Origin of the sequence: Nonomuraea maritima (genome assembly GCF_900100395.1) — a bacterium.
GTDB classification, from domain to species: Bacteria; Actinomycetota; Actinomycetes; order Streptosporangiales; family Streptosporangiaceae; genus Nonomuraea; species Nonomuraea maritima.
Window position 1 is genome coordinate 164,128 of sequence record NZ_FNFB01000011.1, and the last position, 52,333, is coordinate 216,460.

48 protein-coding genes and 2 pseudogenes (1 of these 50 cut by a window edge) are annotated in these 52,333 nt (G+C 71.6%); 13 read left to right on the forward strand and 37 right to left on the reverse strand.

The features are described 5' to 3' along the window. The 5 genes in view from BLR04_RS19820 to BLR04_RS19840 are tightly spaced (at most 3 nt apart) and all read right to left on the reverse strand, a layout consistent with a single transcriptional unit that may run on beyond the window. On the reverse strand, positions 1 to 1,068 hold the 5' portion of the coding sequence (locus tag BLR04_RS19820) for a hypothetical protein (RefSeq protein ID WP_090767146.1). It extends 912 nt beyond the left edge of the window; only the first 1,068 of its 1,980 coding nucleotides appear in the window; its start codon is at positions 1,066 to 1,068; its stop codon lies off the left edge, out of view. Then, positions 1,065 to 2,186, reverse strand: coding sequence for a VWA domain-containing protein (locus BLR04_RS19825; protein ID WP_090767149.1), 1,122 nt, complete (start codon positions 2,184 to 2,186; stop codon positions 1,065 to 1,067). The genes BLR04_RS19820 and BLR04_RS19825 overlap by 4 nt, the downstream gene beginning before the upstream one ends. Continuing rightward, positions 2,183 to 4,423, reverse strand: coding sequence for a DUF5682 family protein (locus tag BLR04_RS19830; RefSeq protein ID WP_090767152.1), 2,241 nt, complete (start codon positions 4,421 to 4,423; stop codon positions 2,183 to 2,185). Before BLR04_RS19830 ends, BLR04_RS19825 begins: the two co-directional genes overlap by 4 nt. A gap of 3 nt (positions 4,424 to 4,426) precedes the next feature. Next, entirely contained in the window at positions 4,427 to 5,503 is a 1,077-nt protein-coding gene (locus BLR04_RS19835; protein ID WP_090767154.1) for an ATP-binding protein, read from the reverse strand. Beyond that, positions 5,500 to 9,006, reverse strand: coding sequence for a DUF4132 domain-containing protein (locus BLR04_RS19840; protein WP_090767157.1), 3,507 nt, complete (start codon positions 9,004 to 9,006; stop codon positions 5,500 to 5,502). Before BLR04_RS19840 ends, BLR04_RS19835 begins: the two co-directional genes overlap by 4 nt. Before the next feature lie 308 nt (positions 9,007 to 9,314). On the opposite strand from BLR04_RS19840, the gene BLR04_RS19845 reads away from it, so the two are divergent. Both BLR04_RS19845 and BLR04_RS19850 read left to right on the forward strand, forming a co-directional pair. Beyond that, positions 9,315 to 9,761 carry an HIT family protein gene (locus tag BLR04_RS19845; protein WP_090767160.1) on the forward strand — a complete coding sequence of 149 codons (447 nt, stop codon included), beginning with the start codon at positions 9,315 to 9,317 and terminating at the stop codon, positions 9,759 to 9,761. A 138-nt stretch (positions 9,762 to 9,899) separates the two neighbouring features. Then, positions 9,900 to 10,151 carry a hypothetical protein gene (locus BLR04_RS19850; protein ID WP_090767163.1) on the forward strand — a complete coding sequence of 84 codons (252 nt, stop codon included), beginning with the start codon at positions 9,900 to 9,902 and terminating at the stop codon, positions 10,149 to 10,151. Between the two features lie 13 nt (positions 10,152 to 10,164). Here the strand turns inward: BLR04_RS19850 and BLR04_RS19855 are convergent, their stop codons facing one another. From BLR04_RS19855 to BLR04_RS19865, 3 genes are read right to left on the reverse strand one after another with little or no spacing between them, the layout of a single operon-like run. Next, on the reverse strand, positions 10,165 to 10,773 hold the full coding sequence (locus BLR04_RS19855; protein ID WP_090767165.1) for an SRPBCC family protein: 609 nt from the start codon (positions 10,771 to 10,773) through the stop codon (positions 10,165 to 10,167). Continuing rightward, on the reverse strand, positions 10,773 to 11,126 hold the full coding sequence (locus BLR04_RS19860; protein ID WP_090767167.1) for an ArsR/SmtB family transcription factor: 354 nt from the start codon (positions 11,124 to 11,126) through the stop codon (positions 10,773 to 10,775). Before BLR04_RS19860 ends, BLR04_RS19855 begins: the two co-directional genes overlap by 1 nt. Before the next feature lie 39 nt (positions 11,127 to 11,165). Beyond that, positions 11,166 to 11,768, reverse strand: coding sequence for an energy-coupling factor transporter transmembrane component T family protein (locus BLR04_RS19865; protein ID WP_090767171.1), 603 nt, complete (start codon positions 11,766 to 11,768; stop codon positions 11,166 to 11,168). A gap of 150 nt (positions 11,769 to 11,918) precedes the next feature. Here BLR04_RS19865 and BLR04_RS19870 point away from each other — a divergent pair. Then, positions 11,919 to 13,156, forward strand: a pseudogene (locus BLR04_RS19870) (RNA-guided endonuclease InsQ/TnpB family protein). On the opposite strand, the gene BLR04_RS19875 reads toward BLR04_RS19870, so the two are convergent. The 6 genes from BLR04_RS19875 to BLR04_RS19900 all read right to left on the reverse strand — a co-directional run bounded on the left by BLR04_RS19875 (position 13,146) and on the right by BLR04_RS19900 (position 18,517). After that, positions 13,146 to 13,829, reverse strand: a complete 684-nt coding sequence (locus BLR04_RS19875) for an energy-coupling factor ABC transporter ATP-binding protein (protein ID WP_245740353.1) — start codon at positions 13,827 to 13,829, stop codon at positions 13,146 to 13,148. The pseudogene BLR04_RS19870 and the gene BLR04_RS19875 overlap by 11 nt on opposite strands. Next, entirely contained in the window at positions 13,830 to 14,969 is a 1,140-nt protein-coding gene (locus BLR04_RS19880; protein ID WP_090767353.1) for a thiolase family protein, read from the reverse strand. Positions 14,970 to 15,003: 34 nt separating this feature from the next. After that, entirely contained in the window at positions 15,004 to 16,365 is a 1,362-nt protein-coding gene (locus tag BLR04_RS19885) for a class I adenylate-forming enzyme family protein (RefSeq protein WP_090767176.1), read from the reverse strand. Between the two features lie 7 nt (positions 16,366 to 16,372). Further along, the gene (locus BLR04_RS19890) at positions 16,373 to 16,981 is read right to left on the reverse strand and encodes a biotin transporter BioY (protein WP_090767179.1); all 609 of its coding nucleotides are present in this window, start codon (positions 16,979 to 16,981) and stop codon (positions 16,373 to 16,375) included. 94 nt (positions 16,982 to 17,075) lie between these two features. Continuing rightward, positions 17,076 to 17,597, reverse strand: a complete 522-nt coding sequence (locus tag BLR04_RS19895) for a GNAT family N-acetyltransferase (protein WP_090767181.1) — start codon at positions 17,595 to 17,597, stop codon at positions 17,076 to 17,078. Positions 17,598 to 17,695: 98 nt separating this feature from the next. After that, entirely contained in the window at positions 17,696 to 18,517 is an 822-nt protein-coding gene (locus BLR04_RS19900; RefSeq protein ID WP_090767184.1) for a nitroreductase/quinone reductase family protein, read from the reverse strand. A 285-nt stretch (positions 18,518 to 18,802) separates the two neighbouring features. Between BLR04_RS19900 and BLR04_RS19905 the strand changes: the two genes are divergently transcribed. After that, positions 18,803 to 19,540 carry a MerR family transcriptional regulator gene (locus BLR04_RS19905; RefSeq protein ID WP_090767186.1) on the forward strand — a complete coding sequence of 246 codons (738 nt, stop codon included), beginning with the start codon at positions 18,803 to 18,805 and terminating at the stop codon, positions 19,538 to 19,540. Here BLR04_RS19905 and BLR04_RS19910 read toward each other — a convergent pair. Beyond that, on the reverse strand, positions 19,537 to 20,016 hold the full coding sequence (locus tag BLR04_RS19910; RefSeq protein ID WP_090767189.1) for a VOC family protein: 480 nt from the start codon (positions 20,014 to 20,016) through the stop codon (positions 19,537 to 19,539). The genes BLR04_RS19905 and BLR04_RS19910 overlap by 4 nt on opposite strands. A 61-nt stretch (positions 20,017 to 20,077) precedes the next feature. Between BLR04_RS19910 and BLR04_RS19915 the strand changes: the two genes are divergently transcribed. After that, a complete protein-coding gene (locus BLR04_RS19915; protein WP_176903183.1) occupies positions 20,078 to 21,028 on the forward strand; it encodes a helix-turn-helix transcriptional regulator in 951 nt (316 codons plus the stop codon). A gap of 29 nt (positions 21,029 to 21,057) precedes the next feature. Here the strand turns inward: BLR04_RS19915 and BLR04_RS19920 are convergent, their stop codons facing one another. The 3 genes from BLR04_RS19920 to BLR04_RS19930 all read right to left on the reverse strand — a co-directional run bounded on the left by BLR04_RS19920 (position 21,058) and on the right by BLR04_RS19930 (position 23,434). Then, the gene (locus BLR04_RS19920; RefSeq protein WP_090767195.1) at positions 21,058 to 21,900 is read right to left on the reverse strand and encodes an alpha/beta fold hydrolase; all 843 of its coding nucleotides are present in this window, start codon (positions 21,898 to 21,900) and stop codon (positions 21,058 to 21,060) included. Next, positions 21,897 to 22,490, reverse strand: a complete 594-nt coding sequence (locus BLR04_RS19925) for a TetR/AcrR family transcriptional regulator (RefSeq protein WP_090767200.1) — start codon at positions 22,488 to 22,490, stop codon at positions 21,897 to 21,899. Before BLR04_RS19925 ends, BLR04_RS19920 begins: the two co-directional genes overlap by 4 nt. Before the next feature lie 101 nt (positions 22,491 to 22,591). After that, entirely contained in the window at positions 22,592 to 23,434 is an 843-nt protein-coding gene (locus BLR04_RS19930; protein WP_090767203.1) for a class I SAM-dependent methyltransferase, read from the reverse strand. Positions 23,435 to 23,650: 216 nt separating this feature from the next. Between BLR04_RS19930 and BLR04_RS19935 the strand changes: the two genes are divergently transcribed. After that, positions 23,651 to 24,625: a zinc-binding alcohol dehydrogenase family protein gene (locus BLR04_RS19935; RefSeq protein WP_090767206.1), complete on the forward strand. Its 975-nt coding sequence runs from the start codon at positions 23,651 to 23,653 to the stop codon at positions 24,623 to 24,625. 1 nt (position 24,626) lies between these two features. Here the strand turns inward: BLR04_RS19935 and BLR04_RS19940 are convergent, their stop codons facing one another. Next, a complete protein-coding gene (locus BLR04_RS19940) occupies positions 24,627 to 25,196 on the reverse strand; it encodes a TetR/AcrR family transcriptional regulator (protein WP_090767209.1) in 570 nt (189 codons plus the stop codon). A 74-nt stretch (positions 25,197 to 25,270) separates the two neighbouring features. Here BLR04_RS19940 and BLR04_RS19945 point away from each other — a divergent pair, with 74 nt between their 5' ends. Next, on the forward strand, positions 25,271 to 25,771 hold the full coding sequence (locus BLR04_RS19945; protein WP_090767212.1) for an FBP domain-containing protein: 501 nt from the start codon (positions 25,271 to 25,273) through the stop codon (positions 25,769 to 25,771). Between the two features lie 12 nt (positions 25,772 to 25,783). Here BLR04_RS19945 and BLR04_RS19950 read toward each other — a convergent pair whose 3' ends face one another. From BLR04_RS19950 to BLR04_RS19970, 5 genes are all read right to left on the reverse strand, one after another. Then, positions 25,784 to 26,767, reverse strand: a complete 984-nt coding sequence (locus BLR04_RS19950; protein WP_090767215.1) for an amidohydrolase family protein — start codon at positions 26,765 to 26,767, stop codon at positions 25,784 to 25,786. A gap of 56 nt (positions 26,768 to 26,823) precedes the next feature. After that, positions 26,824 to 28,737: a CocE/NonD family hydrolase gene (locus BLR04_RS19955; RefSeq protein WP_090767217.1), complete on the reverse strand. Its 1,914-nt coding sequence runs from the start codon at positions 28,735 to 28,737 to the stop codon at positions 26,824 to 26,826. A gap of 85 nt (positions 28,738 to 28,822) precedes the next feature. Further along, a complete protein-coding gene (locus BLR04_RS19960; protein WP_090767219.1) occupies positions 28,823 to 30,613 on the reverse strand; it encodes an FtsX-like permease family protein in 1,791 nt (596 codons plus the stop codon). 5 nt (positions 30,614 to 30,618) lie between these two features. Further along, positions 30,619 to 31,359: an ABC transporter ATP-binding protein gene (locus tag BLR04_RS19965; RefSeq protein WP_090767222.1), complete on the reverse strand. Its 741-nt coding sequence runs from the start codon at positions 31,357 to 31,359 to the stop codon at positions 30,619 to 30,621. Next, positions 31,356 to 31,889: a PadR family transcriptional regulator gene (locus BLR04_RS19970; protein WP_090767225.1), complete on the reverse strand. Its 534-nt coding sequence runs from the start codon at positions 31,887 to 31,889 to the stop codon at positions 31,356 to 31,358. The genes BLR04_RS19965 and BLR04_RS19970 overlap by 4 nt, the downstream gene beginning before the upstream one ends. Positions 31,890 to 32,083: 194 nt before the next feature. Here BLR04_RS19970 and BLR04_RS19975 point away from each other — a divergent pair, with 194 nt between their 5' ends. Next, complete coding sequence (locus BLR04_RS19975; protein ID WP_090767229.1) at positions 32,084 to 36,151, forward strand: discoidin domain-containing protein; 4,068 nt, start codon at positions 32,084 to 32,086, stop codon at positions 36,149 to 36,151. A 30-nt stretch (positions 36,152 to 36,181) separates the two neighbouring features. Here BLR04_RS19975 and BLR04_RS19980 read toward each other — a convergent pair whose 3' ends face one another. After that, the gene (locus tag BLR04_RS19980; protein WP_090767232.1) at positions 36,182 to 37,285 is read right to left on the reverse strand and encodes an FAD-dependent oxidoreductase; all 1,104 of its coding nucleotides are present in this window, start codon (positions 37,283 to 37,285) and stop codon (positions 36,182 to 36,184) included. A 53-nt stretch (positions 37,286 to 37,338) separates the two neighbouring features. On the opposite strand from BLR04_RS19980, the gene BLR04_RS19985 reads away from it, so the two are divergent. Further along, positions 37,339 to 38,019 carry a TetR/AcrR family transcriptional regulator gene (locus BLR04_RS19985; RefSeq protein WP_090767235.1) on the forward strand — a complete coding sequence of 227 codons (681 nt, stop codon included), beginning with the start codon at positions 37,339 to 37,341 and terminating at the stop codon, positions 38,017 to 38,019. On the opposite strand, the gene BLR04_RS19990 is transcribed toward BLR04_RS19985, so the two are convergent. Together BLR04_RS19990 and BLR04_RS19995 are read right to left on the reverse strand one after the other, a co-directional pair. Then, positions 38,012 to 38,467: a MarR family winged helix-turn-helix transcriptional regulator gene (locus tag BLR04_RS19990; RefSeq protein WP_090767238.1), complete on the reverse strand. Its 456-nt coding sequence runs from the start codon at positions 38,465 to 38,467 to the stop codon at positions 38,012 to 38,014. The two genes, BLR04_RS19985 and BLR04_RS19990, sit on opposite strands and share 8 nt — an antisense overlap. 108 nt (positions 38,468 to 38,575) lie before the next feature. Further along, on the reverse strand, positions 38,576 to 39,166 hold the full coding sequence (locus BLR04_RS19995; protein ID WP_090767244.1) for a TetR/AcrR family transcriptional regulator: 591 nt from the start codon (positions 39,164 to 39,166) through the stop codon (positions 38,576 to 38,578). Between the two features lie 74 nt (positions 39,167 to 39,240). Here BLR04_RS19995 and BLR04_RS20000 point away from each other — a divergent pair, with 74 nt between their 5' ends. Next, on the forward strand, positions 39,241 to 40,239 hold the full coding sequence (locus tag BLR04_RS20000; protein ID WP_090767247.1) for an SDR family NAD(P)-dependent oxidoreductase: 999 nt from the start codon (positions 39,241 to 39,243) through the stop codon (positions 40,237 to 40,239). A gap of 199 nt (positions 40,240 to 40,438) precedes the next feature. On the opposite strand, the gene BLR04_RS40765 is transcribed toward BLR04_RS20000, so the two are convergent. Beyond that, complete coding sequence (locus tag BLR04_RS40765) at positions 40,439 to 40,579, reverse strand: hypothetical protein (protein WP_176903184.1); 141 nt, start codon at positions 40,577 to 40,579, stop codon at positions 40,439 to 40,441. Positions 40,580 to 40,631: 52 nt separating this feature from the next. On the opposite strand from BLR04_RS40765, the gene BLR04_RS20005 reads away from it, so the two are divergent. Further along, positions 40,632 to 41,309 carry a sigma factor gene (locus BLR04_RS20005; protein ID WP_176903185.1) on the forward strand — a complete coding sequence of 226 codons (678 nt, stop codon included), beginning with the start codon at positions 40,632 to 40,634 and terminating at the stop codon, positions 41,307 to 41,309. 69 nt (positions 41,310 to 41,378) lie between these two features. Beyond that, the gene (sigJ, locus tag BLR04_RS20010) at positions 41,379 to 42,320 is read left to right on the forward strand and encodes an RNA polymerase sigma factor SigJ (RefSeq protein WP_090767252.1); all 942 of its coding nucleotides are present in this window, start codon (positions 41,379 to 41,381) and stop codon (positions 42,318 to 42,320) included. 224 nt (positions 42,321 to 42,544) lie between these two features. Here sigJ (BLR04_RS20010) and BLR04_RS40770 read toward each other — a convergent pair whose 3' ends face one another. From BLR04_RS40770 to BLR04_RS20060, 9 genes are all read right to left on the reverse strand, one after another. Beyond that, a complete protein-coding gene (locus BLR04_RS40770; protein WP_176903186.1) occupies positions 42,545 to 42,721 on the reverse strand; it encodes a hypothetical protein in 177 nt (58 codons plus the stop codon). A 115-nt stretch (positions 42,722 to 42,836) separates the two neighbouring features. Then, on the reverse strand, positions 42,837 to 43,016 hold the full coding sequence (locus tag BLR04_RS20020; protein ID WP_143022109.1) for a hypothetical protein: 180 nt from the start codon (positions 43,014 to 43,016) through the stop codon (positions 42,837 to 42,839). A gap of 71 nt (positions 43,017 to 43,087) precedes the next feature. Beyond that, a complete protein-coding gene (locus tag BLR04_RS20025) occupies positions 43,088 to 44,149 on the reverse strand; it encodes an NAD(P)/FAD-dependent oxidoreductase (protein ID WP_176903187.1) in 1,062 nt (353 codons plus the stop codon). After that, positions 44,146 to 45,537, reverse strand: coding sequence for a cytochrome b (locus tag BLR04_RS20030; protein WP_090767263.1), 1,392 nt, complete (start codon positions 45,535 to 45,537; stop codon positions 44,146 to 44,148). Before BLR04_RS20030 ends, BLR04_RS20025 begins: the two co-directional genes overlap by 4 nt. Before the next feature lie 96 nt (positions 45,538 to 45,633). Beyond that, entirely contained in the window at positions 45,634 to 47,058 is a 1,425-nt protein-coding gene (locus BLR04_RS20035) for an FAD-dependent monooxygenase (RefSeq protein ID WP_218129077.1), read from the reverse strand. A gap of 278 nt (positions 47,059 to 47,336) precedes the next feature. Then, entirely contained in the window at positions 47,337 to 48,851 is a 1,515-nt protein-coding gene (qcrB, locus tag BLR04_RS20040) for a cytochrome bc1 complex cytochrome b subunit (RefSeq protein ID WP_090767269.1), read from the reverse strand. A 281-nt stretch (positions 48,852 to 49,132) separates the two neighbouring features. Next, complete coding sequence (locus tag BLR04_RS20050) at positions 49,133 to 49,630, reverse strand: SRPBCC family protein (RefSeq protein ID WP_090767272.1); 498 nt, start codon at positions 49,628 to 49,630, stop codon at positions 49,133 to 49,135. A gap of 185 nt (positions 49,631 to 49,815) precedes the next feature. Then, positions 49,816 to 50,757 carry an RNA polymerase sigma factor SigJ gene (gene sigJ / locus BLR04_RS20055; RefSeq protein WP_245740354.1) on the reverse strand — a complete coding sequence of 314 codons (942 nt, stop codon included), beginning with the start codon at positions 50,755 to 50,757 and terminating at the stop codon, positions 49,816 to 49,818. 200 nt (positions 50,758 to 50,957) lie between these two features. After that, a complete protein-coding gene (locus BLR04_RS20060) occupies positions 50,958 to 51,263 on the reverse strand; it encodes an alpha/beta hydrolase family protein (protein WP_090767276.1) in 306 nt (101 codons plus the stop codon). A gap of 615 nt (positions 51,264 to 51,878) precedes the next feature. Here BLR04_RS20060 and BLR04_RS20065 point away from each other — a divergent pair. Beyond that, positions 51,879 to 52,333, forward strand: a pseudogene (locus tag BLR04_RS20065) (NADH-quinone oxidoreductase subunit F); the annotation flags it as partial.

Consider the following 52,333-nt stretch of genomic DNA (forward strand, 5'->3'; position numbering starts at 1 on the left):
GGCCAGGTAGACGTCGGCGATCCGCCGGTCGCCGAGGCTGCGGATCCGGCAGCCCAGGCTCTCCAGCCGGGCCCGGCGCAACGGGGTCTCGGCGGCCTCGGCGGTGCCGAGCACGCTGCTGCGCAGGGTGGCGTCGGGGCGGGTCACGGCCCGGTGCCGGGCGTGGAGCTCGGCGAGGTGGCCGGCGAGCAGCTCGGGACGGTAATGGGCGCTGCGGTCGCGGTAGGCGGCCAGCTGCTCGGCGAGGTCGCCGACGGCCAGCAGCGGCCAGCGCGATCCGGCGGCGTCCAGGTGGCGCTGCACGTCGGCGATGGTGGCTTCGAGTCCCTGACCGAGGTGCGCCGCACCTTCGCGCAGGATTGTGCCGGCCAGCCCCAGGGCCCGCTCCAGCCCGGACCCGGTGCCGGTTCCCGCTTCGCCGCCGACGTCGACCCGTACCTCCTGCGTCCCGGGATGCAGCTCGTCGGCCACCCGGAACGCCCACACGGCGAGGGCGATGACGTCGTCGCGGCTGCCCGCGACGGCGTCGGTGTGGACGAAGCCGAGGTCGCCGGGGACCAGGAAACGTACCGTCGCGGTGGCGAGCTCGACCTGCGGCGCGGGATCGGTGGCGGTGGCGCGGCGGACGCGGGCGGTGTATCCGGTCCTTTCGGTACGGCGGGCGGCGGCCATCAGACGGGCGCCGATCCTGGCGGTCAGCTCGTCGTCGCTCACCTGCCCCGGCGACCAGGCGGCGGCTTCCGGACCGCGGCCTTGCGGATCTTCCCCGGTCTCGACAGGCGGCCCACCGCCCGTCCCGTCGGCGGGTCCGGCGTGCTGGTGCTGGTACGCGAGAACCACCCCGACCACATGCCGGCAGACCCCGGCGGCGCCGCACGTGCAGCGGGCCGCGTCGAGCCCGCCGGGTGGCAGGCTCGCGGTCGGACCGCCCGCGAAGTCGCCGTGCACCGTCCCGTCGGCGTCGGTGCGCAGGTCGGGCGCGGCTTCCTTGCCCGCCCGCTTGACCAGGCCGCGGTTGGTGAGCGCGGCGAGCGAGTCGGTGGTGAGCGCGAGCAGATCCGTCCTCATCGGCCCACGTGCTCCGCGACGAAGGACGCCAGCTCGCCGGGCGTCATCGCGCCCACGTACGCCCCGGCGTCGGCCAGGCGTTGCGCGAGTTCCCGGTCGTAGGCGGGGTTGGCCTGCTCGTCGAGGGCGGCCAGGCCGAGGACCTTGCTGCCCTGCTCGACCAGGTCACGGACGACGCGTACCAGCCGGTGGGGGTCGCCGCCCTCGTAGAAGTCGGAGATCAGCACGACGATGGCCCGCCGCGGCTGGTCCACCAGCCCGGCGCCGTACGCCGCCGCGCGGGCGATGTCGGTGCCGCCGCCCAGCTGGACCTTCATGAGCAGTTCCACGGGATCGTCCACGTCGGAGGACAGGTCCACCACCTCGGTGTCGAAGGCGACCAGGTGAGTGCGTACGCCGGGCAGGCCCCACAGGCAGGCCGCGGTGACCGCCGAGTGGATCACCGAGTCGGTCATCGAGCCGGACTGGTCGACGAGCAGGATCACCTGCCACTGTTCGAGGTGGCGGCGGGTGCGGGAGAAGAACAGCGGGTTCTCGATCACGACCTTGCCGGTGTCGGGCTGGTAGCGGCCGAGGTTGGCGCGCAGCGTCCTGACCATGTCGAAGTTGCGGGCCTGGCGCATCCGGCCGGGCCGCCGCGCTCTGGTGCCGGAGAAGGCGCTGCGCACCTCGGTGGCGAGCCTGTCCATGAGCTGCCGTACGACCTGCTCCACGATGCGCCGGGCCAGCCGCAGCACCTGCGGGTTCATCAGGTGCTTGGTGTGCAGGACCGCCTTGAGCAGCGCGGGGTTGGGCTCGATGCGGGCGAGCACGTCGGGGTCGGTGACGAGGTCGTGGATCTCGTAGCGTTCGACGGCGTCGCGCTGCAGGCGTTCGATGGTCTCCTTGGGGAACAGGCGGGTGATGTCGTCGAGCCAGCCGAAGGTGGTCAGGGTCGACGGGCCGCTCCCTGCCTGCCGCCGTACGCCGCGTTTGCGCAGGTCGTCGTCGCGGCCGTACAGCCAGTCCATGGCGGCGTCGCGGCCGGCGGCCTGCTCGTCGAGCTGCCCGCCGCCGAGGCAGGCGCCGCCTGCCTCGCCGAGCAGCAGGCGCCACCGTACGAGAGTGGGGTCGGTCATGGCGTGATCAGTCCCTCCCGGCGCAGCGCCGCGTCGACGCGTTCGTCCAGTGCCATACCTGCGGCCACCAGTTCCGGCGCCGCCTCCAGCCGCATCAGGTCCCACGCGGACGCGCCGGAGCGCAGTTCGACCAGTCGGGTGGCGATGAGGTGCCGCTCGCGGGGCGGGAAGTAACCGAACGCCTGGCGCAGCGCCGGCAGGGCCACCAGGAAGTCGTGGTCGCCCATCGCCGCGACCAGCTCGTCGAGCAGCTCCAGCATGCCGCCGGCCTGCAGGACCTCCTCCCGGGCGAGCGCGAACAGCCCGGCCAGCCAGTCGCCGGCCGACGCGGGGACGAACGCGCCGCGTACCGCCCGTACGGGGTCCACGGCTGCGGCGCCACGCAGTGACCAGCCCAGCCCGAGCGACGCTCCGCGCAGGTCGGGCGGCGCGTCCTGGCAGGCGGCGACGCGGTCGGCGAGGGCCAGCGCCGCGTCCACGTCCAGGCCGAGCGGCGGGCCGGCGTGCCTGAGCGCGTCGCGTACGGCCGCCATGGCGCCGATGCGCTGCGGATCGGCGGGTACGGGCCCGCCGAGCACACCTTCGGCCAGCCACAACGCCCGCAGGGTGGCGGCCCGCACCACGGCGCCCAGGGTGGCGCTGTTTCTGGTGGCGAACAGGTCGTCGTGACGCCACATCGCCAGGGTGACGGTGAGGGTGCGGCCCAGCGAGCCCAGGTCGGCCGCCGCGACGACCGCCCGCGCGAGGTCGTCGAGCACCTGCCCCGCCAGCTCGCCGATGCCGCACAGCGCGGCGTCGAACAGCGCGCCGGCCAGCTGGTCGAGGTCGGCGTCCCTGATCCGCCCGGCGAGTACGGAGGCCGCCGCCTCCTGCGGGTCGACGCCGTACCCGCCCGCCTCGATCAGGGCGGGCAGACGGTCGTCGGTCTCGGTCAGTGTCCACCGTTCGACCAGCTCGGTGCCGCCCGCCGGGCGTGGTCCCGAGGTGCGGACCACGCCCGGGATGCCCAGGACGCGCAGCCTGTGCAGGAAACGGCTGCGTTCGCGGCCGGCCTGCTCATCGAGGTGAAGCCGTTCGTCGCCGGGGCCGCCCAGCTCGGCGAGCACCGCGTGGACCAGCGGCGGCAGCGGGGTCGAGGGGTGCAGCCGGCCTTTGCGGTCACCGCTGAGCGCCGCGATCATCTCCACGACGACCGGATGGTGGCCCGCCTGGAGCGGGCCGCGGGACGCCCAGGGCAGCGGGGTCTCGATCGCCTCGCCGACCAGCGCGGTGGCCAGACCGTCGAGCACGTCGACCCGGGCCGGACACGGGTGGCCGCGCATCAGCGCGATCCCGTCGGCGGTGGCGCGCGCGGCGATGAGGTCGGCGGTGGACACCGGCTGGCGCCGGGCGCGCAGCCTGGAGGTCACCGCCTCGGTGAGCCTGCGGGCGGCTCCGTCGGGGCCGTACTCCCACAGGTCCTGGTAGTAGCCGGGCGACGGCATGCCCGACTGGTAACCGTCGAAGGCGTCCAGCCGGCGGAACGAGTACGGCACCAGGTAGCTGCCGACCGTCGCCCCCTCGGGCGGCCGCGGCACCTCCGGCCAGGTCCGCTCGCCCTGCTCGGCCAGCCGGACCAGCGCGGGACGGTGGAAGCCGCCGGTGACCACGACCACCGGCCGCTCCCCCGCCTCGCCGGCGGCCGCCCGCACCCACTGCGCCATGTACGCCTCGCGGGCCGTGTCGTCAGGACCGGTCTCGGTGTCGCCGCGTACGAGGTCGAAGTACGTGGCCAGCCGTTCGGCCAGCCCGTCGGCCGGTTCGATCTCGAACAGGTGGTCCCACAACGCGTCGACGTTGTCCACGGCGAAGGCGCGGCAGAGCCGTCCGGTCGCCTCGTTGTAGCGGGCCTCGGCGTCGGCGTACCGGTTGTGCAGGCCCGCCAGCGCGGGATGCCAGGCGGGCAGGTCGATGAAGCGCAGCTCGGCGCCGGCCTCGCGGCCCGCGGTCAGCGCCGCCCACTCCGGCGAGTAGTCGCACAGCGGCGTCCACGAACTGTGGCGCCGCTCGTGGTCGCGGTAGCCGGTGTGGACGGCGATCGGCAGCTCGTGGCCGAGCAGCAGCTCGTCCATCCGGTGGTTCATGTCGGCCGGGCCTTCGACCAGCACGTACGCGGGGCGTACGGCATGGATGGTGTCGGCGACCAGCCGGGCGCAGGCGGGACTGTGGTGCCGCACGCCGAGGAAGATGACCGCCATCGGTCAGCCCGGCAGCAGGTGGCGGGCCTCGTACAGGGCCTTCCACTGGTCGCCGTGCCGCCTGCGCTCCAGGTACCTGCGGAGCTTGGCCAGGTCTTCGTGGTTGTCCTTGGCGGCCGTACCTGCCAGGCAGGAGACCAGGTCGGCGGCGGTGCCCGGCTCTCCGCGCAGGAACCAGCCGCGCAGCCCGACGGCATGGGCGACCGAGACGGCCTCCGCGGTGCTCATCACCCCCGACAGCCGGTCGGTGGCGTCGCCGCGCGCCGTCTGCCCCTGGCGCAGCTCGCGGAAGGTGGTGACCAGGACCTCCAGCACGTCGCGGCGCGGCGGCGCGGTGACGCCCGAGCGTTTGAGCAGCGCCAGCGCCTCCGCCTCCACCAACGCCAGCTCCGTCTCGAAGTCGGCGATCGGGAAGACGGTCTCGAAGTTGAAGCGGCGCTTCAACGCGGCGCTCATCTCGTTGACGCCGCGGTCGCGCGTGTTGGCGGTGGCGATGACGGTGAACCCCTCCTGGGCGAACACCATCGACTCGGGCCCGCTCAGCTCAGGTACGGAAAGCACCCGGTCGGACAGCGGTGACAGCAGGCAGTCCTGCACCTCCAGCGGGCACCGGGTGATCTCCTCGAAGCGCACCACCTTGCCCTCGGCCATGCCGCGCAGCAGCGGCGCGGCCACCAGTGACCGGGTGGAGGGGCCCTCGGCGACCAGCAGCGCGTAGTTCCACGAGTACTTGATCTGGTCTTCCGTGGTGGCCGCGCCGCCCTGGACGGTGAGCGTCGAGGTGCCGCTCACGGCCGCGGCGAGCAGCTCGGACAGCAGCGACTTCGCCGTGCCTGGCTCGCCCACGAGCATCAGCCCGCGGTTGGTCGCGAGCGTCACCAGGGACCGGTCGATCAGCGAGGGGTCGCCCACGAACTTACGGCTGATGCCCAGCGTCTCGTCCCCGAGGACGAAACGGCGGGCGGCCCGCAGGCTGAGCGCCCAGCCGGGCGGCCGGTCGTCGGTGTCGTGCTCCCGCAGCCTGGCCAGCTCGCCGGCGAAGCGGATCTCGGCCGGGGGCCGCTGGGCGTGGTCGTTCATCGGGTGATGTCCCTCAGTTCTCGAAGGATCTCGGAGGTCGTGATCGGGTCGAGGCCGTCGAGCCCGAGCTCCACCAGGGTCTGCTCGTCCTCGAAGTCGAGGTAGCCGACCACGATGCCCGGATCGAGGTGGATCGTGATGGTCCGGCCGCCGGGTACGTCCCGCTCGATCCAGCACTGCCAGCCGGCGTCCTGCGGCGCGCCGCGCCGCCAGCCGCGCCGCTCCAGGCCGATCACCGCGCGGGTGGGGATCTTGGCGGCCTCGATCTCGGCCACCAGCGCCGGATCGAGCTCGTACGTCTCCCTGCCCAGCTGCGGGAACGGCTGCAGGATCTCGTAGTCGGCGAACACCTCGGACCAGGCGGCCAGCTCCTCGCCCAGCTCCAGCGGGTGCACCACGCCTACGAGGGCGTCGTCGGGCAGCATCAGCGTGTCGTCCTCGACGTCGGCGAAGCTGCGGTCCTCGGCCACCCGCAGGGTGCCCGTGAGCTCGCCCGCCGGGTCGTACAGCCCCCAGACGAGCCGCCGTACGATGTGCCAGAGCAGCGGGTGGCCGACGAGCAGCCGCTCGAAGTCGCCGGCGCTCCAGCGACGCCGGTCCACCATGGCCTGCTCCAGGCGGTGGATGGTGTCACCCGCGACGGAGCGCACGTCCTTCTTCAGCCCGGCGAAGCGCCGGTAGGCGGCGGGCGCGAGCTCCTGATCGTCGTTGACGCCCGGCTTGGGCAGGTTCTTCAGCCGCTTGCCCGAGGCGTCGGCCACGTACGGCTTGAGCTGCTCGTCGAAGCCCACCACGAACTGCCTGCGGCCGTAGTCGAGGGTCAGGTTGCCGTCGGCGGACAGGCCGAAGTCGGGCACCAGCCGGTCGGCCAGCTCCTGCGGTGTCAGGCCGAGCTCGGCGGCGACCTCGTCCATCTTCAGCTTGGCCTGGTTCTTCAGCCCGTTGAACTTGACCTTCTCGGCGATGCCGTGCAGGTGCATCAGCGCGACCTCGGAGCCGATGGAGGCCAGCAGGTCGAGACCGGCGACCGCGCGCGTGTGCCCGCCCTCGCCCGGCCAGGCCCTGATCAGCGGGGTCAGCCGCCGTACGGTCTCGTCGTCGCCGAGCAGCGCCTGCGCGTCCATCACCCAGCGCTCCTTGGACGGGTAGCCGGCCGCCTGCCAGCACTGGAACAGCGCCCAGGCGAAGTCGGCGAGGCCGCGGCCGTCGCAGGCCTCCTTGACCACGGCGAGACCGGCGTACGGCTCGCCGAGCTTGGAGATCGCCAGCATCGTCAGCACGTGGCGGACCGCCTCGGGAGGCAGCTCGCCCGCGCCGCCGCGCAGCGGGATCGGGGCCATGATCGCGACCTCCGTCCACTCGGGAAGCACGGGCATCTTGGCGGGCAGCGCGTCGAGCGGGTCGGCCACGAGCAGGTCGGCGATCGCGGCCTCGGCGTCGGCTCCGTACCTTGCGGCGGCCTCGGCCACGGTGTCGCGGTGGCCGCCCGTGACCAGCGCCGCCAGCGCCTGCTCGGCCCGGAGCCTGGCCGCGCCGGGCTTGCCGAGAGCCGCCGGGATCAGTGCCCTGGCGGCGGTTCCCGGGTGGCGGTTCAGCCAGGCCAGCGCGGTGGCGCGGACGGACTTCAGCCGGGCCAGCCAGTCGGCCATCAGCACGGCGACCTCCGGCGCCGCGAACGGCAGCAGCGACATGGCGACCGAGCTGGGAGCGCGCCGGGCGCTGTCGAGCACCATGGGCAGCGCCGCCAGCTCGAACCTGGCCACCACCTTCGGCATCCATTCGCCCGCCCCCCACAGGTCGCCGGGGCGCCACTTCGGGATCAGCGGTGCGGACAGTTCCTCGGGCCCGGCGACGAACAGGGCGATCTCGTCGGAGAAGTGGTCGTCCGGGCTCTCGGTGATCTCGCGGGCGATTTCCTCCCAGCTTCTGCGCCAGGGCCGATCCCACGAATCTTCACCCGGCCGGGGAGAACGCCAGTTGTCCTGCTCGCCCGGCGCCCACACGAGGGCCGGTTCGTCGGTGCACGCCAGGCCGTTGACCACGACCGCCTTGCGCGCCTTACGCGGACGGGTCCAGGGCGGGCTGACCAGCACCTCGGGCAGGGCGTCCGGCGGAGCGGCGGCGACGGCCTGTGTGGTCACGATCGCGCGGACGCGCTCGGCGGCGGCGCCGTCACCGAGGCTCGCGAGCACCTCGTCCACGAGCTCGGGATGGGCCGCCACATGGGCGCGCAGCAGCAGGTGGACAGCCTTGCCGCCGGACTCGGCCAGCATCCGCATCGCGCGGCGGGGGAAGCGGGAGGCCGCGCGCAGGAAGGCCGGCTGGGTGTATTTCTGCTCGATGCGGTCGAGGAGCGCCCGCATCGCCGTGTCGTACGGCAGGTCGGCGAGCACGTCCAGCAGCCGCTTCCGGTAGTCCGCGTTGTAGGCCTGGTCCACCCAGGCGGCCAGCAGCGGCACGGCCGCCTCGCCCATGCCGTCGACGACCGTGGCGGGCAGGGAGAGAGAGCCGCCCATGGAATAACCCGGCACATGGTCCTTGATCAGCTCGGCGTGTTCCGGCGCGCTGATGGCGGCGATCAGGCGGTAGCCGAGAGTCGGCAGCTTCTGGCTCACCTCGGCGCAGTCGGCCGTGACCCAGCCGGTCTCGGTGGGTGCCAGGAAGGAGGCCGCCACGCGGTGGTGGATCCCGCCCTTGCGGCTCACCGCCAGCGCCGCGACGGCCTCGGCGTACTCGTCGTCGGACGCGGCGGCCAGCGCGGCGCGGACCCGGTCGTCGATCTGCTGAGTGGGGGCCCCGGCGTGCCACCGCTCGGGGGTCTCGTCGTCGGCCATCCGCCGGATCAACCAGGAGTTCCCGTCGTGGACGTAATCGAGCGAGGCCAGCTCGGTCACGGCCACCGCCGCGAACGCCGGGCCGCGTTCGGCCAGCCAGGTCTCGGCGAACAGGGACAGCATCTCGCGCTCGTGCCATGACAGGGACTCGGCCATGGCCTTGGCGACCACCGCCGCACCCAGCGGTGTGCCTGCGGGGTCTGATGCCAGGTACGCCGCGCCCTCGGACGCGAGCTCCGGATCCGGGCTCTTCGCCACCGTTTCGGCGAGAACCATCCGGCGTTTGTCCAGCTCAGCGGCCAATTTTTCTGGCGCGCTCGCGTCCGGCCGCTTCACGGAGACCTTCGCTCCGCCCCGCCGGGGGTGCAGCTCGCGCAACCAAGCGGACGGCAACGTCAACCGGTCCTCGTCCGCAATGCTGCCGGTGGGGGAAGCCGCCTGCGGCGAGGAGGCCGTTTCGTCCTCCGTGTAGCCCTTGCGTAACTTGTCGGCCACCAGCTTGTCCGCGGCCGCCGTGGCGTCGGCGGCCGAGCCGAACGACTTCACCTGCGTCTGACCGGCCGCGCCCAGCCGTCCGAACCGGATGTGCAGCTCAGCGCCGTCCTGACGCACTTCCCAGAACTTGGCCGAACCCCCACCGACGAACGTCAGCGTGCGCTCCACGCCCATCCCGACACCTCCACCCTCTTGATCGACAGCGGTGAGTATGTCGTGGACGACCGACAAAGTCGCGCCGGAGGTCAGCCGGGGAGGTCGGGGTTCTCGGCGGCGGTGGTCCTGAGCCAGGCGGCGGCCGAGTGCGCAGCGCATCTGGAGGAAGGCCGTCAGCGGTTGTCCCACGCGGGCCGGCATCGCCGGCACAGCACTGGCACCATCGGCTCGGGCCAGGTCCAGCGATAACGAGTCCGAACCCCCGACCGCGTACACCGCTCGGGTCCGCCTGTCCCTGCTCGCGTCCCGCCAGAGACGATGGAGAGATGAGCATCCCGGACGGCCCTTCCTGCGTCTTCTGCGACATCGTGGCGGGACGAGCCGAAGCAAGCATTCCCTACGAGGACGACACCGTCGTCGTGCTCATGGACGTCAATCCCGTGGCTCCCGGCGACGCGCTCGTCATCCCTCGCGTGCACGCAGGAGGGCTGGAGGACCTCGACGAGGAGACCGGCACGCACATGTGGCGGACAAGCCACCGGTTGGCGCGCGCGCTGCGCCGTTCTGGCCTGCGCTGTGAGGGTGTCAACGTCTTCCTCGCCGACGGCGAGGCGGCGTTCCAGCAGGTCTTCCATGTGCACCTGCACGTGTTCCCGCGTCACCCCGACGACGGATTCCGACTCGAGGTGAACACGATCAGCAGAGAGCGGCGACTGCTGGACCAGGACGCGGCCGCGTTGCGGGACGCGCTGAACGCGCTCCGTACCGGCTAGCGTCATCGAGTGGAAGATTACCGGCGGAACACCGTCTGCTCCGGCCGCCGTCTTCCTGGTCAGGCTTCCCTGCCGCACGAACGACCAGCGGTAAACCTGCGCGGACGGCCTGACGGGGTCCTCCCCGGTGACCCCGTTGTGACTATCACGATCCTCCAGGCCGACGACGGCGGTACACGCATCCGCTATGAGTTCGTCGACGACATGAAGGACCTCTCCCCGGCCGTCGAGTCGGACCTGGTGCCGGTGTCGCAGAGCGGCGATCGTACGGTGTGCGCCGCCTCCGGCGGCCCCTACGGCGAGGACCACATCCCCGTCGTGTTCACCACCTTGTCCAACGGCACCGCCTGCGTGTACGTCAGTATGCGCGCCACCCCCAAGACCGCCTGACGCCCATTCCGCCTCACGGCTGCGGTGCGTAGAAGGAGGAGACGGCGGCGACGGTGGCCTCGACCTCGGCCGGGGTGCCGCCGGCGGCGCGGTGCGCCTCGCCCCACGCCTGGCTGCTGCCGAGGATGTAGGCGCGGCCATCGTCGGTCAGGTGGAAGGTCGACTCCTCCGGCTTCTCGGCGCCCGTCAGGTGCAGGGCCAGGCCGAGCAGGACGAGGTCCCAGCCCACGCCGGTCGCGCCGGGGCCGAACTGCGACCAGAACTCCTCCGGCACCTCGGCCGTGTGACGCAGCTCGAACAGGGTGGCGTCGCCCTCGGGCGTGAGGCTGACCTCGACCTCCGAGAAGCCGGGGTTCTCGCCGAACAGCCACGAGATCGTGAACCGGCGCGGCGGTTCGCAGTGCAGGATCTCGCCGCCCGCGTTGCCGTCGATCTGGTACGTGCCGCCCAGCCGGAGCTCGCCGGACACGGGGGCGAACCAGCGGCGCAGCCGGTCGGGGTCGGTGCAGGCGTCCCACACGTCCTCGACCTCGGCGTCGTAGCGGCGCCGCAGCGTCACCGTCTTGCGCTTGCCGTCGACCAGTTCGCGGTGGGCGCGCGTGAGTTCGTCGAGGATGTCCATCAGTTTTCTCCTTCTGGGTCGTGGGTCGTGCGGCGTTCGCGCCGGCCGCGGGCCAGCTCTGTCGCCAGGGCGTCCAGGCGCTGGCTCCAGAAGCCGCGGAAGCGCTCCAGCCAGAGGTCGACCTCCTGCAGCGGCTCCGGCTCGACGGCGTACAGCCGCCGGGCGCCGTCGGCCCGCACGCTGGCGAAGCCGTGGTCGCGCAGCACCCGAAGGTGCTGGGAGACCGCCGGTTGGGAGATGCCGAACTCGGCCCTGATGGTCGCGGTGAGCTCGCCTGAGCTCTGCTCGCCGCCCGCCAGCAGTTCGAGGATGCGGCGCCGGACAGGGTCGCCGAGGACGTCGAACGCGTGCACGAGCCCACTCTTTCAGTGATGGCTTATATAAGTCAACACTTAATCATCGAGGCCGCGGGCGCTGAGGGCCTCCCCCAGCGCGTCGGCGTGCCGCAGCGCGCCGACCACCAACGGCACCGCGAACGCCCGCACGCTGCGCTCGACCCCCCTGGCCCGCTGCGCCTCCCGCACCCGGACGGCCAGCTCCGCGATCACCGGCACGCTGCGCACCGTCAGCGACAGCAGCAGCGACACCCGGAACGGGTCCAGCCCGACGAACCGCGCCGGCCGCAGGCACCGCTCCAGCGTCGCCAGCATCTCCGACATGCGGGTGGTGAGCGTGACCAGCCCGGCCAGCGCCACCGCCAGCACCACCCGCAGCACCGTCGCCGCCGCCGTCTGCGGCCCGGCGAACGGCACCTGCACCACGAACAGCGCCAGCGCGAACCAGCGCACCGGCCGCAGCTGCGCCCACGCCGCCGCCGCGCCCACACCCGTCAGCGCGTACAGGCCCGCCACGACGACACCCACCCCGGCCAGCACGAACGGCGAGCCGATCAGCACCAGCGCCGTGCACACGAGCGCGAGCCCGGCCAGCTTGGCCCCTGCGGGCAGGCGGTGCAGCAGCGACGTTCCCGGTACGTACGCGCCGGTCAGGTTCATCAGATGCCTCCGAGGAAACCCCCGCCTTCAGGCGGGAGAGGAATCGGACCCCTGCGGAGCAGGACAGGGGCAGGTGATTCGCCGCCAGGCGAACCACCGTTTCGAACAAACACACGATTCTTGAGCTGATCGCGTCCTAGGATGTGCGGCATGGCGCAGCTGGTGAAGCGGGCCTACAAGTACCGTTTCCACCCGACCCCCGAGCAGGCCGAAGAGCTTGCCCGGACGTTCGGATGCGTCCGCCTCGTCTACAACAAGGCTCTGGAAGAGCGCACCCGCGCCTACACCCTCGAAGGGCGACGCGTCTCCTACGTGGAGTCCTCCGCGCGTCTGACGGAGTGGAAGCGCAGCGGAGAGTACGACTTCCTGTCCGAGGTGTCGTCGGTCCCGCTTCAGCAGGCGCTGCGGCATCTTCAGGCGGGGTTCGCGAACTTCTTCGCCAAGCGCGCCAAGTATCCGGCGTTCAAGAGCAGGAAGAAGTCGCGCCTGTCGGCGGAGTACACGCGGTCGGCGTTCCGCTGGCGGGAGGGCCGGTTGACGCTGGCGAAGATGGATGCTCCGCTGGCGATCGTGTGGTCGCGTCCTCTTCCTGAGGGTGCGGAGCCGTCCACGGTCACCGTGTCGAAGGACGCGGCGGGTCGCTGGTTCGTGTCCCTGCTGGTCGAAGAGAAGATCAGTCCGCTGCCGCCCGTCGCGGCGAACGTGGGGATCGATGCCGGGATCACGGCGCTGGCCACACTCTCCACTGGAGAGAAGATCCTCAACCCTCGTCACGAGCGTCGTGACCGGCGAAGGCTCGCCAAGGCGCAGCGGGCACTCGCCCGTAAGGAGAAGGGGTCGAGCAACCGGGCCAAGGCCCGTCTGAAGGTGGCCCGCGTCCACGCGCGGATCACCGATCGTAGAAGGGACCATCTGCACAGGGTGACGACACGGCTTGTTCACGAGAACCAAGTGATCGCCGTGGAAGACCTGACCGTCCGCACCATGGTCAAGAACCACAGCCTGGCCCGCGCCATCTCCGACGCGAGCTGGCGCGAGTTGCGGTCGATGCTGGAGTACAAGGCGCGGTGGTACGGGCGGGAACTGGTCGTGGTCGACCGCTGGTTCCCCTCGTCCAAGCTGTGCTCGGCATGCGGCTCCCTGCAGGAGAAGATGCCGCTCGGCGTGCGGGAATGGGAGTGCACCTGCGGCACGGTCCACGACCGGGATGTCAACGCCGCGAAGAACGTGCTCGCCGCCGGGCTGGCGGAGAGCTGAAACGCCTGTGGAGCTGGTGTAAGACCTCAACGAGAGTCCTCTCCGGCGGGCAACTGGCTGTGAAGCAGGAAGGCCTACGGGTGACCGTGGGAATCCCTCTCCTTCAGGAGGGGGAGGATGTCAAGCCATGAGCTTCCTGTAGTGGCCGATGGCCTCGCGCGGGGTGCCGTCGGCCACGACGCGGCCGTCGTCGATGACGAGCACCCGGTCGAAGTCCTCCAGCAGCGGCAGGTCGTGCGTGACCACCAGCACCTGCTGCGGCAGGTCGCGCAGCAGCGCGCCGACCTGGCGGGAGTGGCGCAGGTCGAGCAGCGTCGTCGGCTCGTCCATGACGATGATCCGCGGCTCCAGCACCATGACCGAGCAGAGCGCGAGCAGCTGCTTCTGGCCGCCCGACAGGTGGTGCGCCGGGTGGTCGGCGTGCCCGGCCAGGCCGTAGCGGGCCAGCGTCTCGCCGACGCGCCGGTCGACCTCCTCGCGCGGCAGGCCCTTGCGGCGCAGCGAGAACGCGACGTCCTCGGCCACCGTCGGCATGACGATCTGGGCGTCGGGGTCGGTGAACACGAAGCCCACGCCGCGCCGGATCTTCGCCGCGTCACGGCGGGTGTCGAGGCCGAGCACGTTCACGCTGCCGGACGTCGGCAGCGCCAGTCCGTTGATCAGGCGGGCCAGCGTGCTCTTGCCCGAGCCGTTCGCCCCCACCACGCCGATGCGGCGCTCCGGCAGCGACGCGGTGATGCCGCGCAGCACCTCACGCTCGCCGAACCGGACGTGCACGTCGGCGAACTCGATCGCGTCCGTCACTCAGACCACCTCGAACAGCGCGGCCACGCCGAGCCCGCCGCCAACCGCGGCCGCGGCCAGGCCGAGCGTGCCCGGTGGAGTTTCTTCACGGACGAGGCCGCTGAACAGCCGGGTCACCACGACCGCGCCGGACGCGCCCCACGGATGGCCGAGCGCCAGCGCCCCGCCGCCGGGACAGACCCGATCGGAGTCGGCCCCCAGCGGGTCGAGCCCCAGCGCGTCGGTGACGGCCAGCACCTGCGCCGCGAACGCCTCCACGATCTCCACCGCCGCCACCTGCTCCAAGCCCACGCCCGTACGCGCCAGCACCCGGCGGATCGCGGGCACCGGCCCCCACCCGGGCAGCTCGGGGTCGCAACCGACGACGGACCCGGCCACCAGCCGCAGGCCAGACAGGCCCCGGCGCAGGCGCTCCGGCACGACGGCCACCACCGCCGCGCCGTCACTGACCGGGGAGGAATTTCCGGCCGTCACTGTACCTCCTGCCACGAACGCCGCAGGCAGCCGGGCCAGGGACGCCTCCCGCAGCGGGCGCGGACGCTGGTCGTCCACCCGCCCGCCGACCGGCACGACCTCCTTCGCGAACCGGCCCGCCGCGCGGGCGGCCAGGGCCCGCTCATGGCTGCGGCGCGCGTAGGCGTCCTGGCGTTCCCGCTCCACGCCGTACGCGGCCGCGAGCGCTTCGGCGGCGGGCCCCATGTCCGGGTCGGGGTGGCCGGCGGGAGCGAACGGCGCCCGCGCGTACGGGACGTCGGCGCCGCGGGGCGTGCGCAGCGGCGCGGTCGAGGCGCTCTCGGCGCCTCCGGCGAGCACCAGGTCGGCCTCCCCCGCGCGCACCGCCTGCGCGGCCACCAGGATCGCGGCCAGGCCGCTGCCGCACTGGCGGTCGACGGTGAGACCGGGCACCTCGTGCCCCAGCCCGGCGGCCAGCGCCGACACCCGGGCCACGTTGCCACCAGGGCCCATGCAGTTGCCGAGCACCACGTCCTCGACGCGGCCGTCCACGTCACCGGCCACATCACCGGCCACGGCCGCGATCACGGGCGCGGCCAGCTGGTCGACCGTCAGCTCCTTGAACGCGTGGCCCGCCGTGCCGATGGGGGTGCGCCGCGCCGCGACCACGACGGGGGTGTCTCGCATGTCAGTCCTCGGAGGTTCGATGGGGGCGGGCATGTCAGTTCAGCCGCCGGATACCGGGATCGCCGCTCGCCAGCCGGGCCGCGAGCAGGGCGCGGGCAGGCTTGCCGGTCGGGGTGCGCGGCAGGCTCGGCACGGCGTACCAGAGGCGGGGCCGCTGCGCCGCGTCCAGGCCGTTCCTGGCGGTCGCCTCCAGCAGCGCACGGGACGGCACGCCTTCGACGACCGCCGTGACCACGGCCCCCAGCGAGGGGTGTGGCGAGCCGACCACCACGACGTCGCCGACGCCGGGCACCTGCCGCAGCACCGCCTCGACGTCCTCGGGAACGACGGTGGCGCCGCCCGTCTGGATCGCTCCGTCGCCGCGCCCGCGGACCCGCAGCACCTCCCCCAGCCGATACGGCTCCGCGACGTCGCCCACGGTCGCCCAGCCGTCGGGGTCGCGCCGCAGCGGTCCTGCCGCGCCGCCGAGGTAGCCCTCGGCCAGCCACGGCGACCGTACCCACACGGCTCCGAGCGCGGAGCCCGGCTCGGGGCGTACCTCGATCTCCACCCCGGGGAAGGGACGCAGCCCGTCGCCGTCGACGTCCACGGCGACGAACGACAGCTCGGTCGCCCCGTAGTAGGCGAGCGTGTGCACCCCGGCGCGGGCCGCCGCGGCCCGGACGCCCGGGTCGAGCGCGGCCCCGCCGACCACGGCCGCGCGCAGCCGGGAGCCGGGATGGCCGAGCATGTCGGCCAGCTGTCCTGGCACCACGTGCACGACGGTCGCCCTGGACACGTACGAGGCCAGCGCCGCCCGCGTGGGCGGGCGGCCCGGCACGAGAGCGGTCGCCCCGGCGGCGAGGGTGTGCATCGCGGCGAAGGAGTACAGGGACGACGCGAGCGGGCCAGGTACCAGCACCACGTCGTCGGCCCCGATCCCGGCCAGGTCGCTGAGGTGCGGGAACGACGCCGTCCACGAGGCACGGCGGCGGACGATCGCGCGCGGCCGGCCGGTGCTGCCAGAGCTGAAGCAGGCCCACGCCAGGTCGTCGGGCCCCGTCTTCCGCCGCACTTCGGGACCGGCCGCGTACGGCAGCGACTCGCCGAGGAACGTCAGCGGACCGGCCGGGCCGCTGACCTGCGACCAGCGTTCGTGGCTCCAGGACGGGTCACCGACGACCGGGGTCGCCCCGGCCAGGTCGGCCGCCAGCGCGGTGGCGATGAACTCGACCGGGTCGGCCGGACCGACGGCCACCAGTGAGCTGGGGCCGACCCCCTGGTCGCGCAGGTGCCGGGCGGCACCGTTGATCTTGCGGGCGAGCTCGGCGTAGGTCAGCTCGCCGCCTGGGCCGCACACCGCGAGCTTGGAGGGCTGCTCGACGGCGTGCCGCAGGACGTGGGGAACGACGGGCATCGAGCGGTCAACGCTCCTTCGCCGACCGCACCCGCTCCAGGTGCACGGCCGGAACGGCGTCGGGGTAGGCGCGCTGGGTGCCACGGACGACGATGGCGGCCACCACCGCCTTGATCAGGTCGCCCGGCACGAAGGCGAGGGTCAGCCAGGCCGCCGTGCCGAGCGGGACACCGGTGACGAGCGCCTGCACCGGGATGCCGAACAGGTAGACCACGCCGGCGCCGCCCGCCAGGCACGCCAGCACGAGCCGGCCGAGACTCGGATTGCGGCCCGCGCGCTCGACGAGCCAGCCGGTCACGGCCGCGCCGGGGATCCAGCCGAGGAGGAAGCCTGTCGACGGGGCGGCGAACACTGCGAGCCCGCCTCGCCCGCCGGACAGCAGCGGCAGCCCGGCAGCCACCAGGACGAGCAGCACGACGACGGCCAGCGCGGCCCGCCACGTGCCGAGGACCGCGCCCGCCAGCATGATGCCCAGCGTCTGCAACGTGATGGGGACGGCGTTGCCGAAGACGTTCAGAGCACCGGGAAGGCCGAGGACGGCGATGACCGCGGCGAACACCGCGACTCGTGCCAGGTCACCCGTGGGGAAACTGCGTCGCTTGTCTTCTTTGCTCATGGTTCGATCCCACACCAGAACGGACAACGGACGGCATGGAGGTATCCCACAACAATCCCGTCCATCCTCTGCGAGCGATCGATACCCGGCGGGGTCACCGCGCGAGGCGTTTGTAGAAGAAGCTGCAGTCCAGCAGCGTGCCGTCCGGCGCGCCGGCGTACGCGGGCACGATGCCGTAGCGGATCCAGCCGCCCGTCAGGTAGACGTGCTCGGCGGTGCTGCCCGTCTCGGTGTCGAGCATGAGCAGCTCGATCCCGGCCTCGCGGGCGGCCCGCTCGGCCTCGGCCAGCAGGGCCCGTCCGAGGCCCCGGCCGCGGGCCGAACGGTGGACCAGCAGCTTGACGAGCTCGGCCCGATGCCGCGAGTTGGGTTTGTCGGCGAGCAACAAACTGACGGTGCCGAGCAGGGCGCCGCCGGCGTGGCACCCCCACACCAGGTGCGCGCTGTCCGCCACGGCCGCCGCGCGCCCCTTCCACCAGGCGGCGGCGTCCTCGCGGCCGAACGGCGTCACGAACCCGACGGACGCGCCGCCTTCCACTGCGTCCACCAGCAGGTCGGCCAGCTCCTCCAGGCGGGAGCCGAACTCGGCCGCGGACAGGCGCTCGATGGTGTGCACGCTTTCCTCCAGGGGGCTCGGGACGGCGGCGAGCGCCCCTGGCGGGCCGTCGCTCCCCGGCCGGGGAACAAGCGTAGGACCAATCCTGGCGTGCGCGCTCAGCCGAGCAACGGGACGAGGTTTTTCTCCTCGTACTCGAGGTGGGCCTCCAGCTCGCGGGTGAGCCGCTCCACCTCCTCCGACAGCGTCCGCTGCTCGACCCGGTCGTCCGCGAGCAGCGCCTGCAGCTCGCCGAGCAGCCGGGCGACGGTCTCGTGCTCGGCGCGCAGCTGCCGCATCACCGGGGCCAGCTCGGGATAGCGCCCCTCCAGCGCGGGGAACATGAAGCCGTCCTCGCGCTCGTGGTGCACGTGCAGCCCCTGGCACAGGGTCAGGCAGTTGACCCGCAGCTGCGCCCCCAGGCGCGGCCCCGACCTGGCCACCTCGGCGCGGATCAGCTCCAGCGCCAGCCGGAACGCGTCGTGCAGGGCGACCAGCGCGGCGCCCAGCGAGCCGCCCGCGGGCGGCCCCTCGTCGATCGGCAGCAGCGCCACCACCGGCAGCAGCCGTCCCGAGCGGGCCTGGTAGTCGCCCCATCCGGGGTCGAACTCGACGGCGCGGGCGAACATCCGCTCGCGTTCGTCCCCCTCCAGCACGACCACGTCGGCCCGGTAGGTCAGAACCCCGGTCTCCACCGTGACCTGGGGGTTGGCCAGCACGTTGCGGTACCACTGCGGATGCTTCGGAGCGCCCCCGGCCGAGGCGATGACCAGGAGGCGGTCGCCGTCGGGCAGGTAGCCGAGCGGCGTCGTGTGCGGCGCGCCGGTACGGGCGCCGGTGGTCGTCAACAGGAGCAGCCGGCCGCCGGCGAAGACGCCGCCGACGCGGCCCTTGTTGGCGCGGAACTCCTCGATGATCTGGCGGTTGAAGTCAACAGGCATGCTGAATACGGCTCCAGACAGGAAGGTGTCGATGACATGGGAGAGCCCGCGCGAGCATGCCGGTACGGCGAAGAGCGCTTCAGAGCATGGGACGACGCGCGGGAGCTACGTGCTCAGGCACGACCGGTGTAGGTGGCCACGGCGTCATCCCCTTGAAGAAAGGCGCCTCCATGCCACCCCCGTACTCGCGGGCGGCGACACGCGACGCGACCCTAATTACACGTGCCACCGACGATCACGTCAACCCCTTGACCTTGACGCGGCGGCACGGTCTTTACTGGGGGCATGCGGATCGGAGAGCTCGCCGCGCTGCTCGGAGTGTCCACCCGTACGGTGCGCTACTACCACCACCAGGGTGTCCTGCCCGAGCCGCGGCGCCTGACCAACGGCTACCGCGAGTACGGCATGCGCGACGCCATCGCGCTCGCCCGCGTCCGCCGGCTGGTCGCGCTCGGCCTGAGCCTCGACGAGGCCCGCGACGTCATCGCCGACGACCGTTCGAGGGAACTGCCGGAGATCCTCGCCGAGATCGACGCCGACCTCGCCCGGCAGGAGCACGAGATCCGGCTGCGCCGCGCCCGGCTCGCCGAGGTCCTGCGGCGCGCCGAGGACGGCACGCTCGGCCCCGACGACACCGCCTCCCCCGCGCTGCTGCAGTTCCTGCGGCTGGTGGACGTCCCCGCCTCCGAGTCGGCGGCGTGGGACCGCGACATGCTCATGCTGATGGACACTGTCGCCACCGACCCCGCGACGACCTGGGCCGCCGAGATGAACGCCGATCCCGAGCCGGCACACGAGTTCTACCGCCGCCTCGACGAGCTCGCCGACGCCGACCCCGGCGACCCGAGGGTGACGCCGCTCGCCAGGCTCGTCGCCGACTTCGGCGTGCAGCACCTGCCGGTGGGCGTCGACCCCGGAGGCCCCGGCTGGGACCCCCAGGCCGTCGAGCCGTTCCTCGACGAGCTCGCGCCCGCCCAGGCCGAGGTCATCCGGCAGGCGGTCCGCATGATCGGTGGGCGCTAGTCGAGGCAGAACTCGTTGCCTTCCGGGTCGGTCATCACGATGAAGCCGGCGCTCAGCGGAGGCGCGGGCTCGTGCCGGCGTACCCGGGTCGCTCCCAGCGCGACGAGGCGCGCGCACTCGGCTTCCAGCGCCGCCATCCGCTCCTCGCCCCGCAGGCCGGGAGCGGCACGAATGTCGAGGTGGACGCGGTTCTTGGCGACCTTGTCCTCCGGCACCCGCTGGAAGAACAGCCGCGGGCCGTGCCCGTGCGGGTCCTCGACCGCGGAGCTCGCGTTGCGCTGCTCCTCCGGCACACCGGCCCGCGCCAGGAACTCGTCCCACGCGGCCAGCGGGTCCGCGCCTTCGGGCAGGTCGGCCCCTGGCGGAGCGGGGTGGACGTAGCCGAGCGCGTCGCGCCAGAAGCACGACAGCGCCCGCGGGTCGTGCGCGTCGAAGGTGATCTGAAGGTGGCGGCTGCTCGCGGTGTGATCGTTCATGCGGCCACTCTGACCCCACAAGCGGACAGGATCGGTCCGCCATCTGGCTAGGGTGGACGGCATGAGCGCCGACGAGCGGGGCACGACGGAGCGGGTGCTCACCCTGCTCGGGCTGCTGCAGCAGCGCCGGGTCTGGAGCGGCCCCGATCTCGCCGACCGGCTCGGGGTCACGCCCCGCACGGTACGGCGCGACGTCGAGCGGCTGCGCGCGCTCGGCTACCCCGTGCACGCCACGTACGGAGCCGGGGGCGGCTACCGGCTCGGCCCGGGGCAGGACCTGCCGCCGCTGCTCCTCGACGATGAGGAGGCCATCGCGACCGCCGTCGCGCTGCTGGACGGCGCGGCCGGCAGCGCGGGCGACGCGGCGCTGCGCGCCCTGACGAAACTCGACCAGGTGCTGCCCGCCCGCTTGCGCCACGAGGTACGGGCCCTGACCGGCTCGGTGGAGTCCTTCGGCGGCGGCCGTACGCCGGTCGACGCCGAAGCGTTCATCACGCTGGCCCGAGCCTGCCGCGACGAGGTCGAGGCCGGGTTCGACTACCCGTCAGCGGGTGCGGCGCGGCGACGGCGGGTCGAGCCGTACCGGCTGGTCGCCTCCGACCGGCGCTGGTACCTGCTCGCCTATGACGTCGACCGCGACGACTGGCGCACCTTCCGCGTCGACCGCATGACCGCAGTCGCGGCACGTACCTGGCGGTTCCGCCCGCGGCCGATGCCGGACGCGGCGGCGTACGTGCAGGAGAGCGTGGCCAGCCGCCCCTACCGGCACCAGGCCCGCTTCCTCGTGCACGCCCCGGCCGAAACCGTACGCGCGCAGGTGCCCGCCTCGGCCGTGGTCGTCCGGCCACGCGGCGCCGAGAGGTGCGAGGTGCTCACCGGCGCCGACAGCCTCGACTTCGTGCTCATGCACGTCCTGCTCCTCGGCCACGCCTTCGAGGCACTCGACCCACCCGGCCTCGCCGACCGCTGCCGCGCTCTGGCGAACCGCCTGCTGTCAGCCGTCCCCGACTGAACACCTCAACATGGTGTGGTCCGGCGGAATCAGGAGCCCAGCGCCTTGCGGAGCAGTGCGGCGAATTCGGCGGGGTGCGTGCTGAGGCCCGTGTGCCCGCCGGGGAAGTGGACGAGCTCCGTGCCGAGCCGCTCGGCCAGGAAGGCAGCGGGACGGTAGGGCAGTTCACCGCGCGAGTCCGCGCCACCCGCGAGCACCAGCCGGTCCGACAGGGCCGCCAGGCGATCCACGTCCGGGGCGTAGGCCATGAAGCTCGGCACGATGCGCCCGAGGAAGTAGGGCATGTTCGCCATCGTCCGCTCGGCCCGAGCCGCCGCCTGGGGCGGCAGCTCGGTGACCGCCTGCGCGGTGACGGGCTCCTCGGCGCCCGGCCGTCTGAGGCCCGCCGCGAACTCGGCCACCGCGGGCATCAGCCCGTCCCGGCGGAACGTGTCCTGGACGCGGGCGAGCAGCGCGCGGTGCTCGGCGGCGTCCGGCAGTACCTCCACCACCGGCGGCTCGTGCGCCAGCACGCGTTCGATCCGCTCGGGGTGGGCGGTGAGCAGGTGCAGCGCGACGATCGCACCTGAGCTGCAGCCCGCCACGCGTGCGGGCGCGTCCGGGGACAGCAGCTCCAGCAGCCGGACCGCGTCGTCGGCATGCTGCGCGACCTGCTGAGCGGCCTCGGGGTCGTCCAGCGGGCTGCGGGACATGCCGCGCGGGTCGTAGGAGACGACCGTGTGATCGGCGGCCAGGTCGTCGGCGATGCCGTCGTAGGAGGCGGCGTCGCCCGCGCCGCCGGGGATCAGCAGCAGGAGCGGGCCGCTGCCGCGCACCTCGTAGTGCAGGGTGGCGCCGTCCACGCGCAGGCGGCCGGTGGTCGGGGCGGTCATGAGGGGTCTCCTTCGCGGGGTGCGGGCCAGTGCTCCAGGGAGGTGTGCAGGGCGTCGAGGCAGCGGGTCCAGGAGGCCTCGGCCGGGCGCGCGTGCGCGAAACCGCCGGCGGCCTCCAGGCTGACGAAGCCATGGAGCGTGCTGCGTACCAGCCGGACCGCGTCGGTCAGGTCGGGCTCGTCCAGCGCGTAGGCGCGCAGCATGCTGTACGTCAGCTCGATCGCGCGTCGCGGCCCTGGCGCGCGGGCCGCGAGCTCGGGATCGACCTGCGTCGGGATCTGCGTCGCGGTGTAGCGGCCAGGGTGGGCGTGGGCGTACGCCCGCCAGGCGTTCGCGAACGCCACCAGCGCGTCCTTGCCCGCCCGCCCGGTGGTGGCCTCGGCGATCCGGATGGTCTTCTCGTCCGCCGCCAGCAGCGCGATCCGCCCGCGCAGGTCCTCCAGGCCGCGGACGTGCACGTAAAGGCTCGCGTCCTTCACCCCGAGCCGGCGCGCCACCGCCGACATCGTCACGTGCTCGAGCCCGACCTCGTCCGCCAGTTCGGCGCCCGCGAGCGTCACCCGCTCCGCCGTCAACCCGGCCCGCGCCATACGCGCACCCACCTTCTCCTAGGATCACTAAGCAAAACCTAATAGGCCTAGGATAGGGCCCGTGGGTGGCAGCGCGGACCGTGCGGCGTACGGGCCCCCGCTCAGCGCGGGATCATGTCGCCGTTCCAGCGGGCGCTCACCAGCCACTGTGCGTCCGGCAACAGCACCGCGCCGTCGCCCGCGTACGGCTGGAGCGCGGTTGTGAGCCTGGCGCGGGCCACATGGCGGGTCAGGGTGGGGTGGCGTTCGACGAGGTCGCGGGCCGGGCCGGCGGACAGGAACGCCTCAGCCGCCTCGGCCGCCGTCCGCCCGGCGTCGCGGGGCACGTGCAGGGCCTCGATCGTCACGTCGGTGAACCCCGCGCCGCCGAGCACCTGACGGATGCGCACCGGATCGGACAGCGAGAACAGCGCGGGGGCCTGCCCCGGGCAGGCGGACACCACCTGCTGCGGACGCGCCTCGATGCCCAGCAGCGCGGCGATGGGCACCACGTACCACTCGCACTCCTGGGCGGGCTGGGGGCACACGAACGCGAGCCGCCCGCCCGGCCGCAGGGCCCGTCCGACGTTGGCGAACGCGGCCACCGGGTCGGCGAAGAACATCACGCCGCAGTGGCTGATCGCCGCGTCGAACCGGCCCTCGGGAAAGGGGTGTGTCTGGACGTCCACCTGCTCGAACGTGAGGTTGCCGATCCCGGCGTCCGCCGCGGCCGAGCGGGCCTTGCGCAGCTTCGGCCCCGACGGGTCGATCCCGAGTACCCACCCCTGCGGCGCGCGCCGGGCGGCGATGCGCGACGATCCACCCGCGCCGCAGCCGATGTCGAGCACCTGGTCGCGTTCCCCGACGGCGGCCGCGTCCAGCAACCGGCCGACCAGTTCGGCGTGCGCGGCCCCCGTCCCGGCCCCGTTCGACGTGCTGTACTGCCCGGCGTTTCGCACAGCCATGTGAACCCCTCACGAACGAACGATCATGACCGGGAGTCCACAACGCCCCCGAGGCCCTGTCAACAGTCTGTCCGCCTCACGCGGCCGGCGAGGCTCGGAAGGCGGGCTCATTAGACTGGAAGTGCCGGTCAGAACCTGCGCGGTGCGACGAGGTCCGGGAGACAGCGGTCCCCTCCGAAGGGGCCGACGCTCGTGGCGCCGGTCTGGAGGGCTGTGATGCGTGCCATCGTCATCGACAAGTTCGGCGGTCCCGACTGTCTCGTCTACACCGAACTGCCCGAACCCGAGCCGCTCGAAGGTCATGTCGTCATCGACATCAAGGCGTTCGGCATCAACCACGCCGAGATGCACATGCGGCGAGGTGAGTGGGCCGAGGCGGCGAGGGTGAGCGGCATCGAGTGCGTCGGGCTGGTCGCGTCCTGCCCCGGTGGGGAGTTCCCGCTCGGCGCCAAGGTGGCGGCCCTGATGGGCGGCCTGGGACGGACCATCAACGGCAGCTACGCCGACTACACGCGGGCACCCGCGTCGAACGTCGCGATGATCGAGTCCGATCTGCCGTGGGCCCGGCTCGCGGCCATCCCCGAGACCTACGCCACGGCCTGGACCTGCCTGTTCCGCAACCTCGGGATCGAGGACGGGCAGACGCTGGTCATCCGGGGTGCGACCTCCTCCTTCGGGCGGGCCGCGATCAACCTGGCGGTCAACGCGGGCGCCCGCGTCATCGCCACCAGTCGCGACCCGGCGAGGTTCCCCATGCTGGAGGAGCTCGGCGCGGTGCGCGGCGAACGGGAGCGGCCGGACCTGTCCCGGCAGATCGCCGAGGCCAAGCAGATCGACGCGGTGCTGGACCTGGTGGGCAACAGCACCATCCTCGACTCCCTGGACATGCTGCGACGTGGCGGCCGCGCCTGCCTGGCCGGCTGGCTGGGCGGGCTGGACCCGATCGCCGACTTCAACCCGCTGCTGCAGATGGCCAGCGGCGTCTACCTGACCTTCTTCGGGAGTTTCGTCTTCGGAACCCCGGGTTTCCCACTGTCCGACGTTCCGCTGCAGGAGATCGCCGCGCAGGTGGCGGCGGGCCGGCTGAGAGCCGAGCCGTCCCGCGTCTTCGCCTTCGAGGACGTACGGGAGGCGCACCGCCTGATGGAGGCCAACGAGGCCGGGGGCAAGATGGTGGTCGTGAACGACTGACTCACGCAGGGGGCCAGTTCCTGAGGACGGAGTCGAGGGCGTCGAGGGTGCGGGTCCAGGAGGCGTCCACGTCGCGCGGGGTACGGCTGAAGCCGCCGGCCATCTCCAGGCTCACGAAGCCGTGGAAGGTGCCGTGCAGCATCCGGATCGCGTCCGTCTGGTCGGGTTCGGCGAGCTCGTACCCGCGCAGGATCGCCCGGGTCATGTCCGAGTGCCGTACGGCGGCGCTGACGTCCACCGTGTCGGCGTCGAGCTCGATCTGCATCGCCGCGTACCTGCCGGGGTGCTGCTTGGCGTAGCCGCGGTAGGCGTTGGCGAAGGCCACGAGCGCGTCCTTGCCGGCGCGGCCGGCCAGGGCGTCGGCGGCCCGGTCGGCGAGCTCGCCGAGGGCGAGCGACGCCACCCGCACCCGGATCTCCTGGACGTCCTTGACGTGGGAGTACAGGGCGGCCGGTTTGACGTCGAAGCCGCGCGCGAGCGCGGAGACGGTCACGTTCTGGAAGCCGATCTCGTCGGCCAGGTCGGCCGCCACCTTGGTCAGCCGTTCCGCGGTCAGCCCTGCACGGGCCATACGTCACCCTCCAATAACTTAAAGATTTTAAGCATTTGCATATTAGCCTTAAGCGGGGCTAGCGTGCACCTGCCATGAGACCTATCACCGAACGCGACATCCGTACCTGTTTCGTCAACTGCTCCAAGGGCGAGGCCACCCGGCTCGGCCTGCCCCGCGACTTCGCCGACCTTCCCTGGGACGACCTCGACTTCCTCGGCTGGCGCGACCCGGGGGCGCCGGAACGCGCCTACCTGGTCGCCGAACGCGACGGCCGGCTCGTCGGGATCGCACTGCGGGTGACCTCAGGAGCGTCGCGCTCCTTCACCGCGCGCAGCATGTGCTCGCTGTGCCTCACCACGCACACCGGCGGCGGCGTGGCGCTGATGACGGCCCGCCGCACCGGCGAGGCCGGACGCCAGGGCAACACCGTCGGCCAGTACCTGTGCGCCGACCTCGCCTGCTCCCTCTACGTCCGCGGCAGGAAGGACGCCGCGGGCGGCGCGGCCGTCGAGGAGTCGCTCGGCGTCGCCGAGAAGGTCACCCGCACCGAGGACAACCTGCGCACGTTCCTCGACAAGGTGCGGGGCAGCTGATCTCACGCATGCTCATATCCCGAGCAGCCTCTCGGCGTTGCCGTGCGCGATCCGCTCGCGGTCGGAGGCGCTGACGGGAAGCCGGTCGAGGAACGCGCGCGCCTCGGCCATCGAGCTGTACGGGTGATCGGCCGAGAACATGATCTGCTCGCTGCCGACCTGGAGCAGCAGGTCGAGGAAGGCGGGGGTCCAGGTGAACCCGCTGATCGTGTAATGGACGCGGTCGCGCAGGTAGTCGCCGACGCTCCGCTCCAGCCCGGTCAGCTGGACGGGCAGGATGCGGTCGAGGCGCGGCAGCATGAACGGCAGCGCCTCCCCCAGGTGACCGACCACCAGCCGCAGGCCGGGGAAGCGGTCGAGCGCGCCGCTGAGCACGATGCGCAGCAGGTGGGTGGCGGTCTCGAGGTGCCAGCCCCAGGCCGCGGTCGACAGCGCGACCGTCACGCCCTCCGGGAAGTTCCCCCGGTACATGCCGTCGACGATCGAGGACGGCGGCGGTGTGGGGTGCAGGTAGAGCGGGCGGCCGAGGCGCTCGGCGCACGCCAGGATCGGCCAGAAGAACTCGTCGTCCAGGTAGCGCCCCCGCGTGTGCCCATTGATCAGCGCGCCGGCGAAGCCGTGCTCCTCGACCGTCCGCCGCAGCTCGTCGGCCGCGAGATCGGGGGCGGCGGTGGGCAGGGCGGCGAACCCGGCGAACCTGCCGGGGTGGCTCCTGACCGCCCTGGCCAGCACGTCGTTCGTCTCCCTGGCCGGTGTGACCGCCTCGTCGGCGCCGAGCTGTTCCAGGCCGGGCGAGGTGAGGGAGAGCACCTGGACGTCGATGCCGGCGGCGTCCATCGCGGCGATCCGGCCCTCGCCCAGATCGCAGAGCTCGCCGACGAGCGCGCCCACGTCCGGGTGGCGGCCGGTGGCGACGGCCCGCTCGGTCAAGGCGCGCCCGGGGCCGTCCAGGAACGCCGGGGTGGCGTAGTGCTCCTCCAGCGCGATCGTCCGCATCGTCAACACCCCGATCTGGGAGTAACCCTCAAAAAACGAGGGTTACTCCCAGGGTGTCACAGGCCTGCCCGGCTCGCCGCCTGGCGGCCGCCGACCAGGGGCAGCCGGAAGTCGCTGACCTTGGTGGACACGCTGATGTTCGCGCGGGTCTGGTCCGCGACGCTGGAGTAGCTGCGGTAGCTGCCGACCACGACCAGGCCGATCCGGTGGCCGGGCTCGAACACGTGGTCCACCGGCAGCAGCGGCAGGTCGAAGTCGTACTTCGTGCCAGGGACGAGCGGCTCCGGCGTGGTGAGGGAGTCGCGGTTGAGCGCGTCCATGACGCCCTTGCTGATCCGCTCCCGGTCGCTGGTCACGATGTTCTTCGCGGTCTGCTTGTAGCAGGCGTCGTCGCTCGGGCTGCTCTCGCCCCAGCAGTCCTCGGTGGACAGCGTCCTGATGCCCTCACCGGAGGTCTCCCAGCTGACGCGGGTCTGCGGGCCGAGGTCGACCAGGACGGCGCCGAGGTTGGTGTCGGTCTGGTCGGCCGACGCGTGCAGCCGTACGACCGGGGTGCCGGAGACGTGCAGCGGCGCGGTGAGCGGCTCGGACTGGAACACCAGCCGGTTCTGGCCGGCCTCGGAGAGGTTGCCGAGCATCTGGCTCTCGGTCTGGGCGGGGTCGTCCTGGAAGGTCAGCTCGACCGGGCGTCCGTTGGGCGGCTTGACCGCCAGGCCGGCGGGGCCGCCGTCCGCGGCCGGCTGGAAGCGCAGGCTGGTCTCCTTCGCGCCGGGGACCGGCCAGTCGCGGTAGGACGTGAACACGTCCGGCGCCCGCTCGATGTCGACCCGGGGCTCCTTCATGATGCCGTTGGGCACGTCCTGCAGCCAGTTGTCGAACCACCGGTGCAGCGTGTCCACCCACGCCGTACGGCGGAAGTCGAACGGGTCGACGTGCCCTTCCTGCGACAGCAGCAGCTTGCGCGGCACGTCGTGCCTGGCGAGCTCGGTCCAGAACTGGCTGAAGTGATCGGGCCGTACGTTGTCGTCGTTCAGGCCGTGCACCATGAAGACGCTGGCCCGGACGTTCGCGGCGTCCTTGACGTAGTCGCGCTCGGCCCAGAAGTCGGAGTAGTCGCCGGTGGCGTCGCCGTCCGCGGCGCTGATCTCCTCCCGCACCGGGGCGCAGTGCTCGCGCCGGTCAGGATCGGTCACGGTGTTGGCGAGGCTGGCCACGTAGTGGTTGGAGCGGGTGACGACGCCGTTCTTACGGGTGTAGTCGTAGTAGTTCGACGGGCCCGCGATGTCGACGATCGTGCTGAGCCCCTCGACCCCGGTGACCGCCGTCGCGAGGGCCAGGTTGCCGTCGTACGACTTGCCGATCATCCCGGTCTTGCCGTTGTGCCAGTTCGGGGCGGAGACCACGGTGCCGTCGGCGTCGCGGGCGGTGCCCCGGCCGTTCAGCCAGTCGATGGCGACCTTGGCCGACAGGTTGTCCGGCGTGCCGTTGGTGGTCGGGCAGCCGGTGGAGTTGTTGGTGCCCACCATGTCCAGCAGGACGACGGCGTAGCCGCGGGGCACGAAGTAGTTGTCGTAGAACAGCGGCCACTTGTCGAGCAGGCCGTCGCCGTCGGTGTCCTGCTTCAGCTCCGACTCGTTGCCGCGGCCGAGGGTCGAGTAGTACGGGCTGGCGTCCATGATGACCGGCGCCTTCAGGCCGTGCTCGGTGGCCCGTGGACGCATGATGTCGACCGAGATGCGGTCGTTCTCCCCGTCGTGGTCGCTGTCGAAGGGGGCGTCCACCCACACGTGCTCGCGGATCGCGTCGGCGTAGCCGAACACCGGTTGCGTGACGCCGTTCCGCACCACGATGCCGGGCCTGCTGTCGGCCACGGCTGTCGCGGCCTGGCCCTGTGCTGCCAGCAGCGAGACGGCCGCGAGCAACCCCACACCGAAGGCGGTCCTGCGCGGCGCTAATAAAAGGGACTTCATGTGGCGAACCGTACAAACGTCCGTCCTGTGCGGCACTGGTCGTTTGCCGGAAACCCGGATCCGCGCGTACGACGCCTGCCGAAGCTCACGCCGTCTCGGCGCTGAGTACCCTTGCCACCGACGTACGCGAGAGCAGGCGGGCGGGCAGCGCGGTGAGCGCCGCCGTCGCGAGGACGGCCACCAGCACGGCGCCGGCCAGCCACGAGGACGGCGGGTCCACCGCGTTCGGTGCCGCGAAGATCGAGAGCAGTCCCTGGCCGAGCGGCACGCCGGCGATCGCGCCCGGCAGGCCCGCCAGCAGCTGCGCGACCGACAGTCCCGCCGTGACCTGCCCCGGGGTGGCGCCGAGCGTCCGCGCGATGGCCAGGTTCGCCTGGGCCTCCATCGCCGTGGTCCAGGTGAGCGTGACCGTGTTCACCACGGCGAGCGCGAGCAGCAGGACGGTGACGGCCAGCAACAGCTGCCGGTCGTGCTCGCCCCGCAGGTTGGGCAGGACGGAGGAGCCGCCCAGGCCGTAGCCCCGCTCGGGCTGGGCGTGCTGCGTCAGCACGGCCACCATCGCGACCACCGCGGTGGCCGTGCAGCACGCCTGCAGCACGGCGCGGCCCGGCCGGCGGGCGGTCAGCCGCAGGCCCAGCAGCAGCGGCGTGGGCAGCAGCGCCGACAGCGCGGTGAGCCAGGGCCGGTGGCGGGGCTGCTGCACGGGGGCGGCCAGCGCTGTGACGGTCGCCGTACGGACGGCCCGCAGCGTGGGACGCAGCGTGGACAGCGCCGCCACCGCCAAGGCCAGCACGGTCGCCGCGACGACGGCGGCGCCGGTCGGCCCGTCGGGGTCGCCCAACCGGCTGGCCGTGGGACTGGCCACGGCGGGCAGGGCCAGCCGGGCGATCAGCAACCCCAGCGCGTCACCGGCCAGCGCCAGCGCCAGGTACTCGGTCAGCAGCACGGCAGCGATCAACCCCGGGGTGGCGCCCACGGCCTTCAGCAGCCCGGCCCGGCGGATCTGCTCGGCGGCGCGTCCGGCGGCCAGCGCGGCGACGCCGGTGACGGCGAGGAGGCCGAGCAACCAGCTGCCGACGACCAGGATCGGCCGGCTCCTCTTGAGGATGACGTCGTCCTGCTGGGCCCTGAACTGCCAGGAGTGGAAGTTGACCCGCACGCCGGTGACGTGTTGGGAGTGACGGAAGGCCTCCGTGGCGGCGGGGTCGCGCAGCTTCAGGTCCATCGCCAGCGTCACCGGCAGGTCGTGGGACGACGCCAGCGTCCTGGCGTCCGCCACGGTCATCCAGGCGAGACCGCTGTAGTCGCTGGGACCGCCGCCCGGACCGATCTGCGCCGCCCAGGGATAGATGGAGGTGGCCGCGGTGACGGCGATCCCGACGACGGGGTACGTCCGCCCGGCGATGGTCACGTCGTCGCCGACCTCGACGCCCAGCGCGGTGGCGAAGCCGCGTTCGAGTACCGTCCCGCCGGGGCGTACCCAGCGGCCCGACGTCACCAGCGGCCGGTTGACCGCGGCCGGCTTCTCGGCGAACCCGTGCACGACCACGGCGGAGCTGAGGGAACCGCGCGTGGTGAGATCGGCGTAGACGACGCGGTACGGGCCATGGTGGGCGACGACCTCGCGATCGTCGGCCAGCGTGCGCAGCACCGAGGTGACGGCGCGGCCGGTGTCGCCGGACAGCACCACCAGGTCGGGCCCGGCGGTGGCCGCGCGCGTCCGTTCGTACAGCGCGTCGTTCACGTCGCTCAGGGACCAGCCAGACGCCAGGGTGGCGGTGGCGACGGTGACCGCGAGCAGCAGCAGCGCGGCCTGGGCCCGGTGCCGGCGCACGTCGGCGAGCACCAGCCGCAGGACGAGGGTGAGGGAGCCCACGACGGTCAGCCCTCCAGCCCGATCAGCCCGCCGAGCCCGCGCGGGTGCGCGCCGGCCAGCCAGGTGTCGTCCACGAACATCCCGTCACGCATCGAGATCAGCCGGTCGGCGGTGGCCGCGACCCGGTCGTCGTGCGTGACGATGACCAAGGTCTGTCCCCCCGCGCGCAACTCCTCGAAGATCCGCAGCACCTCCAGGGTGGCCGCGCTGTCGAGGTTGCCGGTCGGCTCGTCGGCCAGGACGACCAGCGGGTCGTTGACCAGCGCGCGGGCGATGGCGACCCGCTGCCGCTGCCCGCCCGACAGCTGCGACGGCAGGTGCCGGGCGCGCTCGGCGAGCCCGACCCGGTCCAGCAGCAGGCCCGCGCGCCGCCTGGCCTGGCGGCGCGAGCGGCCGGCCAGCAGCGCGGGCAGTTCCACGTTCTCCGCCGCCGACAGCTCCTCCACCAGGTGGAACGACTGGAAGACGAACCCCACCGACCGGCGCCGCAGGCGGGCCAGTGCGCGCTCGCTCAGCGTGTCGACGCGCCGCCCGGCCACCCACACCTCCCCGCCGGTGGGCCGCTCCAGGCCACCCAGCAGGTGCAGCAGGGTGGACTTCCCGCAGCCGCTGGGGCCCGTCACCGCCAGCGTCTGGCCTTGCGGCACGTCAAGGGAGACCTCGTCCACCGCGAGCACCCGGCTCTGTCCCTGACCGTGCGTCCGCGTCAGGCCGCGGGCCCGCAGTACGGCGTTCGGCTCGTTCATCCGTCCTCAGCTTCGTCGTCGACCGTGGACCAGGCCCGCTCGCAGGACTCCAGCCAGCGCAGATCCGCCTGCAACCGCAGCACGACACCCTCCAGCAGCAGGCCCGCGCCCGACCCCGCCGGCTCGGCCAGCGCGGCCTGATGCGCCTCGCGCAGGCGGCGCAGCAGCTCACGGCGTTGCGCCGCCACCAGCTCCACCGGGTCGGCCAGCCTGGCCGCGGCGGCCGCGAAGAGCTTGAGATGGAACTCCGCGAGGTCGGGTTTCGGCCGGCCGACCTCGGCGAGCCAGGCCGCGACCCGCTGGTGCCCGGCCGCCGTGAGCGCGTAGACCTTGCGTTCCGGCCGCTCGGGCAGGCCCTCCGTCCGCTCGCAGACGACGAGCCCCGCCCGCTCGGCGCGGGACAGGGTGACGTAGATCTGGCCGCGGTTCATCGACTCGCCCAGCGGGCCGAGAGCGCGGCGCAGCAGAGCGTGCAAGTGGTAGCCGTGCGCCGGCTGCTTGGCGAGCATCGCCAGCACTGCGTCCTGCATGAGCCCCCTAACGGTTAGCCAATAGATAGCGGTTACCTATTCGGGGTGTCAAAACCTCGGAGTTTTATGGTGAAATATCCGGTTTCATTGGCCCGTAAGGGCCGGAGATGAGCGCGGCACTTGCCAAAGATCGAACACAGACCCCACCATTGACAACGTTGTCATCCGTCGCCTGTGATTGGACCTTGCCCTACATGTCTGCGCAGCCCCCTTCCCTCTCACGCCGATCGGTCGTCCTCACAGGCGCGACCCTCCTCGCCGGGTTCGGAGCGGGATTAACCTTCCCGTCCCCCTCCCGCGCGGACGCCCGCACCCCGCGCGGCGGCGCCGCGCCGGAGGAACTGGCCGCCTACCGCCCGATCACGGTCTCCTCCACCGACTACGCGCCCACCCCCGGCGAGTTCGCGGTCGACCGCCTCAAGTCCGTCGGGGTCCGCGGCAGCGGCTGGCGCGCCGCCGCCGGCGACCCCCAGTGGATCTGCGTGGACCTGCAGGCCGAGTGCGACGTCACCGCCCTGCGCCTCACCTTCGAGGCCACCGCCGACGACCCCGTCTTCGTGCCCTCCCCGAACGGCAGCCCGCGCGACAACACCACCGGGCAGGAGATCCTGTCCAGCTGCGCCGTCGCGTACGTCATCGAGACCTCCAGCGACAACCGCACCTGGACCGCCGTCCACCGCACCGACTCCGGCACCGGCGGCGTCGTGGACATCGCCCTGGCCCAGCCCGCGCGCGCCCGCTGGGTGCGCATGACCGTCACCAAGCGCTCCAACGCCAACCCCCTCGGCCTCAACGGCTTCGAGGTGTACGGCACCGCGCGCGGCCACCGCCCGTCCGCCACCGGCTGGACCGACTGGGGCACCCACCACCACAAGGCCCCCAAGCTGGAGGTCGCCGCCGACGGCACCGTGCCGCTCGAGTCCGGCTGGACCCTCACCATGGACGACTGGGCCGGCGGCGACGGCGCCGCCCTGTCCAGGCCCGCGGTCGACACCTCCGCCTGGCTGCCCGCCACCGTCCCTGGGACGGTGCTCGGCACGCTGGTGGAGCAGGGACACCTGCCCGACCCGGTGGCCGGGTTCAACAACCTGCACATCCCCGAGGCGCTGTCGCGTCACTCGTGGTGGTACCGGCGCGGCTTCGACCTGCCGCGCGGCCTGCCCACCGGACCAGGACGGCACGTCTGGCTGGAGTTCGACGGCATCAACCACAAGGCCGACATCTGGCTCAACGGGCAGCGGGTGGGCGACCTGACCTACCCCTTCGGCCGCTCCGCCCACGACATCACCGGCCTGCTCACCGCCCACGGCGAGCAGGCCCTCGCCGTGCAGATCACGCCGATGCCCTTCCCCGGCAGCCCCGGCGACAAGGGGCCCGAGGGGCTCGCCTTCGTCGACGCCGGCGCGAACATGATGAACCGCAACTCCCCGACGTACCTGGCCTCCTCCGGCTGGGACTGGATGCCCGCCGTACGCGACCGCGTCTCCGGCATCTGGAACCACGTACGGCTGCGCTCGACCGGGCACGCCGTGCTCGGCGACCCGCGCGTCGACACCAAGCTGCCCGGCCTGCCCGACACCCGGTCCGCCGAGCTCACCGTCGTCGTCCCCGTGCGAAACGCCGGGGAGAGCGAGCTGTCCGTCGCCATCTCCGCCGCGTTCGGCGACGTACGCGTCTCGCAGACCGTCACCGTGCCCGCCGGCGAGACCGTCGACGTCACCTTCTCCCCCGCGACCCACGACCGGCTGCGCCTGCGCGACCCGAAGCTGTGGTGGCCGAACGGCTACGGCGAGCCCCACCTGCACGACCTCACCCTGGTCGCCTCCGTCGACGGCCACGAGAGCGATCGGCGCGTCACCCGCTTCGGCATCCGCCAGTTCGGCTACGAGCAGCACGTGCCGCTGCCCTTCGGCGGCGGCAGCGACTCCTACGTGCAGTCGGTCGACCTGGGCGAGCAGCAGGCCCAGTACGTACGGATCATGTGCCTGACCCGCGCCACCGGCTGGGGCAGCAGCCTGTGGGCCCTGTCGGTGTACGACGACGCCGCGCCCGGCGTCGACCTGGCCCTGCACAAGGACGCCACCGCCTCCTCCAGCGACGAGGACGCCCATGCGCCGGGCAACGTCACCGACGGCGACGCCGGCACCCGCTGGGCCTCGAAGTACGCCGACAACGAGTGGATCCGGGTCGACCTCGGCGCCAAGGTCTCCTTCCGGCGGATCGACCTCACCTGGGAGCAGGCGTACGCCGCGACCTACGTGGTGCAGGTGTCCGACGACGACTCCACGTGGCGCGACGTGGCGGCGGTGGACAACTCCGCCGTGCCGCTGCCCTTCAACCGCGGCGACGCCAGCCTGCAGACCGTCGACTTCCCCGCCCGCACCGCCCGGCACGTCCGGATCGCCTGCGGGCAGCGGGCGACGGGCTGGGGCAATTCGCTGTGGACGCTGTCCGTCATCAACAGCGCCGCGCCGCAGAGCGACCTCGCCCGGGGCAAGCGCGCCACCGCCTCCACCGAGGAGTCGGGCAACCCGGCCGCCAACGCGACGGACGGCAACCCGAACACCCGCTGGGTGTCCGACTACGCCGACAACCAGTCGATCCAGGTCGACCTCGAGTCGTCCGTCACCTTCGACCGGATCATCATCCTGTGGGAGGTCGCGCACCCGAAGACGTACACCATTCAGGTCTCCGACGACGGCTCCACCTGGACCGACGTCAAGACCGTCGACCTCGCGCCGGAACCGCTGAAGATCAGTGTGAACGGCGTCCGCGTCTTCGCCAGGGGCGGCAACTGGGGCTGGGACGAGCTGCTGCGCCGCATGCCAGACACCCGCATGGACGCCGCGGTGCGCATGCACCGCGACATGAACTTCACCATGATCCGCAACTGGGTGGGCAGCAGCACCCGCGAGGAGTTCTACGCCGGCTGCGACGAGCACGGCCTGCTCGTCTGGAACGACTTCCCCAACGCCTGGGCGATGGACCCGCCGGACCACCAGGCCTACAACGACCTGGCCCGCGACACCGTCCGTCGCTACCGCATCCACCCCAGTGTGGTCGTGTGGTGCGGCGCCAACGAGGGCAACCCGCCCGCCGCCATCGACGAGGGCATGCGCACCGCCGTCGAGAGCGAGGCCCCTGGCATCCTGTACCAGAACAACTCCGCCGGCGGCACCGTCACCGGCGGCGGCCCCTACGGCTGGGTCGAGCCGCAGCGCTACTACTCGCCGTCCACCTACGGCAGCCAGAACTTCGGCTTCCACACCGAGATCGGCATGCCCGTGGTGTCGACGGCCGAGAGCGTGCGCAACCTCGCCGGCTCCGAGCCCGAGTGGCCGATCGGCGGCGTGTGGTACTACCACGACTGGAGCACCCGCGGTAACCAGGCCCCGCAGAACTACCAGGCCGCGATCGAAACCCGGCTCGGCCCGTCCGACGGACTCGACGACTTCGCGCGCAAGGCGCAGTTCGTCAACTACGAGAACGGGCGCGCCATGTTCGAGGCGTGGAACGCCCACCTGTGGCAGGACGCCACCGGCCTGATGCTGTGGATGTCCCACCCCGCCTGGCACAGCACCGTCTGGCAGACCTACGACTACGACTTCGACGTCAACGGCATGTACTACGGGACCCGCACGGCGTGCGAACCCGTCCACGTGCAGGCCGGACTCGACGACTGGAAGGTCCTCGCCGTCAACCACACCGCGCGGGAGCTGAAGGGCGTGACGGTGACGGCCCAGGCGTACGACCTGCGCGGACGCGGTCTTGGCGCGCCGCAGCGCAAGCAGCTCGACGTCGCCTCCTCGGCCACGGCCGAGGCGTTCACCGCCGGCTGGACCGACGACATGCCCGACCTCCACCTGCTCCGCCTCACCCTGGAGGACGGCACGGGCAGGACGCTGTCCAGGAACGACTACTGGCGCTACCGCGAGCCCGCCGACCTGCGGGCGCTCAACGACGCCCGGCGGGTCAAGGTCACCGCGTCCGTGGGCAAGGTGACCAAGGCGGGGACGCGGCGCGCGCTCACCGCCGAGCTCCGCAACCGCGGCGACGCGGTCGCGGCCATGGTGCGGCTGACGCTGGTGGACGACAAGAGCGGCGAGCGGGTGCTGCCGACGCTGTACAGCGACAACTACGTCTGGCTGCTGCCCGGCGAGTCGCGCACCGTCGAGCTGTCCTGGCCCGCCGACTCGCTGCCGACCGGCCGCCCGGCGGTACGCGTCGAGGGCTACAACGTCGACCGCGTCACGGCCCGCTGACCTTCGTGAGGGGCCGGCGCCGTCGGCCCCTCACTGAACCTCGTCGAACAACGCCAGCGCCTGGGCCGGGTCGGGGCTCACGAGGCGTTCCAGTCCGGCCGCGGTCATCTCCGCCCAGCCGCGGGCCCGTGCCCACATCCGTTCCTCGAAGGCGCGGACGGCCTCGTCCAGGTCGTCCGCGGCGGCGACGGACTCGGCGAGTTCGGCGCCTTCCAGCATCGCGAGGTTCGCGCCCACTCCCAGCGGCGGCATCAGGTGCGCCGCGTCCCCCAGCAGCGTCACCCCGGGGACGTGGTCCCAGGTGTGGGACACGGGCAGCACGTACAGCGGGCGGTAGGTGAACGCGTCGCCGAGGCGGAGCAGGTCGAGGACGGGAGCGCTCCAGCCGTCGAACAGCCCCAGCACCTGTGACCGCACGGCCCCCACGTCGGCCGGGTCCACCTCCGTGTGCCACTCCGGCGGCACGCGGACCTGGACGTACACCTTGACGTGGCCGCCGCTGTTGCGCTGGGCGACCAGGCCGCGGTTCACGCCGTACACGGCCATGGAACCGTCGCCGATCAGGCGGGCGAGGTCGGGTCTGCGGGAGTCGACGTCGTCCACGGACGTCTCGACGGCGGTGACGCCGGTGTAGTGCGGGGTAACCGGTGACAGCGCCCGGCGGACCCGCGACCAGGCGCCGTCCGCGCCGACCACCAGGTCGAACGTCTCCTGCCGTCCGTCGGAGAAGCGGACCAGCGCGGGGGACCCCGGCACCACCTCGGTCACGCCCCTGCCCCACTGGACGTCGAGCGGACCGAGCAGCAGGTCGCGCAGCTGCCCGCGGTCGATCTCAGGGTTGGACCGCTCCCCCGGGTCCGGCTTCCAGTCGCGCAGCACGGTGCCGTCGGTGTCGAGGATGCGCATGGCCTGCCCCTCCGGACGCGACAGCGCCTCGAACTCCGCCAGCAGCCCCGCCTTCTCCAGCGCGCGCTGCCCCATCCCCTCGTGCAGGTCGAGCGCGCCGCCGGGAGGACGGGCGTCGGGGGCGGGATCGCGTTCGAGGACGGTGACGGGGTGACCGTGGCGATGCATGACCCGGGCGAAGGTGAGCCCGGCGGGGCCGCCTCCCACCACCGCTATACGTTGTCTCATGTCGATACACTGTATTTCTGCAATACGGTGTATCGCAACATTACGATGTATCCATGACCGTATGGGACCGTCCGGAACCGCCGACCCGCCCCGCGCCGCTCGACCGCGAGCGCATCGTCGCCGCCGCACTCGCGCTCGCCGACGAGGGCGGGCTCGACGCGGTGTCGCTGCGCAAGGTCGCCGCCCGGCTCGACGTCGGACCGATGCGGCTGTACGGCTACATCTCCACCAAGGAGGAGCTGTTCGACCTCATGGTGGACGAGGTCCACGCCGAGATCCTCCCCGCAGAGCGGCCCGGCGACTGGCGGGAGGCGCTGCGCGTCCGCGCCCACCGCACCAGGCAGGCCGCCCTCCGCCACGAATGGCTCGCCGACCTGCTCGGCGGCCGTCCGACTCTCGGCCCGAACGCCCTGGCCGTGACCGAGGCCACGCTGGCCGCCCTCGACGGCCTCGCCGACATCGACACCGTCATGCGCGCCGTGGAGACCGTCGGCGCCTACACCATCGGCGCGATCAGGAGCGAGGTGGCGCACCTACGGGCCGAACGCGCCACGGGCCTGTCCGAGCACGACTGGCAGCGCGCCCACGGACCGTACGTGTCGCGGATGCTGGCCACGGGCCGCTTCCCCGCGCTGGCCAAGGCCGTCCACGACGGAACGGACGTGGACGCCGAGACGTCCTTCACGACGGGCCTCGACTGGATCCTCGACGCCGTGGCCGCCAAACTCATGTGACGTCGTTCAGGCGTCCTCGGAGTGCCGCGGCCAGGTCGCCTGCGGCGGCCAGCTGGTCAGGGGTCAAGGCGTCCACGAAGAGTTCCCGGATGGCGCGCAGGTGCGGGACAGTGGCCCGGTGGAAGGCCGCGGCCCCGTCGTCGGCGAGCACGATCACCGCTCCCCGGTTGTCGGTGGCGCAATCATCGCGCCGGACGAGCCCGCGCCGTTCCATGCGCCCCAGATGGTGGGACAGGCGACTGCGCTCCCACCCGATCGCCACCGCGAGGTCGGACGATCGCAGCCGATGTTCGTCCGCCTCGCTCAACGCGAGCATGACCGCGTAGTCGCCCGGCGACAGGGACGACTCGCTCTGCAGACGTGCGGCGAGCTCCGAGCGCAGCGCTTCCGCAGTCTCGATGAACTCGCGCCAGACACGCAGCTCCTCGCTCGTCGGCAACTGCCGCACGACGCCACCTCGCTCCCGTCAGAAAATTGACACGTCAATTTTCCAACCCGTACGGCCCGAACGCAACACGCCCACACGAGCGGGCGACCATGGCACGGCCGGAAACGATCAGGCGACGGCTCGCGCCACCAAGGCCACGGCCTGCCGCATGGCGTCGCGCACCTCGTCGGGCCCGTCGCCGCGCCGCAGCGCGGCCAGGGCGGACGCGCTGACCGCGCCCACCACCGCGCCGGTCAGGGCGGAGGCGGTGATCGCGTCGAGCCGGTCGGGGAACGCCCGGTGCAGTGCCTGCGCCAACTCGGCCTGCGCGGTGAGGTAGCGCTGCAGCAGCCGGGCCTGCAACGTCGGCACCGAGGCCGCCAGCCGGGCCCGAAGCGCCGCGAGTTCACCGTCCCAGGCGTTGACGATCATCTGCTCCGTCGCCCGCACCAGCACCTCGGGCAGCCCTTCCCTGTCACGGCGCTCCGAGATCGCCTGCAGCGCCAGGTCGACGCGGACGTCGGCATCGGCGAGCAGCACGTCCTCCTTGGCCGGGAAGTGGAGGAAGAAGGTGCGCGGGGACACCTCCGCGGCGTCGGCGATCTCGGCCACGGTCACGTCGTCGTAGCCCTTGTCCTCGAACAGGCGCACCGCCGCCTCGATCAGCGCCTGCCGGGTGCGCTGCTTCTTGCGCTCCCGCAACCCCTGCTTCTCCGTCACAGGGCAAAGCCTAGTGCATTTCGCTGCATAGTATGAATTAATACAGAGACTGTAGTCAGTATGGGAGATGACTCATGGGAGATCTGGACGGGCGCGTCGTCCTCATCACCGGCGCGGGACGCGGCATCGGGCGGGAGGAGGCGCTGTTCTTCGCCGCCGAAGGCGCCAAGGTCGTCGTCAACGACCCCGGCGTCGCCATCGACGGCACCGGCGGCGACGCCGGCGTGGCCGCGAAAGTCGTCGAGGAGATCACTGCCCACGGCGGGCAGGCCGTGGCCGACACCGACAGCGTCGCCGACTGGGACGGCGCCCGCCGTATGGTCGAGACGGCCCTGGAGTGCTACGGCGACCTGCACGTCGTGGTCAACAATGCGACCATCGAGCGAAACGCGGGCCTGGCCGACCTGTCGGAGAAGGACTTCGACGACGTCGTGGCCGTCAAGCTCAAGGGCACCGCCGCGGTGACGCACTGGGCGGCCCGCCACTGGCGCGACCGGTACGAGGCAGGGGTCCGCGCCGACCGCGCGGTGGTCAACACCTCGTCCGGTTCGGGGCTGTTCAACCCGCTGCCCGCGCAGGCTTCCTACGCGGCGGGCAACGCCGGCGTCGCCGCGCTCACCACCGTCGCCGCCCTCGAACTCGGCCGGTACGGCGTGCGCGTCAACTGCATCTCCCCCTCGATGGCCCGTACCCGCCTCACCCTCGCCGTTCCTGGCATGAGCGACGAACCACCAGCGGGCCGGTTCGACCCCCTGCATCCCGCCGCCTGCGCCCCCGTCGCCGCCTACCTGTCCAGCGCGGCCTGCCCGCTCACGGGCCAGGTACTGTCGGTACGAGGCGGCACGGTCGCGCTCAACCACGGTTGGTCCATCGGCGACCACATCCGGAAGGACGGACCGTGGAGCGTGCGGGAGTTGGCCGAGCAGGTGCCGAACCTGCCGTTGGACGACCCGTTCGACAAGCTCGCCCAAGCCCTGACCGGCGCCCTCGGCTCCATGGGACGCGACCAACTCCAGGCGATGATCAACACCCTCCTCGACCAGGGAAGCCACCCCGACCGCGCCTCCGCTTGAGACGGAGACGAGCCGTCGGGGCGCCTTCACGGCAACTGTGCCTCCACTGCCTCGCGCGAGACAGCCCGGTCCGGCGCCCGTCCCCACCACGCTCTCGGTACGTCCACCTCACACGAGAGGCCTCCTGCGTCGTCGTTACGGTGTGATCCTGATACGACATTGGGCAGTCCTCCATCTGGGCGGCGGCGCGCACCTGACGTCAGCCGACCGCCACGCCGAAGCGGTCCGGACGGCCGGCGACGTGCACCGCAGCACCCGACTCGGCAACCGGTCCGTTCGCCGGACACCGGCCATGGAACGCCACCGGGCCGAGCCCGTCCACGGACCTGCCGCGCGTCATGTCTGACCTCCAACGCCCCGCGCGCTGGTCCGACGTAGGGATCAGCACCATCGTGAGTGAGCGGCGCCTGATGAGTGAGGTCGCCGAGCTTTTGCTCAGTTCGGCGCAGGATGCCGAGTGCGTGGTGCGGGAGGCCTATGTCCGCTGGTACGCGATGCCGGAGGACCTGCAGGACGAGGTCGACTCGCCCACGGCGTGGCTCATCAGCGTCGTGAGCCGCCTGTGCTGTGAGCGGCTGGACGAGGCGCCGGTGAGACCGCAGCTCGCGACCGCTCGCCCGCATCCTGGGCGCTGTACGCCCCGTGGCGCACCGGCGGCGGCACGGACGCCCGCGTACCAGGACGACCGCATCGTGCAGGTGTTCAGGAAGGCCTGCGCGAGGACGGACAAGGTCGACAGGTTGACCGCGCTGCTCGCTCCCGACGTCACCGTGATCACGGACGGCGGCGGCCGCGTACGTGCCCCACTTCAGCCGATCACCGGCGTTGAGCCGGCCGCGCGCTTCCTTGTCGGCCTGTTCGGCGGGCAGGCCGACGTGACGGTCACGGAAGCGTCGATCAACAGTGGGCCGGGGCTCGTCGTCCGCGTGGCCGGTACCACGGCGGCGGTCGTCGTGCTGCACGTCCGCGATGGCCTTGTTCAGGATGTCTGGATCGTCATGAACCCCGACAAACTTCGTGCGTGGCACGAACGCGAGGATCCGCCGGCGGACGCGACACGGACACGATGACGCGGTCCCTGGACGATCTCGTCCAGGGCCTCGTCCTCACGTTCCGGCTGACCACATCGTCATAAAGGCATGAAGAACGATGTGCGGCAGGGGGTGCGGAGCCATGAGGGAGCGGTTTCCGCCAACCGGGGGATCCTGCTGGGGCTCGCGTACCGGATGCTCGGCTCCACCTACGACGCCGAGGACGTCGTCCAGGAGGCGTACTCGCGCTGGTACGCGATGTCCGAGGGCGAGCAGCGTGCCATCAGATCGCCCGTCGCCTGGTTGACCCGGGTGACAGGGCGGATCTGCCTGGATCACCTGACGTCCGCGAGGGTGCGGCGGGAACGCTATGTGGGCGAGTGGATTCCTGAGCCACTGCGGGATCTCGGGGTGTGGAGCAGCACCGTGGACACGCTGGTGGATCCCGCCGAACAGGTGATGCTGGACGAGTCCGTCAGCATGGGGATGCTGGTCATGCTCGAATCCCTCACCCCTGCGGAACGTGTGGTGTTCGTGCTGCACGACGTCTTCCGCCTGCCGTTCACCGAGATCGCCGAGGTGGTCGGCCGGAGTCCGGCGGCCTGCCGCCAGCTTGCCGTGAGCGCGCGGCGGAGGTTGGAGAAGAGGCAGGCGCGCCCGGTGGACGGGGCGGAGCAGCACCGTGATCTCATCGTGGAGTTCAAACGAGCCTGCGAGAGCGGTGACTTCGACGCCCTGGTCAACCTGCTGGATCCCGACGTGGTCGTGCATACCGACGGTGGAGGCAAGGCCCACGCGACGCGACGTCCGATCTTCGGCGCGGAGAAGGCGGCCCGCCTGTTCCTCGGCCTGCTACGCAGGCAACCGGGCATGGAGTTCGTGGGAGAGGACGTCAACGGCCGGCCCGGCTACATCGTCCGCCTCAACGGCGCCGTCACGAGCGTGGTCGCGACCGAGGCGCACGGGAATGTGTTCACCCACATATGGATGGTGGTGAACCCCGACAAACTGCACGACTGGACCGGTGCCGGCCACAGGCATCGGATCTGAGGGTGGGCACGCTGTCCATCGCCGTTGCGACACGAATGATCGGCCGATGCCACAGAACCCGACCTGTCCAGGCCGGGACGCCACCGCCCGCTGAGCAAGGGCCGCGGTCCTGCGCGAGCCAGGCGGTGCGTCCGGCGAGGCGAACGCGAGCGGGCCGACGTGCCGGTGTCACCGCCGTACCTGATCGCCTCGACGGTAGCTGTACGGCTTGGGCTTCCTTCCTCTCACGTACGCGATGAGGTTGCGGCCCAGCAGCCGGCCCTGCCGTACCGCGTGCCGGGCTCGATGAACATCCCCGGCCCGTGCGGGTCCGGTACCGCGGCGCCGTAACCGGCCGCGACGTCGGTGACGCCCGCCACCGTCAGGTACTCGGTGGTGACTTCCTGCCCGACCCTGTTCACCGACACCCGTCGGCCGCCGTATGCGCGTCCGGCGGTTCACCCGTGGCCCACACCAGGGTGCCGGCGTCGAGGGTGGTCCCGTCCGAGAGCACCGCCGTGCCGCCGGCCGCTGACATCAGCAGGTGCCGAAGCGTACGTCCACGGCACGCATCCCCAGCGCGTCCGTGTTCCGGCGCCCGGGATTCCCGTGCGGCTCGGGCGGGATGCGGTCGGTGGCCTCGACCAGGGTCCAGCTCAGGTCGGCCGGCTCGATCCCAGCGTGGTAGCGCAGGGCGGCGCCGGCCAGGATCCGCATCTCGGCCAACAGTGCGGCCTTTCATAAGGCTGTCGCTGCCAGGCCGCTCAGGCCGCGCGGAGAGGCTGCTTTCAGGTCCGGATCAAACCCGCGACGGAGTCGTGCGCCCGGTGCTCGTACGGCCGGCATGAGCCGTACCCGAGGGAGGCCGCGACGTTGCCGCCCGCCAGCCTGCCCTGATGCAGGGCGTGCTGCCCGCTCATCGGGGCGAGCCGGCCCGGCCTGGCCGGGTCAGGGACGGCCGCGATGTCGCCGCAGGCGTGGATCTCGGGACGGCCGGGGACGGCGAGGTGATCGTCCACCCTGATCCGGCCCTGCTCGGCCGCGAGCCCGAGGTTGGTCACGAGCGGATCGGGCCGCACCCCGAAACTCCACACGATCGTGCGGGTGGCGACGAACTCGCCGTCGGTCAGCCGCAGCCCTCCGGAAGTCACCTGAGAGAGCGAGGTCTGCGTGCGCACCTCCACGCCGCGCGCCCGCAGCATCCGGGCCGTGGTCCTGGACAACCTGTGCCGCATGTCGGGCAGCAGCCGCTCGGCCGGTTCCGCCAGGATCCAGCGGATCTCCCGCTCGTCCAGCCGCGGGTCACGGTGGGCGATCGACCGCGCCAGCGACTGCCCGGCGGTGACCGCCGCCGTGCCCGCGTAGCCCGCGCCGAGCACGACGAACGTGCAGCGCGCCGCGCGGTCGAAGGAGTCGGTGGCCCGGGCGGCCAGGGCGAGTTGCCGGGTGATGTGCTCACGCATGCGGAGGGCCTGGCCGACGGTGTGGAAGCCGACGCTGTGCGCCGAGATCGTCGAGACCGGGGCGACCTCGCTCACGCTTCCCGCCGCGACGATCAGCCGGTCGTAGCTCAGGACACCGCCGTCGTACAGCACTCGCTGCGCCTCCGCGTCGATGTGGGTCACCGTGCCCGCCACCACGCGCACACCCGGCAGCAGCAGCGGCACACCCACCTCGTCCGGGCCCAGCACCCCCGTCACCACCTGAGGAAGCAGTTCCGGATGCACCGTCACACCGGCCGGGTTGACCAGCGCGATCTCCGCGCCGCCGCGCACCCGCCGCGCGAGGACACGCGCCGCCTGGGTCCCGGCGACGCCGCCTCCGACGATCACCACCTGTGGCCGGGTCACGCCCGCCCTCCTGAGGTGATCGCGGGCTCGTCGCGCTGCACCGGCGTCAGCCGTTCGTGGAACCCGCCGTCCGGCGAGCGTACGATGATGCCGCTCTCCACCCCGTGCTCGGCCTCCTCCCGCTCGTTCTGCTGCAGCGCCAGGCACATCCACCGGGCGACGACGAAGGCGACGACGGGGCCGACGAGCACGGCGAACCTGAAGAAGATCGTCACGTCCTCGACCGGCAGGCCGACCTGGTGGGCGATCTGGTCGTTGGACGCGGCCGCCCACAGCAGGCCGTAGAACGTGACGCCGGCGACCGCCAGGGCCGTCTTCACCGGGGTGTCGCGCGGCCGGTCGAGCAGACCGCTCGCGCCCGTCTCCCGGGCCAGGCGGCGGGCGCTTTTCGGCCGGCCGAGCGCGTCACGACGGCCACGCCGCGCGAGCAGCACACGTTCGACGATCGGGTAGGCGGCCAGGGCGGTGAAGAACACCCCGGGGAGCACCAGCGTGGGGACGAGGACCGCGAGGCTGAGCGTGTAACCGCTGACGGTGAGCTCCCAGCCGGGCATGACCCGTAGGGCGCCGTCGAGGAAGCCCATGTACCAGTCGGGGACCGAGCCCGCCGAGCTCTGTGTCGGCCTGGCGGGGCCGTACAGCCAGATGGGGGCGATCTGGAAGCCGAACCCGAGGATGATCAGCATGCCGGCCGTCGCGAGCGCCATCATCGGGCGCGCGCTCCGGCGCACCGGCAGCGAGGCGACGAACCGGGAGTGGCCGTTACGCCGCACCAGCACCTCACGCGCGGTCAGCAGCGCGGCCATGACGACCGCGACCAGCAGGTGCGCCCCGTAGAAGAGCGGGATGACCCGGTCGCCGGGGAAGTCCGGCCCGAACAGCAGCGACAGCATCCACGTCCCGACCACGGGGACCGACTGCACGACCGACTTGATCAGCCACAGGCTCCCGCCCGACAGCGAGTCGTCAGGCAGGGCGTTGCCGGTCTCGCCCGCTGCCATGGCGAGTGCCAGGAGCGTCACCCAGATCAGCCACTGCCTGGTCCGGGGGCGGCGGAACGCGCCGGTGAGGAACATCCGCAGCAGCTGCACCACGACGGCCGCCACGAAGACGAGCGCTGCCCAGTGATGCACCTGGCGGATGAGCAGGCCGCCGCGCACCTCCAGGCTCAGGTGCATGGTGGAGTCGAAAGCCCTGCTGACGAGGAGCCCCCGCAGCGGGCCGTAGGAGCCGTCGTAGGTCGCCCGGGCCGTGCCGGGGTCGTAGAACACCATGAGCACCGCCCCTGTCACGAGCAGGACGACGAACGACCAGACGGCGATCTCGCCGAACAGGAACGACCAGTGAGAGAACTGAAAAGACCGGCGCTTGGCCGACAACGAGAACACGTGGGCCCCCTACCTCTGATTCACTCACTAGACGGATTCGGGCCCGCGCGTGTGATAGCCATAGCGCGTCGAGGACGGTGATTCGCGTCACTGCACTCAGCCCGCCCTGGATCGATCGCCTTCACCTCGGCACCGCTCATCAACGCGAACATGCCGACGACCAGCGCACGCACGGCGAACGCCTGGTCGCCCGAGCAGATGCCGGGTCTCCTCCCGCTCCGTGAGGAGGCCGATCGTGTGCGCGTCGGCGTCCTGCACCGCACGCACGAACGGATGCATCACCCAGCACAGCCGGTGCAGGTTCAGACGGCTGCAACGTCCGCGTTCCTCAGGACCCTGGTGCGTCGGAAGTAGTTTCCTGACCCAGCGGCCGACGACCGGCCAGCCTTCTCCCCTGGTCCAGATGAAGCGCATCAGCATCTCGCGGCGGCCGGAGGGGTTGAACCACTGGCGCAACCCTTCCGCCGAGCCCTGCCACTCGGTGACGGACGGGCGCAGCGTGCGCTGCCACTCGGTCAAGGCCCTTGTGAGGTCGTCCGGATGCCGCAGCAGCATCGAGCCGAGCAGATCCGCTCCGGCCAAGCCTGCCGAGACGCCCATCCCGGCGTAGAGAGTGACGCACCACGCGGAGTCGCCGACGAGGACCACCCGCCCTTGGTGCCAGGAATCCATGTGCACCTGTTCGGCCGAGTCGAAGAGGATGTCCTCGGCCTTGTCGGCCTCGTCGAGCACGGCGCCGAGCAGCTTGCCGGTCGGCCGGTCGCCGAAGACCTGGCGCAGCCGCTCGGCTGGAGGCAGATGGAACTCGGCGTCGATGTCCTTGGTCCGATACGTGAGCATCACCGTGGGAAGCTCCTCCTGGAACCCGAACACCCACATGGCGCGGTCGTCGTCCGGTTCCAGCAGCACGGCGGTGTCCTCCTGCGCGAGGCCGGGCAGGGGCTTCGAGAGCTGGAACGCGCAGGTGATCCCGCCCAGCGGGTGCATGTACCGCTCGTGCGGGCCGAACACCAGCCGGCGCACGGTCGAGCGCAGGCCGTCCGCGCCGATGACCAGGCCGAACCGTTCGGTCATGGAGTCGCCGCTCGCGGTGTCGTGCAGGGTGACGTCGACGCCGTCGGCGTCCTGCTCGATCGCGGTCGGGACGGTGGAGAACCGGATCTCGACGTCGTCGGGAAGCGCCTGGAACGCGGCGTTCTCGACATCGTTCCGCCGCATCATGCGCGGACCGTTCGGGAGATTGCCCAGAATGCTCACGCCGATCCGATTGCCGCGGCGGTCGACCTCGTAGTGGACGGTGTCGGGGGCGGAGCGGTCCGTTACTCCCGGACCCATGCCGAGCCGCTCGGCGCTGGCGCGTCCCGATCCCCACAGCAGCACGAAATAGCCGCCCGTCCGGCGCTGCGTGGCCCTTTCGACGATGACCGGCTCCCAGCCGACTTGACGCAGCCGGATCGCCGTGGCCATTCCGCTGATTCCCATTCCGACGATAAGGGCGCGTCGGTTCTGTTCGTTAGTCATTCCACCAGCATATGAACTCGATGACTCTTTTCTTCAGCCGGTCAGTGGGGCATATCTCATAGCCATGGGACCTCACATTCGGAACGGCCGAATCGTCAGAGAAGTTTGCCCGCAGAATCACCCACCGCCATCGCAAAAGCCAATAGAGACCCAGCGGCTGGAGGCCTCGGGAAAAGGCATTCACCGGGCGTCGAATGTGAATAAGGAATGTGCCGCGGAAGGCGGGCGGAAATGCCGTCCACATTACCCCGGAAATGCAGTATCGACGCTCACGCCGGTCAGCGGCGCCACGAATTCTGCAGCTTGTCGCGGGCACGGCGCGCGACGGAGGGCGGGACGCCGCCGCTCGGCGACAGGGCAGGCGGCTCATGGGATGCCGGCGGTACCAGCACGGCCCTCTCCTCGTCCGTCGCCGGCCGCTCGATCTCGACGAAACCACCCTCGGGTGCACGTACGATCACACCGGTCTCGACACCGTGGGCGGCGGTGTGACCGTCGCGGGCCGTCAGCCCCATGCAGATGCGGCGGGCGACGACGAACCCCAGCACCGGCCCGACGACGACGGCGACGCGGAAGATCCAGGTCGTGGCGTTCAGCGAGATGTGGAAGTGGGTGGCGATCAGGTCGTTGCCGCCCGCCAGCCACAGCACCCCGTAGTACACGATCCCTGCCACGCCGATCCCCGTCCGGGTCGGAACGTCGCGGGGACGGTCGAGCAGGTGGTGGACGGCACGGTCACGGGTGATCCACCGCTCCGCGAACGGGTAGAGGGCGATGGCGGTGAACAGCAACCCGGGCGCCCCGAGCGCGGGGAGCAGCACGCTCATCGCCACCGTCTGACCGAAGATCGTGAACTCCCACGGCGGCATGATCCGCAGTGCGCCCTCGAGGAAACCCATGTACCAGTCGGGCTGGGAGCCCGCGCTCACCGCGCTCGGCACGTAGGGCCCGTACAGCCAGACAGGGTTGATCTGGAAGAACGCGGACAGCAATGCCACCACGCCCAGCACCCACAGGGAGAACGTCACCGTCTTGGCGATGAACGCGGGAAAGAACGGCGCCCCGCGCACGACGCGGTCGTTCAGTCCCTTGGCGCGGAACTGCGTGTGCGTCTGCCGCCACGTGATCACCACCGCGTGGAGCGGGATGAGGAGGAGCAGCAGCCCGGGGATCAGCAGCACGTGAAGGCTGTAAAGCCGGGAGACGATGTCGTGTCCGGGGAACTCACCGCCGAACAGGAAGGCCGCGACGTAGGTCCCCACGAGCGGTACAGAGATGATCACCCCGTGCAGGATGCGCATCCCCGCTCCCGAGAGCAGGTCGTCCGGCAGCGAGTAGCCGAACAGCCCGTTCACCATCACCAGCGCGAACAGCGCCACGCCGATCAGCCAGTTCAGCTCGCGCGGCTTGCGGAAGGCGCCGGTGAAGAAGTGGCGGAGCAGGTGGACCACGATGGAGGCGAGGAAGAGCAGTGTGGCCCAGTGGTGCATCTGCCGCATGAGCAGTCCGCCACGCACCTCGAAGCTGATCTCCAGCGTGGACGCGTACGCCTGGCTCATCGTCACCCCGTGGAGCGGGAGGTAAGCGCCGTCGTAGACGACCTCCTCCATCGAGGGCTTGAAGAACATCGTGAGGAAGACGCCGGTGATCAGGATGATCGCGAACGCGTAGAGCGCGATCTCCCCCAGCAGGAAGGTCCAGTGATCAGGGAAGACCTTCCGCATGGCCTTCTTCACGAAGCCCGCCCCACCGAGCCGCTCGTCGAGTGCCCGCGCCAGTGAGTCGGCCTTCATCGTCACCCATCCTCGACTTGAGTCCCTGTTGCTACCAAGACGAGACAGGCCCCGCGAATGTGACGCTCTGGACCCCGAGATGCCCGGCTAGTGCTGTGACCGCAGAGGTTCGCCAAGTTGGTGGTCGTGGCGGTTGGATGCGCGGTGACGTCCGATCCGACCGTTGGAGGCGTGGTGGCCGAGCCCGTCCGTGTGCGCAGACTGACCGACCAGGAGGGGCGGAAGCTGCAACAGATCGTGCGCCGCGGCAGCAGCTCCCTTGAGGGTGTCGAGTTCGGCGTTCACCGGGCGGCGCACAGTTCGGCGAGGCGTTCCAGGGTGCTCGCCATCTGCGTCTTCCACCAGGCGCGCCCGCTGTCCACTTCCGCGCGTTTGTCCTCCGGCATGCGCGAACCGTCGAAGGTCTCGGTCACGACCGTCGCCCCGGCTCCGTCCGGGAGCAGATCGAAGATCCACCGGTGGCCCCACGCGGCCCCGGGCGTGGTGGCGTCCGGGTGCCCGCGACCGGGCCTCGGCTCCCAGCCGAGGCGACGGTCCGGCTCGTACTCGACGACGTGGTTGTTCATCTCATAGTCGCCGTATCGCTCGTAATGCATCCGCATCACGAAGACGTCCCCGACGCCCGAGACCACGGCGTCGGAGACGCCACCGCGCAGCATCCCCGAGCCGTCGAGGTCCGGGTGCCGTCCGGGGTCGGCGAGGATCCGGAAGATCTCCTCCGCCGGGGCCCCGATGCGCCGGGACACCACCACCACGGGCTCGCCTGTCGTACTCGTCATCCGCGTTCCTCCGTCAGCCGCAGAGCATGAACCCGACTCTGGCCCGGACGCTACACCGGGGGTACGACAACGCCTCGTCGAGGACGTTCCACATGCCGTCGGTCGGCGATCAAGGCCTGACCCAGCTATCCGGCGTACCTATGCGATCACAGCACTAGAAGGAGGGAGGCCTTCAGGGGTCACACTCAGCGGGCGGAGTCTTGCCAGGCGTGAAGTTTGTCGGGATTCGCTATCAGCCAGATGTCGGTGATGAGGCCGTCCCGGACGGCCATGGCCATGACGCCATTGATCTCGCCCTTGACGTGGCTGACCAGTCCGGGCAACCCGTTGACGTTCTCCTCAGTGATCTCCTGGACGAACTTCCTCCGAAGGAGGCCGAGGAAGTAACGCGCCGTCTTGGCAGAGCCGAGGATCGGACGCCGGGCGGCCCGTGCCTTGCCTCCGCCGTCGATGCGCACGCTGACGTTGGGGTCGAGCAGGCTGATCAGAGTGTCGAAGTCCCCGTGCTCGCAGGCGTTCCTGAAGGCGGTGACGATGTCGCGATGCTGGCGGACGTCGACGGCGCGGCGCCGGTCGGACTGCAGGTGTCGCCGGGCCGAGGCGCCGAGCTGGCGGCAGGCCTCCGGCGTACGCCTGACGATATCGGCGATCTCGGTGTGCGGCAGGTTGAAGACGTCGTGCAGGACGAAGACGACACGCTCGGCGGGCGTAACGGATTCCAGCATGACGAGCATGCCCATGCTCACGGAGTCGTCGATGGTCACCCGCTCGGCAGGGTCGCCGGTTCTGGTGCTCGCGGTGCTGGCCCACCGGGCGTCGTCCGGAAGCGGTTCGGGCAGCCAGTCCCCCACGTACCGCTCGCGGCGGGCCCGGGCCGAGGTCAGCTGGTCCAGGCAGATCCTGCAGGTCACCCGTACGAGCCAGGCCGTCGGTGATCGGATGGCCTGCCGCGCTTCGTCGGACAGGGCATACCACCGCGCGTAGGCGTCCTGCACGATGTCCTCGGCATCGTGCATGGAGCCCAGCATTCTGAACGCGACATTCACCAAGGTGACGTGATCGTCGAGCATCACGGTGCCGCGCTCGTGGCGCGGGGAGAAGGGGGGCTGCCCCCACTCGTGTGACACAGCGGCTCTCCTTCGCGGTCCGATAGGCCCACCACGAAGATCATCTTTTTCATGCTGGCACACATAGTGCCGCTGAACACCACCTACACCGTCTGTTCGGGACAAACTAATCTTTATCTGCCGGCTCGTTGATGGTGGGCCGTGGCCTTGCCGGACGCGGCGGACAGGGCATTGCGCACGCCCGCCGCCGCCGTCCCCTCTTACGAGTTCCTGTGGCAGTTGAGCCAGTTGACGACGTCGGTGGCCGCGCCGCCGTCACTGCGCGGGGTCAGTACGGAGTAGTGGTCCTTGCCCGGGTAGGCCCGGAATTCGGCGGCGGTGCCGGCCGCGCGGGCGTTGCGGACCGCCTGCTTCGTCACCGCGATCTTGATGGACGGATCGTCCATACCCTGGAGCAGCAGCATCGGGCCCGGAGTCCGGCCGCGAGGAACGCTCTGCGCGTCCAGCATGGGCTGGATCTTCAGTGCGGCCTCAGGAGTCTGCGGGGCGAACTGGTAGTCGGTCAGCTTGTCGCCGAGGTCGGCGGAGAAGTGCCTGCAGCGCCAGCAGGTAGAAGCCGCGGTCCACCGGACCGGGCGAACCGTAGTTGTAGGCCTGCCCGACGTCCGTCACCGGTGCGAGTCCGACCGTGCCGCGGAAGTCGAGGCCACGGCCCCAGGTGCTGGACAGTTCGCCGGCCGCGATGGCGGCATGCCCGCCCTGGGAATGTCCGAATCTCCTGCGATCACCCCAGCCGCTGAGGACTGGAGTGTTGATTGCTGTCCTCGTCCCGACGGCCAGGAATGAGCTGGTGTGACGGTTCTCCGACGACTGTGAGCGAGGCCACAGCCGCATCGGAAAGGCCGGGAGCAGCCTCCAATGCCTTCTGTGGCAGCGGACGAGGCCACTCTCGTCACGAAAGGTGGTGCTGTCTCGTCGTAGTGACAGCCCCGACAGCAGGGGCACACCGAACCGCGCAAGTCGAAGGAACCTACAGTGACGATCACCAGAACCAGGGAACGTGTCATGAGGGTGGGACCTGCCGTCACGGTCTTCACCCTGAACGCCGTGCCGGCGAACGCCTACGTAGGTGCCGACATTCCGCAGGTCACCAAGGCTGACGGGTGGAAGGCGCCCGAGGCATGAGCACCACTCTCACCCCGATCCTGACCGCCAACTGGGACCAGCCCGGCTCGTACACCCTCGACGGGTACGGCGAGTACGGCGCGGCCAGCAAGGCGCTCGGCATGGACCCCGACACCGTCATCCAGGCCGTCAAGGACTCGGGCCTGCGCGGCCGTGGCGGCGCCGGCTTCCCGACCGGCATGAAGTGGGGCTTCATCCCGCAGGGCGACGGCAAGCCGCACTACCTCGTCGTCAACGCCGACGAGTCGGAGCCGGGCACCTGCAAGGACATCCCGCTGATGATGGCCAACCCGCACTCGCTGGTCGAGGGCATCATCATCACCTCGTACGCCATCCGCGCCAACCACGCCTTCATCTACGTGCGCGGCGAGGTGCTGCACGTCATCCGCCGGCTGCACGCGGCCGTCAAGGAGGCCTACGACAAGGGCTACCTCGGCAAGGACATCTTCGG

Excerpts from the sequence above, each read along its gene's own strand:
- BLR04_RS20020 (WP_143022109.1), bottom strand. The coding sequence starts at position 43,016 with ATGCGGATCCTGGCCGGCGCCGCCCTGCGCTACCACGCTGGGATCGAG.
- BLR04_RS19840 (WP_090767157.1), bottom strand. The coding sequence starts at position 9,006 with ATGGGCGTGGAGCGCACGCTGACGTTCGTCGGTGGGGGTTCGGCCAAG.
- BLR04_RS19950 (WP_090767215.1), bottom strand. The coding sequence starts at position 26,767 with ATGCGGACGATCGCGCTGGAGGAGCACTACGCCACCCCGGCGTTCCTG.
- BLR04_RS40765 (WP_176903184.1), bottom strand. The coding sequence starts at position 40,579 with ATGACGCGCGGCAGGTCCGTGGACGGGCTCGGCCCGGTGGCGTTCCAT.
- BLR04_RS19885 (WP_090767176.1), bottom strand. The coding sequence starts at position 16,365 with ATGCCCGTCGTTCCCCACGTCCTGCGGCACGCCGTCGAGCAGCCCTCC.
- BLR04_RS19940 (WP_090767209.1), bottom strand. The coding sequence starts at position 25,196 with ATGGCCCGTGCAGGGCTGACCGCGGAACGGCTGACCAAGGTGGCGGCC.
- qcrB (WP_090767269.1), bottom strand. The coding sequence starts at position 48,851 with ATGAAGGCCGACTCACTGGCGCGGGCACTCGACGAGCGGCTCGGTGGG.
- BLR04_RS19900 (WP_090767184.1), bottom strand. The coding sequence starts at position 18,517 with ATGCCTGTTGACTTCAACCGCCAGATCATCGAGGAGTTCCGCGCCAAC.
- BLR04_RS19905 (WP_090767186.1), top strand. The coding sequence starts at position 18,803 with ATGCGGATCGGAGAGCTCGCCGCGCTGCTCGGAGTGTCCACCCGTACG.
- sigJ (WP_090767252.1), top strand. The coding sequence starts at position 41,379 with ATGAAGAACGATGTGCGGCAGGGGGTGCGGAGCCATGAGGGAGCGGTT.
- BLR04_RS19975 (WP_090767229.1), top strand. The coding sequence starts at position 32,084 with ATGTCTGCGCAGCCCCCTTCCCTCTCACGCCGATCGGTCGTCCTCACA.
- BLR04_RS19835 (WP_090767154.1), bottom strand. The coding sequence starts at position 5,503 with ATGAACGACCACGCCCAGCGGCCCCCGGCCGAGATCCGCTTCGCCGGC.
- BLR04_RS19970 (WP_090767225.1), bottom strand. The coding sequence starts at position 31,889 with ATGCAGGACGCAGTGCTGGCGATGCTCGCCAAGCAGCCGGCGCACGGC.
- BLR04_RS19880 (WP_090767353.1), bottom strand. The coding sequence starts at position 14,969 with ATGCGAGACACCCCCGTCGTGGTCGCGGCGCGGCGCACCCCCATCGGC.
- BLR04_RS19955 (WP_090767217.1), bottom strand. The coding sequence starts at position 28,737 with ATGAAGTCCCTTTTATTAGCGCCGCGCAGGACCGCCTTCGGTGTGGGG.
- BLR04_RS19945 (WP_090767212.1), top strand. The coding sequence starts at position 25,271 with ATGAGACCTATCACCGAACGCGACATCCGTACCTGTTTCGTCAACTGC.
- BLR04_RS19845 (WP_090767160.1), top strand. The coding sequence starts at position 9,315 with ATGAGCATCCCGGACGGCCCTTCCTGCGTCTTCTGCGACATCGTGGCG.
- BLR04_RS19855 (WP_090767165.1), bottom strand. The coding sequence starts at position 10,773 with ATGGACATCCTCGACGAACTCACGCGCGCCCACCGCGAACTGGTCGAC.
- BLR04_RS19965 (WP_090767222.1), bottom strand. The coding sequence starts at position 31,359 with ATGAACGAGCCGAACGCCGTACTGCGGGCCCGCGGCCTGACGCGGACG.
- BLR04_RS20000 (WP_090767247.1), top strand. The coding sequence starts at position 39,241 with ATGGGAGATCTGGACGGGCGCGTCGTCCTCATCACCGGCGCGGGACGC.
- BLR04_RS20050 (WP_090767272.1), bottom strand. The coding sequence starts at position 49,630 with ATGACGAGTACGACAGGCGAGCCCGTGGTGGTGGTGTCCCGGCGCATC.
- BLR04_RS19930 (WP_090767203.1), bottom strand. The coding sequence starts at position 23,434 with ATGGCTGTGCGAAACGCCGGGCAGTACAGCACGTCGAACGGGGCCGGG.
- BLR04_RS19935 (WP_090767206.1), top strand. The coding sequence starts at position 23,651 with ATGCGTGCCATCGTCATCGACAAGTTCGGCGGTCCCGACTGTCTCGTC.
- BLR04_RS19890 (WP_090767179.1), bottom strand. The coding sequence starts at position 16,981 with ATGAGCAAAGAAGACAAGCGACGCAGTTTCCCCACGGGTGACCTGGCA.
- BLR04_RS19980 (WP_090767232.1), bottom strand. The coding sequence starts at position 37,285 with ATGAGACAACGTATAGCGGTGGTGGGAGGCGGCCCCGCCGGGCTCACC.
- BLR04_RS19825 (WP_090767149.1), bottom strand. The coding sequence starts at position 2,186 with ATGACCGACCCCACTCTCGTACGGTGGCGCCTGCTGCTCGGCGAGGCA.
- BLR04_RS20035 (WP_218129077.1), bottom strand. The coding sequence starts at position 47,058 with ATGACTAACGAACAGAACCGACGCGCCCTTATCGTCGGAATGGGAATC.
- BLR04_RS19910 (WP_090767189.1), bottom strand. The coding sequence starts at position 20,016 with ATGAACGATCACACCGCGAGCAGCCGCCACCTTCAGATCACCTTCGAC.
- BLR04_RS19925 (WP_090767200.1), bottom strand. The coding sequence starts at position 22,490 with ATGGCGCGGGCCGGGTTGACGGCGGAGCGGGTGACGCTCGCGGGCGCC.
- BLR04_RS19830 (WP_090767152.1), bottom strand. The coding sequence starts at position 4,423 with ATGGCGGTCATCTTCCTCGGCGTGCGGCACCACAGTCCCGCCTGCGCC.
- BLR04_RS19865 (WP_090767171.1), bottom strand. The coding sequence starts at position 11,768 with ATGAACCTGACCGGCGCGTACGTACCGGGAACGTCGCTGCTGCACCGC.
- BLR04_RS19920 (WP_090767195.1), bottom strand. The coding sequence starts at position 21,900 with ATGACCGCCCCGACCACCGGCCGCCTGCGCGTGGACGGCGCCACCCTG.
- BLR04_RS19915 (WP_176903183.1), top strand. The coding sequence starts at position 20,078 with ATGAGCGCCGACGAGCGGGGCACGACGGAGCGGGTGCTCACCCTGCTC.
- BLR04_RS19985 (WP_090767235.1), top strand. The coding sequence starts at position 37,339 with ATGACCGTATGGGACCGTCCGGAACCGCCGACCCGCCCCGCGCCGCTC.